This is a genomic window from Flagellimonas lutimaris, assembly GCF_051494225.1.
GTDB classification, from domain to species: Bacteria; Bacteroidota; Bacteroidia; order Flavobacteriales; family Flavobacteriaceae; genus Flagellimonas; species Flagellimonas lutimaris_A.
The window spans coordinates 749,728-807,398 of sequence record NZ_JBNPYE010000001.1 but is presented as its reverse complement, the minus strand read 5'-3'; the positions used below and the strand labels follow the sequence as shown (position 1 = coordinate 807,398).

Annotated in this window: 46 protein-coding genes (2 of these 46 only partly in view); 15 read left to right on the top strand and 31 right to left on the bottom strand. The window is 39.3% G+C overall.

Going from position 1 to position 57,671, the window contains the following annotated elements; all coding sequences use genetic code 11:
• Window positions 1-1,330, top strand: the 3' portion of a protein-coding gene (locus ACQQ5U_RS03630) for a lipopolysaccharide biosynthesis protein (RefSeq protein ID WP_437395580.1). Its footprint begins 131 nt before the window's first position; only the last 1,330 of its 1,461 coding nucleotides appear in the window; its start codon lies off the left edge, out of view; the stop codon is at window positions 1,328-1,330.
• Between the two features lie 50 nt (window positions 1,331-1,380).
• Here ACQQ5U_RS03630 and ACQQ5U_RS03625 read toward each other — a convergent pair whose 3' ends face one another.
• The 5 genes from ACQQ5U_RS03625 to uvrA all read right to left on the bottom strand — a co-directional run bounded on the left by ACQQ5U_RS03625 (window position 1,381) and on the right by uvrA (window position 13,072).
• Window positions 1,381-2,595: a hypothetical protein gene (locus ACQQ5U_RS03625; RefSeq protein WP_437395579.1), complete on the bottom strand. Its 1,215-nt coding sequence runs from the start codon at window positions 2,593-2,595 to the stop codon at window positions 1,381-1,383.
• A gap of 113 nt (window positions 2,596-2,708) precedes the next feature.
• Window positions 2,709-4,643 (bottom strand): OmpA family protein, encoded by a 1,935-nt coding sequence (locus ACQQ5U_RS03620; protein ID WP_437395578.1) that lies wholly within the window; start codon window positions 4,641-4,643, stop codon window positions 2,709-2,711.
• A gap of 10 nt (window positions 4,644-4,653) precedes the next feature.
• Window positions 4,654-5,628, bottom strand: coding sequence for a PorP/SprF family type IX secretion system membrane protein (locus ACQQ5U_RS03615; protein ID WP_437395577.1), 975 nt, complete (start codon window positions 5,626-5,628; stop codon window positions 4,654-4,656).
• Window positions 5,629-5,650: 22 nt separating this feature from the next.
• Complete coding sequence (locus tag ACQQ5U_RS03610; RefSeq protein ID WP_437395576.1) at window positions 5,651-10,099, bottom strand: gliding motility-associated C-terminal domain-containing protein; 4,449 nt, start codon at window positions 10,097-10,099, stop codon at window positions 5,651-5,653.
• Between the two features lie 195 nt (window positions 10,100-10,294).
• On the bottom strand, window positions 10,295-13,072 hold the full coding sequence (gene uvrA, locus ACQQ5U_RS03605) for an excinuclease ABC subunit UvrA (protein WP_437395575.1): 2,778 nt from the start codon (window positions 13,070-13,072) through the stop codon (window positions 10,295-10,297).
• Between the two features lie 250 nt (window positions 13,073-13,322).
• Between uvrA and ACQQ5U_RS03600 the strand changes: the two genes are divergently transcribed.
• Window positions 13,323-13,907, top strand: a complete 585-nt coding sequence (locus ACQQ5U_RS03600) for an RNA polymerase sigma factor (protein WP_437395574.1) — start codon at window positions 13,323-13,325, stop codon at window positions 13,905-13,907.
• Window positions 13,908-14,160: 253 nt separating this feature from the next.
• Here the strand turns inward: ACQQ5U_RS03600 and ACQQ5U_RS03595 are convergent, their stop codons facing one another.
• The gene (locus ACQQ5U_RS03595) at window positions 14,161-14,823 is read right to left on the bottom strand and encodes an endonuclease III domain-containing protein (protein WP_437395573.1); all 663 of its coding nucleotides are present in this window, start codon (window positions 14,821-14,823) and stop codon (window positions 14,161-14,163) included.
• A gap of 55 nt (window positions 14,824-14,878) precedes the next feature.
• Here ACQQ5U_RS03595 and bcp point away from each other — a divergent pair, with 55 nt between their 5' ends.
• On the top strand, window positions 14,879-15,331 hold the full coding sequence (gene bcp / locus ACQQ5U_RS03590; RefSeq protein ID WP_437395572.1) for a thioredoxin-dependent thiol peroxidase: 453 nt from the start codon (window positions 14,879-14,881) through the stop codon (window positions 15,329-15,331).
• 136 nt (window positions 15,332-15,467) lie between these two features.
• Here bcp and ACQQ5U_RS03585 read toward each other — a convergent pair whose 3' ends face one another.
• Entirely contained in the window at window positions 15,468-16,919 is a 1,452-nt protein-coding gene (locus ACQQ5U_RS03585) for a TonB-dependent receptor (protein WP_437395571.1), read from the bottom strand.
• Window positions 16,920-17,008: 89 nt separating this feature from the next.
• On the opposite strand from ACQQ5U_RS03585, the gene ACQQ5U_RS03580 reads away from it, so the two are divergent.
• Complete coding sequence (locus ACQQ5U_RS03580; RefSeq protein WP_437395893.1) at window positions 17,009-17,773, top strand: MBL fold metallo-hydrolase; 765 nt, start codon at window positions 17,009-17,011, stop codon at window positions 17,771-17,773.
• A 5-nt stretch (window positions 17,774-17,778) separates the two neighbouring features.
• Complete coding sequence (locus tag ACQQ5U_RS03575; RefSeq protein WP_437395570.1) at window positions 17,779-18,276, top strand: hydrolase; 498 nt, start codon at window positions 17,779-17,781, stop codon at window positions 18,274-18,276.
• Between the two features lie 34 nt (window positions 18,277-18,310).
• Here ACQQ5U_RS03575 and ACQQ5U_RS03570 read toward each other — a convergent pair whose 3' ends face one another.
• The 11 genes from ACQQ5U_RS03570 to ACQQ5U_RS03520 form a co-directional block, all read right to left on the bottom strand.
• Window positions 18,311-18,970 carry an alpha/beta hydrolase gene (locus ACQQ5U_RS03570; protein WP_437395569.1) on the bottom strand — a complete coding sequence of 220 codons (660 nt, stop codon included), beginning with the start codon at window positions 18,968-18,970 and terminating at the stop codon, window positions 18,311-18,313.
• A 9-nt stretch (window positions 18,971-18,979) separates the two neighbouring features.
• Window positions 18,980-19,303 carry a hypothetical protein gene (locus ACQQ5U_RS03565; protein WP_437395568.1) on the bottom strand — a complete coding sequence of 108 codons (324 nt, stop codon included), beginning with the start codon at window positions 19,301-19,303 and terminating at the stop codon, window positions 18,980-18,982.
• Entirely contained in the window at window positions 19,303-20,556 is a 1,254-nt protein-coding gene (locus ACQQ5U_RS03560) for a dihydroorotase (RefSeq protein ID WP_437395567.1), read from the bottom strand. The genes ACQQ5U_RS03565 and ACQQ5U_RS03560 overlap by 1 nt, the downstream gene beginning before the upstream one ends.
• The gene (locus ACQQ5U_RS03555) at window positions 20,553-22,505 is read right to left on the bottom strand and encodes a BatA domain-containing protein (RefSeq protein WP_437395566.1); all 1,953 of its coding nucleotides are present in this window, start codon (window positions 22,503-22,505) and stop codon (window positions 20,553-20,555) included. Before ACQQ5U_RS03555 ends, ACQQ5U_RS03560 begins: the two co-directional genes overlap by 4 nt.
• 201 nt (window positions 22,506-22,706) lie before the next feature.
• Window positions 22,707-23,714 (bottom strand): glycosyltransferase, encoded by a 1,008-nt coding sequence (locus tag ACQQ5U_RS03550; protein WP_437395565.1) that lies wholly within the window; start codon window positions 23,712-23,714, stop codon window positions 22,707-22,709.
• Window positions 23,715-23,746: 32 nt separating this feature from the next.
• Window positions 23,747-24,196: a hypothetical protein gene (locus ACQQ5U_RS03545; RefSeq protein WP_437395564.1), complete on the bottom strand. Its 450-nt coding sequence runs from the start codon at window positions 24,194-24,196 to the stop codon at window positions 23,747-23,749.
• Window positions 24,197-24,205: 9 nt separating this feature from the next.
• The gene (locus ACQQ5U_RS03540; protein WP_437395563.1) at window positions 24,206-24,979 is read right to left on the bottom strand and encodes a sterol desaturase family protein; all 774 of its coding nucleotides are present in this window, start codon (window positions 24,977-24,979) and stop codon (window positions 24,206-24,208) included.
• A gap of 85 nt (window positions 24,980-25,064) precedes the next feature.
• The gene (locus ACQQ5U_RS03535) at window positions 25,065-26,846 is read right to left on the bottom strand and encodes a tetratricopeptide repeat protein (RefSeq protein WP_437395562.1); all 1,782 of its coding nucleotides are present in this window, start codon (window positions 26,844-26,846) and stop codon (window positions 25,065-25,067) included.
• Window positions 26,847-27,009: 163 nt separating this feature from the next.
• Window positions 27,010-27,702 carry an SGNH/GDSL hydrolase family protein gene (locus tag ACQQ5U_RS03530; RefSeq protein WP_437395561.1) on the bottom strand — a complete coding sequence of 231 codons (693 nt, stop codon included), beginning with the start codon at window positions 27,700-27,702 and terminating at the stop codon, window positions 27,010-27,012.
• 28 nt (window positions 27,703-27,730) lie between these two features.
• Entirely contained in the window at window positions 27,731-28,009 is a 279-nt protein-coding gene (locus ACQQ5U_RS03525; protein WP_437395560.1) for a hypothetical protein, read from the bottom strand.
• A gap of 138 nt (window positions 28,010-28,147) precedes the next feature.
• Window positions 28,148-29,632, bottom strand: coding sequence for a S10 family peptidase (locus tag ACQQ5U_RS03520; RefSeq protein ID WP_437395559.1), 1,485 nt, complete (start codon window positions 29,630-29,632; stop codon window positions 28,148-28,150).
• 143 nt (window positions 29,633-29,775) lie between these two features.
• On the opposite strand from ACQQ5U_RS03520, the gene ACQQ5U_RS03515 reads away from it, so the two are divergent.
• Window positions 29,776-30,915, top strand: a complete 1,140-nt coding sequence (locus ACQQ5U_RS03515) for a Gfo/Idh/MocA family protein (protein WP_437395558.1) — start codon at window positions 29,776-29,778, stop codon at window positions 30,913-30,915.
• Here ACQQ5U_RS03515 and ACQQ5U_RS03510 read toward each other — a convergent pair whose 3' ends face one another.
• From ACQQ5U_RS03510 to ACQQ5U_RS03490, 5 genes are all read right to left on the bottom strand, one after another.
• Entirely contained in the window at window positions 30,916-32,715 is a 1,800-nt protein-coding gene (locus ACQQ5U_RS03510; protein WP_437395557.1) for a serine hydrolase, read from the bottom strand.
• 259 nt (window positions 32,716-32,974) lie between these two features.
• Complete coding sequence (locus ACQQ5U_RS03505) at window positions 32,975-34,258, bottom strand: ADP-ribosylglycohydrolase family protein (RefSeq protein WP_437395556.1); 1,284 nt, start codon at window positions 34,256-34,258, stop codon at window positions 32,975-32,977.
• Between the two features lie 169 nt (window positions 34,259-34,427).
• Window positions 34,428-37,712: a S41 family peptidase gene (locus ACQQ5U_RS03500; RefSeq protein WP_437395555.1), complete on the bottom strand. Its 3,285-nt coding sequence runs from the start codon at window positions 37,710-37,712 to the stop codon at window positions 34,428-34,430.
• Window positions 37,713-37,819: 107 nt separating this feature from the next.
• Window positions 37,820-38,584, bottom strand: a complete 765-nt coding sequence (locus ACQQ5U_RS03495) for a TIGR02757 family protein (protein WP_437395554.1) — start codon at window positions 38,582-38,584, stop codon at window positions 37,820-37,822.
• Window position 38,585: 1 nt separating this feature from the next.
• Window positions 38,586-39,254 (bottom strand): ABC transporter ATP-binding protein, encoded by a 669-nt coding sequence (locus tag ACQQ5U_RS03490; RefSeq protein WP_437395553.1) that lies wholly within the window; start codon window positions 39,252-39,254, stop codon window positions 38,586-38,588.
• A gap of 231 nt (window positions 39,255-39,485) precedes the next feature.
• Between ACQQ5U_RS03490 and msrA the strand changes: the two genes are divergently transcribed.
• From msrA to ACQQ5U_RS03475, 3 genes are read left to right on the top strand one after another with little or no spacing between them, the layout of a single operon-like run.
• On the top strand, window positions 39,486-40,049 hold the full coding sequence (gene msrA, locus ACQQ5U_RS03485) for a peptide-methionine (S)-S-oxide reductase MsrA (protein ID WP_437395552.1): 564 nt from the start codon (window positions 39,486-39,488) through the stop codon (window positions 40,047-40,049).
• On the top strand, window positions 40,036-40,635 hold the full coding sequence (gene folE, locus ACQQ5U_RS03480; protein WP_437395551.1) for a GTP cyclohydrolase I FolE: 600 nt from the start codon (window positions 40,036-40,038) through the stop codon (window positions 40,633-40,635). Before msrA ends, folE begins: the two co-directional genes overlap by 14 nt.
• A 40-nt stretch (window positions 40,636-40,675) precedes the next feature.
• Complete coding sequence (locus ACQQ5U_RS03475) at window positions 40,676-40,972, top strand: hypothetical protein (RefSeq protein WP_437395550.1); 297 nt, start codon at window positions 40,676-40,678, stop codon at window positions 40,970-40,972.
• A 187-nt stretch (window positions 40,973-41,159) separates the two neighbouring features.
• Here the strand turns inward: ACQQ5U_RS03475 and ACQQ5U_RS03470 are convergent, their stop codons facing one another.
• The 7 genes from ACQQ5U_RS03470 to ACQQ5U_RS03440 all read right to left on the bottom strand — a co-directional run bounded on the left by ACQQ5U_RS03470 (window position 41,160) and on the right by ACQQ5U_RS03440 (window position 48,787).
• Window positions 41,160-43,415, bottom strand: coding sequence for a TonB-dependent receptor (locus ACQQ5U_RS03470; RefSeq protein ID WP_437395549.1), 2,256 nt, complete (start codon window positions 43,413-43,415; stop codon window positions 41,160-41,162).
• A gap of 435 nt (window positions 43,416-43,850) precedes the next feature.
• On the bottom strand, window positions 43,851-44,366 hold the full coding sequence (locus ACQQ5U_RS03465) for a DUF6787 family protein (protein WP_437395548.1): 516 nt from the start codon (window positions 44,364-44,366) through the stop codon (window positions 43,851-43,853).
• Between the two features lie 31 nt (window positions 44,367-44,397).
• A complete protein-coding gene (locus ACQQ5U_RS03460; protein ID WP_437395547.1) occupies window positions 44,398-44,856 on the bottom strand; it encodes a DUF6146 family protein in 459 nt (152 codons plus the stop codon).
• Window positions 44,857-44,926: 70 nt separating this feature from the next.
• Window positions 44,927-45,568, bottom strand: a complete 642-nt coding sequence (locus ACQQ5U_RS03455) for a DUF937 domain-containing protein (protein ID WP_437395546.1) — start codon at window positions 45,566-45,568, stop codon at window positions 44,927-44,929.
• Between the two features lie 75 nt (window positions 45,569-45,643).
• Window positions 45,644-46,600 carry a D-2-hydroxyacid dehydrogenase gene (locus ACQQ5U_RS03450; RefSeq protein ID WP_437395545.1) on the bottom strand — a complete coding sequence of 319 codons (957 nt, stop codon included), beginning with the start codon at window positions 46,598-46,600 and terminating at the stop codon, window positions 45,644-45,646.
• 4 nt (window positions 46,601-46,604) lie between these two features.
• On the bottom strand, window positions 46,605-47,669 hold the full coding sequence (serC, locus tag ACQQ5U_RS03445) for a 3-phosphoserine/phosphohydroxythreonine transaminase (protein ID WP_437395544.1): 1,065 nt from the start codon (window positions 47,667-47,669) through the stop codon (window positions 46,605-46,607).
• Window positions 47,670-47,740: 71 nt separating this feature from the next.
• Window positions 47,741-48,787, bottom strand: a complete 1,047-nt coding sequence (locus ACQQ5U_RS03440; protein WP_437395543.1) for an acyl-CoA reductase — start codon at window positions 48,785-48,787, stop codon at window positions 47,741-47,743.
• 85 nt (window positions 48,788-48,872) lie between these two features.
• Here ACQQ5U_RS03440 and ACQQ5U_RS03435 point away from each other — a divergent pair, with 85 nt between their 5' ends.
• The 6 genes from ACQQ5U_RS03435 (at window position 48,873) to ACQQ5U_RS03410 (ending at window position 57,171) form a co-directional block, all read left to right on the top strand.
• A complete protein-coding gene (locus tag ACQQ5U_RS03435) occupies window positions 48,873-49,226 on the top strand; it encodes a 4Fe-4S dicluster domain-containing protein (RefSeq protein ID WP_437395542.1) in 354 nt (117 codons plus the stop codon).
• A gap of 239 nt (window positions 49,227-49,465) precedes the next feature.
• A complete protein-coding gene (gene ychF / locus ACQQ5U_RS03430) occupies window positions 49,466-50,560 on the top strand; it encodes a redox-regulated ATPase YchF (RefSeq protein WP_437395541.1) in 1,095 nt (364 codons plus the stop codon).
• Window positions 50,561-50,627: 67 nt separating this feature from the next.
• Window positions 50,628-51,530 carry a DMT family transporter gene (locus ACQQ5U_RS03425; RefSeq protein WP_437395540.1) on the top strand — a complete coding sequence of 301 codons (903 nt, stop codon included), beginning with the start codon at window positions 50,628-50,630 and terminating at the stop codon, window positions 51,528-51,530.
• 103 nt (window positions 51,531-51,633) lie between these two features.
• Window positions 51,634-53,502: a DNA topoisomerase IV subunit B gene (locus ACQQ5U_RS03420; RefSeq protein ID WP_437395539.1), complete on the top strand. Its 1,869-nt coding sequence runs from the start codon at window positions 51,634-51,636 to the stop codon at window positions 53,500-53,502.
• Window positions 53,503-53,517: 15 nt separating this feature from the next.
• Complete coding sequence (locus ACQQ5U_RS03415) at window positions 53,518-56,145, top strand: DNA gyrase/topoisomerase IV subunit A (RefSeq protein WP_437395538.1); 2,628 nt, start codon at window positions 53,518-53,520, stop codon at window positions 56,143-56,145.
• A gap of 69 nt (window positions 56,146-56,214) precedes the next feature.
• Entirely contained in the window at window positions 56,215-57,171 is a 957-nt protein-coding gene (locus ACQQ5U_RS03410; RefSeq protein ID WP_437395537.1) for a sterol desaturase family protein, read from the top strand.
• On the opposite strand, the gene ACQQ5U_RS03405 is transcribed toward ACQQ5U_RS03410, so the two are convergent.
• Window positions 57,168-57,671: the 3' portion of a TerC family protein gene (locus ACQQ5U_RS03405; protein WP_437395536.1), read on the bottom strand. It continues 315 nt past the right edge of the window; the window shows 504 of its 819 coding nt (coding positions 316-819); the start codon falls outside the window, past its right edge; it ends in the stop codon at window positions 57,168-57,170. The two genes, ACQQ5U_RS03410 and ACQQ5U_RS03405, sit on opposite strands and share 4 nt — an antisense overlap.

The window sequence follows — 57,671 nt, the reverse complement described above, 5'->3', positions numbered from 1 at the left end:
TATATTGGCCTCCGGGGCCATTCTTATGCCATTGATGGCTTTTGGGGTGCACAATACCATGGTGAAATATTACAGTAATCATCCAGATTCTGAAAAAGATGGCTTTTTCACCTTGATGTTGTTAATCCCTTTATTGGGGATTATTCCTGTGACATTGGTGGGGCTGATATGGTATGAGCCTATTGGAGATTGGGTATCTCAAGTGAATCCTATGGTTAAGGACTACCTATGGTATGTGTTTTTTGTTGGTTTAGCCATGGGCTATTTTGAAGTTTTCTACTCTTGGAGCAAGGTTCATTTTAAGTCGGTTTTTGGCAACTTTATGAAGGAGGTTTTTGCTAGAGTAGGGGTTTCTCTACTACTATTACTCTTTTATTTTGATGTGATTACGCTGGACATTTTCTTTAAATGTTTGGTGGGTCTCTATTTGTTAAGGACCATCATTATTAAAATTTATGCGTTTAGCCTACGGATGCCCAAATTGGATTTTAAGTTTCCGCCTTATACCAAAGAAATCTTATCGTACTCCTTCTTGATTATTCTAGGAGGCTCGGCAGCTCTTATCTTGTTGGAAATAGATAAGGTGATGCTCAATCAGTTTATTAGTATTGAAAATGTGGCTTATTATGGGGTATCGGTGTACATCGCAACGGTAATTATTGTGCCTTCCCGTGCCATGCATCAAATTACGTATCCATTAACAGCAGAATTGTTGAACACTAAAAATGAAATTGGACTAGACAAATTGTATAAGAAAACTTCCTTAACGCTATTTATTGCATCGGGTATTTTATTTGTGTTGATTATACTCAACCTAAACGACCTTTATTTATTGCTGCCAGAAAATTATAGACATGGGTTTACCATTGTATTCTTGATTGGTTTGGCCAAGGTGATGGATTCGCTGTTGGGCAACATCAATTCAATTTTATACAACTCCCAATACTACAAAACAGTACTCATATTTGGAGTATGTTTGGCCGCTTTGACCATTTCGCTCAATTATTTATTGATTCCCAAGCTTGGTTTGGAGGGAGCTGCATTGGCCAGTTTTGTCTCCATTTTTATTTTCAATTTGGTGAAGCTGATTTTCGTGAAGATAAAGTTTGGCATTTTGCCTTTTACTTCGGCTACTTTTAAAGTGTTCGCAACCTTGATTTTATTAGCTGTATTGTTTGACCTATTACAGTTTCAGTTTCATCCTATTGTCAATATTGGATTGAAATCTTTTCTTATTGTGGTTATGTATGTGGGTATATTGTACCGTTTCAATCTTTCGGAAGATGTATCAGGAATCTTATCCAAATGGCTCAAAAAAAATACCCCGTAGCGAATAAATTCAACTACGGGGTAAACAACTAACCAACCTAAAAAAACTATCTAATTATTTCGTCTAGAAGACCCTCTTGATCTTGATGTTCTAGCGGTATTTTTTCTGTCGCTTGAACCTCTGCTCACACTTGGCCTAGAAGTAGTTTTTCTACTTACAGAAGTTTTTCTAACACTAGGTCTAGAACTTCTTTCAACTGCTTTCTTTGGTGAAGAGTTTTTCCTGCTAACTACAGACCTGTTCGATGTTCTCGTTGTAGTCTGTGGTTTTCTGTAGGTACTTTGGGCTGAACGTTTTACGTTTCTACCATTTGTACTGGAGGCCACTTTTCTGGAACCAGTGCTTCTATTGTTTGAAGCACGTGTCCCCTTATTATTGGAAGCAGTTGTTCTTCCAGATCTTGCTACATTATTTGACTTTCTATAGTTATTACTTCTTGAATCTCTAGAAGCTACTTTTTGTCTTTTTACAGTATTACTGGAACGATTTACCTCTGTATTTCCTCTCCTAGAAGAGTTTTTGGATACCGTGGCATTACTTCTACCATAATCCGCTCTTCTTGCTCTATTGTCTCTCACAGCAACTCTTCTGTCATTTCTATAGATTTTGTCTCTTCTATATCTATTGTCATTTCTATAAACCTTGCCCACTCTGGCATAAGCCCTTCTGGTATTATATCTATAAGGAGTGTAATAAGTGTATCTGATAGGTCTGTAATATCTTCTATATGGTCTTGCATACACATTACAGAAACCTATGGCAGGTCTTGCAAAATATCTATGGAAAGGTCTGTATACATAACGTCTATTATAAATGTTGATAAATCCTGTATAGTGACTGAAAACACCCCCATTATAGTAAACGTGCAATCCACCAATTCTACGGACTCTACCATTGTTATACCATATATCTACATTTCCTATTTGTGAAACACGTCCATAATAATCATAATATATAGGAGTATTCTCTACTTGGATTACAGCTCCATAATCATCATACTGGACATATGGGTTATAATTATATCCTGAATTAAAGGTAATTCCAACATTACCGATTCTTGCTCCGACTCCAACATTTACCCTGTTGTCCAAATAGAAATCAAACTCACCATCTGGATACACTGAGAATGTTACTCCATCTTCAACAAAGATGAAAGAATTTCCATATCGGTAATTGGTGTAGGTAGCTACTGTGTTGGTTGTTTCGGCCTGGATACTCGGTATTCCAAAAATAACCGCTGCTATAATGAGTATAAACTTTTTCATGATACAAGGTTTAAATTCTAGATGCAACCATTTACATCCACCCAGTATTATACAATCAGCGTGCCAAAAATATAACACGCTGATTATCAATGCAAAAAATAAACAAGAGCTATTTATTTAATAATGAACATAGATCTTCGGTTAAGTTCATGTTCTTCTTCACTGCATGGAACACCGTTAGAACATTTGTTCAGCAATCGTGTTTCTCCATATCCTTTTGCGGTTAATCTACGTTGGTCTATTCCTTTGTTCACCAACCATTTTAGAGTGGCCTTTGCTCTTCTTTCCGACAACCTTAGATTGAATGCTGAACTGGACCTTGAATCGGTATGTGATTCAATATGGATTTTCAACTCTGGATATTCCTTCATGGCCTGTAGTATTTTTGCCAATTCCACTTCGGCATCGGGTCTGATACTGGATTTACCATAATCAAAATAAATAGGTTGTAGGTTCAAACGACACCCCAAATCGTCATCGGCACATTCAGGAGGGGTCAACTCAAGATCGGCCTGAACCACATCAGATCCACGGGGAGTAACCAGGGATTTTTGACTGGGTTGGTAGTCCCTGAAGGATGCAACCACGGTATATTTTTCGGTACAGTTTAAAAAATCTTCGAACTTGTAATTGCCATTTCGGTCTGTTTTGGTCTTGGCTATGATCCGATTGTCCTTGTTTATGAGTTGAACGGTCGCCCTATAAATGGCTTGCCCTGATTTGGAATTGGAAATAATCCCTTGTAGGACAATCTCGCCACAATTCTCCCAAATCCTATATATATCATCAGACTCACTCCCTTCATCACCACCTCGATTGGATGATAGATATCCTATTTTTTTATCTTCATCAATGATAAAACCAAAGTCGTCTTTATTTGAGTTTATCGGTTTTTTAAGGTTGGTGGCTTCTTTGAATTCGCCCTCGGAATCAAGGGAAATCACAAAAATGTCAAGTCCTCCCAACCCTAAATGCCCATCGCTGGAGAAATATAGATTTCCATTTTTACTGACAAAAGGAAAGGTTTCCCTAGCCTCTGTATTGATTTGAGCTCCTAAATTGATTGGATTACTATAATTTCCATCGGATGAAATATCCACATACCAAATATCGGATTGCCCAAAGGAACCTTTCATGTCCGATGAAAAATACAGTCGTTTTTCATCTGGACTTAAGGCAGGGTGAGCCACTGAATAAGAATCGTTGTTAAATGGAAGTTCTTCAACATTGTTCCATTCACCGTTTTCATCCTTGGTAGCCTTGTAAATTTTTAAACTCACCAGCTTTTGCCGGTTTTGCCGTTTTCTTCCGTTTTTATAATTGTTTCTAGTAAAATATACCGTATTTCCATCTGAGGTAAATGCAGCACTGGATTCGTGGTAGGGGGTATTGATTTCTCCTTCCAAAGGTTTTGGATTGGATAATTTCCACTCATCATCGATGTTGGCCACATATAGATCCAAATAGGGCAAACCTGTCCAATGATGGATTTTGTCTCCCTTTGTGTCCCCAGAAGCCGAAGCAAAAACAAGCTTGTTTTTATCGTAAAACGTTGGGCCGAAATCGGAACTGGATAAAAGCTGGGTTACATTGAGAACTTCAAATTCTTTGGATTGAAAATCGATCAAACTGTCAAGCTCAGAATAGTCTCTCATAAAATTCTTTGCCAGTTCCGTGTTGGCGGATAGACTTGCAAATTTGCCCATCATTTTTTTCGATTCCTGATATTTTCCTGTACTCTTTAAACTTTGTGCAAGTCGGTAATAGTATATGGGTTCAATTTCGTTGGAATATTTTGAGATAAGTTTGTTGTACCATGAAACTGCATCGACATATTCACTGTTGAAATAATAGGTATCCCCCAAATTTTTGAAAACCTGTGCAGATTCATATCCATCGTTGACCACCTTTAGGTAAATCTTTCTGGCGTCTATATAGGAATAAGAATCAAACTCTTCGTTGGCCTTTTTTACGTTTCCTTTTTGAGAAAAAGCCACAACTGAAAAGTAGCATGTAAAAAGTAGGGTCAGTAATGATTTTAGGTTCATGGGGCTTTTTTTAGAAAAATCTTGGAGTGAGTATTTTATCCGCTTTGTTGAAAATGTCAAATCTGATCAAGGCTTCGTAGGATCCATTGTTGTAATCTTTTATAGCACTGAACTGATAATCGTAGGCCAAACCAATAAAAATACCTTCAGTTGCCTGAAAACCTAACATACCACTGGCAGATGCGTCCCATCTATAGGATCCTCCGATGGCGAATTTTTCATTGATTAGGAAATTGGCCGACATATCCCACTGTATCGGCGCACCACTTACAAATTTTACAAGGGTGGCGGGTTTGAACTTTAAATTTGGGTTCAAATCAAAAACATAACCGGTAATAAAAAAATAATGCAATCTTTCCACCGCAATGCTCGCTATTTCATCGTTATCAAGTGAACCTTCATCAAAGTGCTTGGAATTGAGAAAGTTGGGAACGGAAAATCCAACATAATACTTTTGTGTATGAAAATAGATTCCTGCTCCGACCTGGGGCTGTATTTTATTATCTACCTGACTTTGAAACAAGGGATCATTTGGATCGGAAAGCTTTAATTTCGTATAATCCACATCCAACATATCCACACCGGCTTTTAATCCAAACGAAAGTTTGCTGATATTTCGTCGAGCCAATTGAAGTGAGTAGGAATAATCCAGCACAGCGTTGGATTCGGTGGCCGGACCAATTTGATCGTATACGATGGACAGGCCCAACCCCATATCGCCCATAAGACCGATAGGGGAGTTAACCGAAAATGTTCCTGTTGTGGGTGCACCTTCCAGATCAACCCATTGCATTCTACCCAAAACCCCGAAACTTAACACTTCCCTTGACCCGACATAGGCTGGATTCACAATTTGAGTGTTATACATATATTGGGTGTATTGTGGATCTTGCTGGGATTTTACACTTATTGTACCCGCAAAAAAGGTTATGGATATGAATAAAAATATTTTATGAAAGACCGAGGTCTTGACATGCTGTATCATTAAAATCAATGTATTTTACGTTTTAATCTCGATTTATATAGAGGTAGCCTGAATAACTTTCCTCTCCAGGGTTTTCATTTGGAAAAGTCAATATGTAGAAGTAGGTTCCACTGGGCAGTGTTTTTTTCTTCTGGATGGTTGCCCTTCCTTCTGAAACTCCAAAGAATAGTTTATTGCCCAGACCATAGCCTTCTGCTTCATATACAAGCGTACCCCATCTATTGAAGATTTTAAGGGTGTTGTCAGGATAGTTTTCAATTCCTTGGATTCTGAAATAATCGTTGAAACCGTCGCTGTTTGGGGTTATCCCCGTAAAGATTTCAAATTCAGAATCGCCACCAGGGTTATTGGCGCAGTAGAATTCTGGAATTGCTGTAACTGTAGTTTCGTTTTCCAACAAGCTGTCATCATCCGAAACATCAAAAACTTGAACATCTATTCCTACAGGTTTTGCATAGACTGTAGCCTGATTGGATTTAAAACCATTGGTAACATCTATTTCTTCAATGGTATAAATGGCGGTGTACTCCCAAGTTTCATTTACGGAAAGAATATTATCCTCACCAAGATCGGTTCCTTCCAATGGCCCAACTATTTCGGCATCCAACAAATCATCATCAACAATTTGTAATTCATGTAAATCCGCTGTTCCCGTATTGGTAACGGTAAATGTATAACGGATACCATCGGGGCATTCATCTCCATTGGTGTCTGTTAAAACACCGGATTTTATCACACCTAATGTTGCCCCACCGCTTGTGCAGGCATCATTGGGAACTGGTGTATTGGTTGGGTCATCTTCCAAGGGACTGTCATCATCTGAAAAGTCCATTGCCTCTTGGTTGGTTCCAACAGAAAGGCCTGTAACGGTAGCTTGGTTGGTAAATGAACCCATATTGATGTCTTGATCTGTGATACCATAAAGAAGATCATAAGTCCAAGTTTCACCCACAGATAATATACCATCATTTTCAATATCACTCCCTGCTGTTGGACCATTTATAACTCCTCCCAACAAAGGGTCGTTCAAAATAATGGATTCCATATCTATTTCACCTGTGTTCAAAACCCTGAACGAAAATTGTATACTTTCAAAACATCCATCTTGATCTATATCTGTAAGCACACCTGATTTTAGTAAGGCTAAATTTCCTGTACCCAATACACAAATATTGGCAGGTAAGGAAGTATGTGTTACATCATCTTCAAAAAGACTATTGTCATCGGATAAATCGTTTATGGGTACTGCTATGTTTACCGGTTCTGCTTGCACCGTTGCTTGGTTGTCCACAAAATCATCGTTTATATTTTGTTGTGATAGAGGATACGTTGCTTCGTAAATCCAACTTTCTCCCACGGATAATATGCCATCATTACCAAAATCGGAATCAGGTTCTGGCCCAGGGATTTCACCACCAAAAAGATCATCTTCCAACAACACTTCTTGAAGATCCAACTGACCAGTGTTTGTTACCATAAAAATATATGTAATACTATCAATACAATTGTCTTGATCGGTATCAATTGGTTCACCTATTTTTATAAGTCCAATATTCGGTTCGAATGTGCACAAGTCTGCAGGTAGATTGGTCTGTACCTGCGCTTGGTCGGCCACTGGGGTATTGTCCCCTTCCGAAAGGGCAGCTACTTCGGCATTGTTGATTACAAGGCCCGCATCGATGTCGGCCTGAATCAAATCGTAGGTGGCCTTGAACACCCAGTCCTCGCCTACACTCAGGATTCCATCGTTGTTGTCATCCTCATTGGGTTCTGGTCCCAGTACCACCCCACCGATCTTGTCGTCGTTGAGCACGATGGTGTGTAGGTTCACGTTTCCAACATTGGTTACGGTAAATGTGTACAAGATGCCATCAATACAGCCATTCGCATCTAAGTCTATACTTGGATTTCCTACCTTAAAAAGTTGAATGGCCGGTGCGGTACCACAAAGATCCACGGGTAGGTCTGTCTGCACCTGCGCTTGGTCGGCCACGGGGGTGTTGTCGCCCTCGGACAGCGCCGATACGTCGGCATTGTTGAACACGAATCCGTCGATGATTTCCTGTGGGGTCATTGCGTATGTGGCCTCGTAGACCCAGTCCTCGCCAATACTCAGGACACCGTCATTGTTGTCATCCTCATTGGGTTCTGGTCCCGGAACCACCCCACCAATCTTGTCGTCATTAAGCACCACGGTATGGAGGTTCACATTTCCAACATTGGTGATGGTGAAGGTATAGGTAATACCATCTAAACAGCCATCGTTGTCATTATCGATGTTGAGAACACTGGATTTGATTACTTCGATGGCAGGTGCGGGGGCACAAAGGTCAGCGGGCAGGTCTGTCTGTACCAGCACTTGATCGGCCGTTGGTGTATCGATACCAACTGAGAGTGCCGATACATCAGCATTATTGATTACGAAGCCGGCATCTATGTCAGCTTGCAATAGATTGTATGTGGCCTTGAAGACCCAGTCTTCCCCAATACTTAGGATGCCATCATTCCCATCATCCTCATTAAGTTCTGGTCCCGGAACCTGTCCACCTATCTTGTCGTCGTTGAGTATCACGGTGTGCAGGTCCACATTACCCGTGTTGGTGACCGTGAAGGTATATAGGATGGTATCTAGACAGCCATTCTCGTCATCATCAATAAGTTGCCCTTCTTTAATAAGTTCGATGGTAGGGGTTTGGCAACTTGTTAAATCTGTTGATGTGATTTGATTTTCCATAACACTATCATCATCGGACAAGTCATCGGCAAAGAGATTGGGAAATGTAAAGACATCTGCCGAAGCCGTAGCTTGATTGTCTACATGTCCTGCATTGATGTCTTCCGGGGTAATGTTATAGGTTGCGGTATACGTCCATATTTCACCAAGTTCCAGCAAGTCATTGCCATTATCTCCCGTGGGTCCATCAATAACGGGTAGTTTTGGGTCGGTGAGTTCCACATTTTCCAAAATCAGACTTTCCTTGCTTTCATTGGTTACCGTAAACACGTAGTCTATGGCGGTGCATTCCGCATTTACGGTACCTTCTTTTATCACGGCAATACGGGGACAGTGGGAAAGACTGACAACCGTTTCCCTATTGAGCGCAGTATCTTCAAAGTCAGAAAGGTCAGTTATAGTAATCTGAGGACCCTCAACAATTGACGCGTATACTTGGCTTTGGGTAACAACCTCACCATTCAAAATATCTTGCGATGTTACCTGATATATGGCTGAATAGGTCCAAACTTCACCTGGGCTCATTAAGCCATCATCATTGATATCTCCATTGGGTCCAACTAAGATTTCGGGTAATGGTAGATAACTGTCATCCAATAGAATATCTTTAAGGACTTGTCCCTGACCATTATTGGGGTCACTCTCGTTGGTCACTGTAAACGTATACTCTATAAAATCACAACCGCCATCCTGGCCAAATCCATCTTTGGCAACTCCCGTTTGAATCAAACTGATTAATGGTTGACATTGCGGAATATCAATTCTGGTTATCCTATCTTCATCTGTACTGGTATGATCGGATATATCGGATGCGATCAATCCAGGTACAACAAACGTTTTTGCCTCAACATAGGCCTGGTTTTCCACAAATCCATTGATTAAATCATCACCTTGAATCGGGTAATTGGCTTCATAAATCCAAGTTTCACCTGGTTCTAAAAGGTCTGGTGTACCGAAATCACCGTCAATAGGTCCATTTATTGGAATGTTTTCACTTTCAAGCATAGGATCGGTAATCACAACTGTTCCGAACATCTCCGTTGGACTTCCGGTATGGGAAACTTCAAACGTATAATTTATGGATGCACAACCACCATCTTCGCCCAATGGATTTTTTGAAATTCCCGTTTTGACCAAAGAAATACCTTTTACACAATTGCTTATTTTGGTCAATGTAGATCCATCCAAATTTATATCGGTAGGGTGGGAATCGTCGGTTACTGTTCCGCCTATACCCACTACATTGGCCTCGACATGGGCTTGGTGAAAGACTTCAGAAGCTTGCATATCGGTTTCAGTTATGGTTTTAATTGCTTCATATGCCCATATTTCACCTGTATCCAATATACCATTGTTATTTGCGTCACTCCCACTTTGTAGACTACCTATCTGGACATCAGGTCCCATATCGATGGTTATATTGTCCAGTTGTTCATCATTGGTACTGGTATTCATCACCCGTACAATGAATCTGATATAGGTACAACCGGGGGTATCCCCATTGAAGGTTCTGGTACTCGAAGTCAAGACTGCAGCAATTCCCGGTGCAAAAATATCAGCGTTGCTCCATGAAGCGTTGGCTATGGAGTGTTCCATTTCTGTACTATAAAATACAGTAGTGTTGGTGTTATTTTTTTCGGGGTCGTTTTTTATAAAAATGGAGCAGGTGCCCAATAAGATGAGCACGATCCATAGCAGATCTAGCTTTTTTATATGGTAAGATTTGGAGAAGAACATAGCAGTATCGTGGTTAAGTTCTAATCCGCGATATTAAGAAGATGCCCTAATTATTTTGGTGGACAATTGATGAATGCCCTAAATGAATTGATAAAACTGTATTATGAATTAACCAAATTATATACTTTTTGGTATAAAACATAGTTTCCCATGATGCTAAATAAGGTTACACACTTGTAAAAAAGTAAAGGTACCTTACAGTTTTTCCCTTATATACTTAGCGGTAAAGGAGTTCTGGTTTTGCACCAGTTCCTCGGGAGTGCCCTCAGCGACCAAATGACCGCCTTTTTCCCCGCCTTCAGGTCCTAAATCGATTATATAGTCGGCACATTTGATAAGTTCTATATTGTGTTCTATTACAATTACAGAGTGCCCTTTGCCTATAAGTTCATCAAAGGATTTTAGCAATTTTTTGATGTCGTGGAAATGGAGTCCCGTGGTTGGTTCATCAAAGATGAAGAGCGCTTTTTCTTTGGTATGACCCTTGACCAAAAAGGAAGCCAATTTTATACGTTGCGCCTCACCACCGGAAAGGGTAGAAGAGGACTGTCCCAAGGCCACATATCCCAATCCTACATCTTGCAAGGGTTTTAGTTTGACCACAATTTTGTCTTGTTTGTGGGTTGAGAAGTGTACAATCGCATCGTCGATCGTCATGTTAAGGATATCGTCAATGTTTTTGCCTTCAAACTGGGTTTCCAAAATTTCTTTTTTGAACCGTTTTCCGTTACAGGCGTCGCATTCCAAATGTACATCGGCCATAAACTGCATTTCCACTGTAATCTCTCCTTCACCTTTACATTTTTCGCATCGGCCGCCATCCACATTAAAAGAAAAGTGCTTGGCTTTGTACCCTCGAAGCTTGCTCAGTTTTTGTGATGCGAAAAGATTTCGGATATCATCATAGGCTTTTATGTAGGTAACAGGATTTGAACGGGAGGAACGACCAATGGGATTCTGATCCACGAATTCCACATGTTTTATGTGAGCATACTTGCCCTCCATAGCCGAAAACTGACCTGCTTTTTCTCCATACCCTCCTGTTTCCTTTAATATGGTGGGATACAATATTTTCCTTACCAAAGTACTTTTTCCACTTCCGGAAACTCCTGTGACTACGGTCAGTACATTTAGAGGGAAGGTGATATCTATATTTTTTAGGTTGTTTTCCCTTGCGCCCTTTATTTGAATATAATATTTGGAATTCCTACGTTCTTTGGGAACTGAAATTTCCATGGCTCCATTAAGATAGGATGCCGTTAGGGAATCGGATTGGAGAATGGTCTCCCAATCTCCGGTAGCCACAACATTACCACCCAGGGTTCCTGCTTCTGGGCCTATATCGATGATTTCATCGGCAGCTTTCATGATATCTTCATCGTGCTCTACTACAATAACGGTATTGCCCAAATCACGAAGCGATTTCAACACCTCGATCAAATTTTCTGTATCTCGTGGGTGCAATCCAATACTTGGTTCATCCAGAATATACATGGAACCTACCAGACTGCTTCCCAAAGAAGTGGCCAAGTTGATGCGTTGGCTTTCCCCGCCTGATAATGTATTGGATTTTCTATTTAAGGTAAGGTAGCTTAATCCCACTTTATCCAAAAAGTCCAAACGCGTAGTGATTTCCTTTAGTAATCTTTTGGAAACAGCAGAATCGTGTTCGGAAAGTTGAAGCTCATCAAAAAAAGGCATTATTTGATTGATGGGCAATTCGATTAAATCTGAAATAGATTTCCCCCCAACCTTTACATAATCTGCTTCTTTGCGAAGCCGTTTTCCTTTACACACAGAGCATTTGGTTTTGCCACGGTAACGGGACAGCATCACCCTGTTCTGAATTTTATAGCTTTTCTCCTCCAACTGTTCAAAAAACCCATGGATTCCAATAAAATGGTCGTTACCATCCCATACCAACTGTTTTTGTTCTTCTGAAAGTTGAAACCAGGGTTTGTGGATTGGAAAATCGAATTTGTATGCGGAGTTGACCAATTGATCTCGGTACCAACCCATACTATCTCCTCGCCAAGGGAAAACGGCATTTTCGTAAACAGATAAAGCCGTATTGGGAATCACCAAATCTTCATCAATACCGATAACATCGCCATACCCTTCACATTTGGGGCATGCACCGTAAGGGTTGTTAAAACTAAAAAGGTGAACGTTGGGCTCCAAAAATTTCATTCCATCCAGTTCAAACTGGTTACTGAAAGTTTTGATGTCCCTGGTTTGAAGATTTTCAATGGTACATTGACCCTTTCCTTCAAAGAAGGCATTGTCAACTGCATTGGCCAAACGATTATAAAAATCTTCATCATCTTTTACAATGATACGATCTACGACCAAATCAAATTCCCTACCAATGTCTTCGGGTGCCTGATCAATTCGGATGACCTCCCCCTTGTATTTTATACGGGCATAACCTTGTTTGGAAAAAAGCTCCAACGATTTCAACGGTTCCCGTTCGTCCTTTATGGTAATGGGGGCCAACAATAGGAGTTTATCTCTTTCGTTCAACTCCTTTATATGGTTGATTACATCGGTTACCGTATGTTTTTTTACCTCCTTGCCCGAGATAGGGGAAAGGGTCTTTCCAATTCTCGCATACAATAACTTTAGGTAGTCGTAAATCTCGGTAGTGGTTCCCACTGTGGACCTTGGGTTGGTGGAATTTACTTTTTGTTCTATGGCAATCGCGGGAGCTATACCTTTTATATAGTCCACTTTGGGTTTGTCCAATTTACCCAAAAACTGTCGTGCGTAAGAGGACAGACTCTCCACATATCTACGCTGGCCTTCCGCGTACAAGGTATCAAAAGCTAAACTGGACTTTCCAGAACCCGATAAACCAGTGATTACCACCAATTTATTTCTTGGGATAACAACATCAATGTTTTTGAGGTTATGCAGTTTGGCACCTTTTATGATAATATTTTGCTTGGGATCTACGTTGATATCGATTGCCATGTGTTAAAATTAGGGTCTCAAAGATACGATACACCACACTTAATACGTATATTGTAACAGTTAACATATAAAAATCGTCATCTCACAACATAGATTTTAGGTCGCCTGCCTATTTATCTATATTTGAAGTGTAATTAAAATCCTGATAGGCCTATACAGAATAATTACTTTTTAAAGATTAAAAACTGAATAACTAAAGTCTTTCTTAGAAAGGGAGGACTGTGATTTTAACCCAAAAAAAGTAATTTGTATGGAACAACTACAGATTAAAGACTCGATTTTAGTAAAGAACTACATTGACGGAGACGAAAAGGCTCTTGAAATACTGATCAACAGGCACAACCAGAGAATCACCAGCTTTATTTACAGCAAAGTTTTGGACAGAGATGTTGCAGAGGACATCTTCCAAGATACCTTTATCAAGGTTATCAAGACCTTGAAAAAAGGAAGGTATAGCGAAGAAGGTAAATTTTTACCTTGGGTGATGCGAATTGCACATAATCTGGTTATTGCCCATTTCCGTAAGAACAAAAGAATGCCCAAATTTGAGGGTAGCGATGACTTCAACATTTTTTCTGTCATCAAAGACGAAAAATTAAATGCTGAAAGACAACTCATCAAAGATCAAATTGAAAGTGACCTTACAGTTTTGATCGATGAATTGCCAGATGACCAGAAAGAAGTGTTGATCATGCGTATTTACAAGGATATGAGCTTTAAAGAGATATCCGAAAACACAGATGTTAGCATCAATACAGCCTTAGGAAGAATGCGATACGCACTTATCAACCTTAGAAAAATAGTTGAGCGTAAAAACATCGTTTTAACGAATTAATCGAGCAATACGTCGAAACCTGCAATATTTCCAATCTAGCGCCGTTATACTATGGAAACAATTACTTACGCTAGAATATGGAAAACATTTACTCTGAAGAACAAAAATCCGTAAAAACGGTAAAAGCGAGTCAGAAAACAGTTGATTTCTTACTTAGCTTTTCAAAATCGATTCATGTAGTTGACTACAAAAAACACCAGTTTGAAGTAACATTGAATTAATTTAAGGATCAAACTGACGAAAAGAGCCGCAATTAGCGGCTCTTTTTGTTTTTATAGTATTCATTGATCACTGATTTTCTTCCAATGGTCTTGGTTATAATATCTTTTTCCAAATCCCAACCTCTTGCTGGCGAGTACTCTCGGCCATACCAAATAACTTGAAGATGTAAACGATTCCAGATTTCTTTTGGGAACAGTCGTTTGGCATCACGTTCCGTCTGCACCACGTTTTTTCCATTACTAAATCCCCATCTATACATTAGTCTATGAATATGTGTATCCACTGGAAAAGCAGGAATTCCAAAAGCCTGGGAAACCACTACACTTGCAGTTTTATGCCCAACTGCCGGTAATTCTTCAAGTAGTGCAATGTTTCTGGGCACTTCACCATTATACTTCTCAATCAAAATTTTGGAAAGTCCATAAATTCCTTTGGATTTCATAGGGGAGAGGCCCACGGGCTTAATAATCTCTCGAATTTCCTCTTCCGAAAGTTTTACCATATCGTAGGGATTATCTGCCTTTTCAAATAACAATGGAGTTATCTGGTTTACCCGAACATCGGTACTTTGGGCAGACAACAATACCGCTATTAATAAAGTATAGGGATCTTTGTGGTCCAAAGGAATAGGAATTGTGGGATATAGTTCATCCAAGGTTTTGACAGCAAAATCAACCTTTTCTTGTTTGGTCATATTTGTTTAACTTTGTTTGTGTAAATATTAAACAATTAATTCAAGAGCAACGCAAATGAATATGTTAAAAGTAGGAGATAAAGTACCTGATTTTTCAGCAAAAGACCAAGACGGTAACACAATTAATCTCGGTGATTATAAAGGAAAAAAATTGGTGGTCTTTTTTTACCCAAAGGCAAATACGCCTGGTTGCACAGCAGAAGCCTGTAATTTAAGAGATAACTATAAAGAATTACAAGATCAAGGTTTTGAACTTTTGGGTGTAAGCGCCGATTCAGAAAAGAAACAATCCAATTTTAAGAATAAGTATGAGTTTCCTTTTCCCTTATTGGCCGATGAAGACCATACCGTAATCGGCATTTTTGGCGTTTGGGGGCCTAAGAAATTCATGGGCAGGGAATATGATGGAATACACCGAACCACTTTTGTTATTGATGGAAGTGGCGTAGTTGAAAATGTTATCGAAAAAGTTAAGACGAAAGATCACGCTGCCCAAATTTTGACTTAAAAAAGCTATTGGTAACATCGAGCGCAGTATAGAAAGCTAGAATCAATAAAAATTTCTAAGTTCTACATACGCTCGAACCGACCATTGAAAAATATAAATGAATAAAAAAGGCGCTGTTTAAGCGCCTTTTTTATTTCTATTCTTTCTCTTCGAGAACCTTTCTGGTAAATAGGTTTTTCTCTTTTATAATTTCGGCAATACCCTCGGGGAGTTCTTTCTCCCATCCCTCGTCTTTGTTAATAATTTTCTTGAGTACATCTCTTGAGAAAATATGTAGTACATCCGGGTCATAGTCGATAATATCCATCACTTTACCATTGTACTTAAAGAATTTGTACAATTCTTTCATCCTAGGATGCACCTTCACATTGTTGCTGGTAAGTACTTGGCCAGTTTCTGGATCTTTCATTGGATAGAGGTACACCTTCAAATCCTTAAAGAACAATTTACCAAAGGCTTCCAGAATACCGCCACTTAAGTGACGATAGTATTTTTCATCGAATACATCCACCAAGTTGTTGACGCCCATGGTCAATCCAATCTTGGCCTTGGTGTAATTATTAAAGTATTCTACCAGCTTATAGTATTCTTGGAATTTGGATATCAGCACCGTATGCCCCAGAGAACAAAGCAATTCGGCCCTATCCATAAAGTCCTGCTCATCAATTTCCCCTGAAGCCTTAAGATTGGAAAGTGTTATCTCAAAAACCACAATGGTATTCTCATATTCCACAGTTTGTTCCCGTACAAATATATCGTACGACTTTTGGAACATGTCCATATTCACCTTGGTCACAGGTCTAAAGCTACCACGTAGTGCCAGAATACTTTTCTTGTAAAGTACTGCGGCGGGAAGCAAGTTATGCCCGTCGGGGCCGAACATTACCGCATCTGTCATATCATTTTTAATAAGCTGAAGGCTCATCAAACGGTTATCAACATCGGCAAAATTGGGACCCGTAAAGTTGATCATATCAATCTCCAAAGTATCATGGTCGATATGATCGTACAGGTATTTTAAAAGTTTTCTGGGCTTATGGAACTTGAAAAATGCACCATAAATCAAGTTTACACCAAGTATTCCAAGCGTCTCTTGCTGTAATCTAGCTTCATTTTGTTTAAAACGGATATGAAGTACAATTTCATCATATTCCTTTTGGTCGGGATCCAATTGAAAACGAAGACCCACCCAACCGTGTCCTTTATATCTTTTCGAAAAATCGATAGTAGCCACGGTGTTGGCATAACTAAAGAACAAATAATCAGGATTATTTTCCCTGCTAATTCGTTCTTCGACCAATCGCATTTCGTGGTCCAACATTTTTTTCAATCGGGACTGGGTAACATAGCGCCCATCTTCTTCAATTCCATAAATGGCATCACTAAAAGATTTATCGTAGGCACTCATTGCCTTTGCAATGGTTCCAGAGGCTCCTCCGGCCCTAAAAAAATGTCTGGCAGTCTCCTGTCCGGCGCCAATCTCGGCAAAGGTTCCATAAATATCCTGGTTCAAATTGATCCTAAGGGTTTTTGCCTTTATGGAAGGAATATTTTCAAAAGCATTTTGTCTGCTTGGTACGCTAGGCATATCCTGATTTTTAAAGTAAAGCAAAGTTACACTCTTCAATCAATCTATTAAATAAATAAGTTATAATTTTGATTTTAATGGATGATATGATGACCATTACTTTTTTGGGCACAGGAACTTCACAGGGCATACCAGTAATCGGAAGTAACCACCCCGTATGCCTAAGCAAAGATCCCAAAGACAAAAGACTACGTGTTTCCGTATTAGTTTCTTGGAAAGAGTACAACTACGTTATTGATTGCGGCCCGGATTTTAGACAACAAATGCTTGCGAATCCCATTGATAAGTTGGATGGTATTTTATTTACGCACGAGCATGCCGACCACACTGCTGGAATTGATGATATTCGCCCCTTTTTCTTTAGACAAGGAGATATACCCATTTATGCACACCCTAGGGTTTTGGATTCCTTAAAAAGACGGTTTGACTATATTTTTGCTGATGAAGACCGTTATCCTGGAGCACCTGCCGTACAGGTTTTTGAAGTTACCAAGGACCGGAACATTTCTTTGGGCGATTTGGACGTAGTTCCTATTGAAGCGTTCCATAACCGATTACAAGTTTTTGGATATCGATTTGGTGAGTTTGTGTATATGACGGATGTAAAAAGGGTAGAAAAAGACGAAATCAAAAAAATGAAGGGGGCCAAGGTCTTGGTAGTAAATGCACTAAGAATAGAACCGCACCATTCTCATTTTAATTTGGAAGAAGCGTTGGAGTTTGCAAAAGAAGTTGGGGCAGAGCAGACCTATTTTACCCATATCAGTGCTTTGTTGGGATTTCATGAAGAAGTGGAAAAAAGTCTCCCCAAAAACATACATTTGGCCTACGATAACCTACAATTAAAAATATAAGCTCCATGAAAAGTAGAATTTTTCTATACCTATTTGTTTTTGCAGCCTTACTGGCCCTATTTCAATTTGTGACCGGGAACAATATGCAAAAAGCATTGACCACGGATGTAAATCAATTACAAACTGAGGTGGAAGAACTCAAGGATTCCTTACAAACGATGCATTTAAAAGTATTGGATATGCAATATTTCACCTTGGAGAACAATGATGATGCACTGGCATATTATGAGCATCTTAACTTGGAAAATCCATCGCTCTACATTCAAGATAAATTATTGGAAACCAACGAGCAAAAAGGAGACAATCCTTTGATTCCCTACGAAGGGATGGAAAGTAATTTTAAAATAAATAAAATCAAGGTGCTCAATCACAAATGGATTTTGGCTGATTTTTCTGATGGAAAATATTGGGGCGACCTCATTATAAAATATGAGTTAAAAGATGACCTGAGTGTGGACTTTACCTTAGCGGAGCACTTACTTTACGCTCCTCAGGATTATTAAACCAATGCTCTTGAACTTGTATTTTGTATTTGAATCAAAGATGCTCCTCCAACCACTTTTTAAAGGAAAAGAAATTTTGCTGGGAAACCCCATGACCTATCGGAAATTCTTGATACTGGGTTGGGATATTCAATTTTTTTAAGAACTCGGGTGACTTTTGGGCCCATTCCAAAGGAATTACTTGGTCTACTTGCCCATGGGAAACATAAAAACTTAGGTTTTTATGATTTTTGCCCGCATAATTGTCTATCAAAATGTTTTCGTTGATATATCCGCTGAGCGCAATTACATTCTTTACTTTTTCAGGGTACGATAACGCTGCCGCATAGCTGAGAACGGTACCTTGACTAAAACCTAAAAGGGTGATATTGTCCTTGTCCAGATCGTACGCATCAATCGCCTCATCAATAAAAGTGACAATTTTATCCCTAGACTCTTTAGCCTGTTCATCGTCGCTCCATTTTCCCTGTTCTGCATCAAAATTTATAGCGTACCATGCATGTCCAAAAGGTTCTAGATCATAAGGTGCCTTTAAGGAAAAAACCATCAATTCTTCCGGTAGTTCGGATGCAAAGGAAAAAAGGTCTTCCTCATTGCTGCCATAACCATGGAACATAAAAAGTGCAGGAACTTTTCCAGATTGTATTGAAGAGCGACGCAGTAAATATTCCAGGGATAGGGTTTTTAGGGACATTGTTTAAATTTAAGATATGAATGTGAACCACTTTTGAAAATACTTACCCAAAAAAGGTAGTGGTTTAGTGGTTTCATTTAAAACTTGCAGAAAACCATACACCCAAATAATAAGGTAAAAAATGTAGATTGGAACTGATAGGTAAACAAAACCAGTGTATGTTAATAAAATCGCCAAAGCATGGAAAAGAACATGTATCCCAAAAGCTTGCCGGGTATGAAAACGGGCAAAAGCGTTCTTGGGTTCAATATTCATGGTGATGGCTATCAAACAGCCTATAATGGTAATGTATGCTACAATTGCCGTGGTTTTTCCTGGGGTGGAATTGTTCATTATAATATACTTTGATCGTTGTTTATGATTCCGTAAACCTTTCCTTTTAATTTAGAGCCTAGGAACATACTATTTTTAGTTGTAGAAAGAATGTCCTGGGTATCAAAAGTGTATTCCCCATCAGGATTGAATAGCGTTAAACATGCTTTGGCACCTTCTTTCAGTTCAGGTGTTTCAATTTGATATCGAGAACGTCCTTTGGTTAAGAATCCAATAGTTTCTTCGAGTTCAAAAATGGTGTTCAATCCTCCAAATGCCGATTCCAGTCCAAGACTGCCACTCTTAGCGTTGTCAAACTCTACACGTTTATGCTCAATATCCATGGGTATATGGTCCGAAGTCACAAAATCTATTGTTCCATTTTTCAATCCTTTGATCAATGCCCTACTATCGGATTTTGTCCGTAGGGGAGGAGATACCTTAAAATGGGTGTCAAAATCCTTAAGGGTTTCATCCGAAAAAATGAGATTATGAATTGCAACGCTACAGGTCACATCCAATCCCTTTTTCTTGGCCTCGGCGATAAGCTTTACCGAACCAGCGGAAGAAATGGTGGGTACATGTAGTTTACCTCCCGTATATTCCAATATAAAAATATCGCGGGCTATCTGCAATTCTTCTGAAAGTGCAGGAATTCCCTTGAGTCCAAGTTTTGTTGACACTTCTCCTTCATGTGCAACCCCATTTCCCTTAATATCACCATCCTGTGGAAAAGAACAGACCAGTCCATCAAAATTTTGGGCGTACAGCAATGCTATTTTTAGCAGATTAGGATTGGAAATCTGTTTTTTGAAATCATAGAAGGCTACAGCGCCAGCATTTTTCATATCAAAAAGCTCTGCAAGGTCAATACCTTCCGAGTTTTTGGTCAAAGAGCCAATGGGGTAAATCTTGGTTGCCTTTCCTTGTCCACGCTCTTTTAAAAATACCACATCGGAACTTGTATCAGGTACAGGATTAGTGTTAGGATTGAGTACAATATCGGTAAAACCACTTTTACCGGCTGTAAAAAGTCCATTGGCAATGGTTTCTCGTTCTTCAAAACCGGGCTCACCAAAACTTACGCTGCTATCGAACCATCCGAGAGAAACGTGTAAGTTTTTTTTGTCCAGCACTTTTGTGTTGGAAGGAGCTTCCACAGCGGCGCCGATTTTCTCAATAATTCCTTTTTTAATAAGGATATCACGCTTTTTCAAGTGAAGTTCCTTGTTCTCTGGGCATACAATTTTTGCAGACTTCAGCAGAATGTTCATGTAACAAATTTTTGAATGATAACCTCTATAAGCGCCAGAAGCAACGCTAAAATAACAAACCATTTCCAAAAAGCGGTTATGTTGTTCTCCGCTTTCAGATATTCGAACAACTCTGGAATGGAATCCATGGTGTTTATATTTTCCAATGCTCCGATATCCAGATATTTGAGTTGACTTTCCGTTCTAGGGTAGTTAAAACTGATATTTTGTAAAATTTCTTCGTTCTTCAGAATGGAATAAATACCGTCTTCGGTCGGGTTTTGGTCAAAAGTTACCCTTACTCGATTTGGAAAAGTCTGCTGAAGTGGAATAAACTCATATCCTTCTTTGGACACCCTTAAAATATCATCATTGCCAATTTGAGCGGAAATATCCACCATGGTTGCCTCACCCAAGTTTTGATAGGGCTTCGGTATCTGCAAACTGGATTGGACCATATTATAGAATGTCGGCACAATCAATGGAGAGTTTATGAAGTTGGAATTTTCCAATGTCAATGGAACCGTAAAAACGTATAACCCATCATCACCTGATAAAAAGGAGTCGCCACCATCCATGGACAATGCCGTGGACAGATTGGTCTGTATTCTAAAATGTTCATTTACTGATGGATATTGAAAATTGGTCACTTCCTGTTTAAAAACGTTGCGGTATAACGGATGATCGAACGTTATGTTGGTCAATTGAACATTTGAAGTTATTTTTTCTAAATATTGTGTAGCCGATAAACTGGACAAAAAGGCGTTGTATGATGATAACTCACTATTGATACCGGGAACTATAATTAAAGTTCCTCCATCATTTTTAAAAGAGCGCAGTATATTTTGTAAGCTGTTTGGAATTGTGGTCAAATTATCAAGAATCACCACATTTTGATTGTCCAAATTACTGTAATCCAGTTGATTTAGGGCGTATTTCTGAAAATCGAACTCATCACCACGGAACAATCGGTTCAAATAATTATTGCCCGATTCACTGATGGCCAAAATCTTTATCTTCTCTTTGGAATTGATGTTGAAATAGAACTTATTGTCATACCCCAAGGCATTATCGATAATACTCAATCGTCCATTCAGTTGCTCATTCGCGGGAATGGTAAATTTGACTTCCGCATCCCCGTTTGATTTAAATTTTGCCGCTGATTTGGCAATCAATTGATCATTGTTATATAATGAAATGGGTAATGCTTCGTCCTCATTTCCGCCAGAAAGAAATACTTGAAGTGTTGCCTGTTCATTCAATCCATCTTCCACAAAAACGGAATCAATGGATGCATTTTGAATCTCTCTTGGCTGCATCGGAACAAAGTGGGCAAACAACGTGGAGTCTATCGAATTGTTACCAGAAGCTAATCTTTCTTGAAAGTCGGAAACTACAATTAGGTTTTTAATTGTACCGTTATTCTGGGAAAACAAACTGCTGGCCTTTAGGCCAATTTCGTTCAGATTCAACTGTTTGTAGGAGTAGGGGAGTGATAACAATGAATTCTGGATATCCGTCACCCGAACATTATTGAACGTTTTCTCGTTGGTAAACAAACTGAATTCGGTATCCCTATCAATATTTTTAATAAAATCCTGGACTGCTTTTTCCAAAAGTGAAATGCCGTTATTCTTGGCTTGCATACTGAAGGAATCGTCCAAATAGACAACGGTTTCCTTTTCTTGTAGCGCCGTTGTAGCTGAAGTGAATGGCTGGGCAAATGCAATGATGATAGCTGCAAGTAACAAAAGTCGCGTAAATAACAGCAGCCATTTTTTAAGGGAATTACTTTTTCTGGATTCCGAAACCACCTTCTGCAGCATGGCCACATTGGTGAACGGAGTTTTCTTGAAACGGCGTAGTTGAAATAAATGAATTAGAATAGGAATGACTAGAAGAAAAAGTGCCCAAAGAGTTTCTGGATGGTTAAACTGCATTCCCAATATTGCTTGATCAAAGATAGGCATTAAAACATTCTAATTTTAATGTTCATTTATCAATTGTCAAAGACCGATCAACAATAACCAATGGACAATTATCAATTAACCTATTGTGATTGTGAGCAACGCAAAATTATTTTTGGCACCAATTTCACGAATGACTTGAATATTATTATTTGTCCTTCTGAGCAAAGCGAAGATTCTCCTTTCTGAAAGCATAGTCAAAACCTAGCAAAAAAAGAAGTAATCCTGCATTGGCGATTGTCCTAACGCTAAAAAATATTCCCTGATTTCTTTTTGGGCATCTTCATTGGCCACAGTGATTATACTTTGTGGGTTGCCCAGATTCTGCAAGGCTTCAAAATGGACAAGTTCTTTGCCATAAATGCTTTTCCCAATCTTTTTGGGATTATCGCACAGCCAAATAAAATCCAATCCTTGTTTTTTTAACCCTTTTGCAATTTTCTTTCCCTTAAATCCAGCGCCCCAAATCACTAATGGTCGGTTTATATCGTGATTTAACTTTAAAAAATAGTGGAGCTTGATGTCCAAAAAATAATTTTGAGCATAATGTTCGTGGGTGCGCGATGTACGTGTATCGTAATCACGCCATAAGTGCAGCACTTGGTTGCAAGGAATAATTTTAAAACCGTATTCATAAAACCGGAAAGTGAGATCATAATCTTCGGGATAGCGCTGGGGTTCAAAACCTTTACAATCTTTAAAATCTTCACGATGAACCATCCAACAAGGGGAAGGGATCACACATTCCTTGTAAATTTCATCAAAATTATGTCCGTAGGACGTCAATCGGTTCAACCATTGCTCATACCGTTCGTATCCATTGCTGATTCCCCGGTTTGAAAAATATTTTACCTGTCCAACAGCAACATGTCCCTTCCCGTTTTCATTTAATGAATTTATCATGACCTCTAATCGATTTGGTTTCATGATATCGTCTGAATCCATTCGTGTTACAAAGTCACCATTGCTGTTGGTATAACCGGTTTGAAGTGCAGGAATAATACCTGAGCCCTTATTTTGAAAGACTTTTATACGCCCATCTTTTTGGGAATAGGAGGAAAGAAGCTCATAACTTTCATCGGAAGAATGGTCGTTCACGGCCAAGACTTCCCAATGATCATAAGTTTGATTTGCAATGGAATCCAAACATTCGGGAAGAAAATGTGCAGTGTTTTTAAAAGGGATTATGATGCTAACCTTACCGTTTTGCATGCTGCAAGGTAACTAATTCATGAGAAGTAATTTTAAGTAAATGGAAGCAAATCGGGCTCCAAATAGGTTGTTTTTGCTTTTGGGTCAGTAATCACATCTTTGCCATAATGTAGGGACAGCAATTCTTTGAACGAGGTAATCAGTTTGGGAAATTCAACTATAAATTCTTCAAAAGTGGTCGCAATCGATTTCCGCCTAAAATGATGCACCGCTTTTACGGAAGCTACGGTAAGAGTGACATGATATTTAGTACCATCGCCATGGAACTGGTCAAAGTTTTGAATGCCTTGACACGTTTTATCAATAGCCAATAGTTCATCGTATTGCGTTAAATAAATCCATGCTAAACGAAGATGGGCCTCGTGGGTAAAGAGGTTCGGGGGAAAACCTCTACTTTCAAAAGCATGTATAAATTCCTTATCAGTGTATTGCGAATGATGATGAGGACGTTGCATTTCCAAATTGGGTCTAGTACAGGGCATGTATTTATTTTATTGATTTTTATTGATATCCTTAAAAGTTAACATGTCCCATACTCTTTTGGATGCTCCGTTATAAAACCCAGTTTCATGCTCGTACCTTTTTGGGTTGTTAAATGTTCCAAAAACTATATCGAACAAAGAAATATCGGAATAATTGTACGCATGAATTCCTTTGGCGTGGTGCACAGTATGCGCTTCGGGACGTTGTACAATGTATCCTATCCATGTGGGCGTGCTGATGTTGGCATGCTGAAAAATTGCCAAAAAAGTAGTAATCAATATAAAAAGCGTTGCTGCTTGTGCCGTAAATCCTGCTACAACAACTAAACAAAGGCTTCCCAATAAGCTGAAACCAATCATATCCATTGGACTAAAATAAAACGCTCCGTAGCTATCCATGCGTTCCGCACTATGATGCATTTGGTGGAAAATTTTCCAGAGTGTATCATTCTTGTGCATGGCATAATGCCAAATATATAGACCAAATTCGTAGATCAATAGGGCTACGAACGCACCTCCCAAAGTTCCGAGAGAGGTAAGGTTGAAAATTTGATAGTCTACCAAATAGGTGTCCCATACTAAAGGAAAATAGGTAGATAAATAAAAGAATACGGCGAAGGAAGTAAGCCCTTGGAGTTTCCAGTTTTTAATTTTTGGCAGCTCTCTTGCTGGAAAAAGCGCTTCCCAAAGCATTAAGGCGGCGTACATTCCCAAAATAATCAGGGAAATGGGATCTATTAGCACATCCCATGGGTTCGGTAAATTTTTTAAAATCTCTAGCATTTGAATAGTATTTTTTAGATTGTTTACCCTTTATGCAGAAGTTTTTACCTTACAATGTAAGTTGGAATGTAAGTTTATCTAATATTTAAAATGTCCATTCATGAGAAATTTCAGGTTTGTAGCTGCAATAGCTCCCAGTTTTTATGGAGTTGGACAAGTGTTTGGCCAATTGTGGGTGTATTTTTTCAATTTTTTTAATGGTATTTCGAATACGCCAGGTAACAGCAGCCCTTGCTTTTTCTATGGACGAACCGGTCTTTCTTGTTTTATTGGCTATTCCAACGGTTTGTGATAATTGATCAATTAACGCGTCCAATTTTTCTTTGTCCTGTTCCGCTTTTTCATACAGCCCCATTTCTTCAGCATCACTAATTGCAATTTGCAAAGCCTGCACTTTTTGTTTGTATTCCGATTTGGCTTTGTCATCAATCATTTTGGTGCCACTGGCCATTAGTATGGCTCCCATAAGGTCGATGCAGTAAAATTCTTCTTCGGGCTGTTGTAATAATTTGGCAATGTCGTGCAGACCTTTGGAATCTTTAATTGTAATAATTTGATTATTATACTGTAATTCCCAAAACTCTCCTTGATCAATAAAAGCACCTTTATAGGTTGAGGCAGTACTTAAAGAAGAGGACTTAACTTCCCTTTTTTCCTTCCCTAATATAAAATCCCAAAATGGTTGCAAGTTAGTTTTGCCTTTATTTGGATTCACCACCTTTTGCCATTCAATTGCTTCTTGGTCCGTGGGTTCTTTTCCCTTGTTAATGTTTACCTTGAAAATTGATAAATATTTTTTCCAGTAATCACGCATACTATCGTATTCACCTAAATGATAGCAGGTAGCAGCCAAGAACGCAGTGAAATCCGTCCAAATGCCAAGATTGGAAACTTTTTCCCCAAATTCCAAAGCTTTTGCATAGAGTCCTTTTTCAAAATAAATAAGTAAACCCGACAACAAATAGGCTTCAGGTTGTAAGGGATTTAGATTTCTGGCCTTATGATATAATTGTTCTGCTTCTTCCAGATATCCCAACCATACAAAACAATTGGAGACTAGAATAAGGTTGTCGGCATCACTGGGGTTCATCCGTAGTGATTTTCGAAGTAGATGCTCGGATTTTTTGTAATCGCCTAGATAAAGATAGGTACGCCCCAAAACGGACAGCGAGACATAATCGTTTTCATCCAGTTCGATTGCTTTAAGAGCATAATCGTGTGCTCCTTTCTGGCTAAGTTCCCAACGGTCCCACAATTGACAGCTCCATTCATTAAAATAGGTTAGCGAAATACCTGTATAGGCCCTAGCAAAGGATGGATTGATTTTAAGTGCAGATTCGAAATATTCTCGGGCTTTTAAATCACTTTCAATAGTTCCTTTTTTTACTTCTTCCATTCCCATGAGCCAATTTTCATAGGCGACAAGTTCCACGGATTCTTTTTTGTAAGAGTAGGAAAGTAGGTCGTGCTGAATTTGTTTTTGGAGCACGCTAACCATTTGTTGCGTTATAGTGTCCTGAGTATTTAGAAGGGTTTCCAAAGTTTCATCGTGGTTTCCCGCAAAAACAACTTTGTTGTCCTTGGTTCGAATTAATTGTACACTGATTCTAAAACCGTTTTCTGTAGATCTAAAACTTCCCGTAATCAGATAATCGGCACCCAATCGAGAAATAGATTCGGAATCATAAATATCCTTTATACCAAGACTAGAGTATTGGGAAACAACGGATAGGCCAATGAATTTTGAAAAATTTACAATAAGGTCATCTGTAAACCCTCTAATTATTGGACTGATATTTTCCGTTCTGCCAATAATTTGAAATGGCAAAACTGCAATTGTAGTCTCCCTATTGTCAATAAGTTCCACTTTCGTTTGATTGATGAGACTAAGATACAAAAGTTACCTATTAGGCTCATATTCAATGTGTCAAATCATAAAATATATGTACGAAAAGCTTAAATCAATTATAAAGTGAATCCATTTGGTAAGTGTATCAACTAAGTTTTCGGATAATAGGTAGAAGAATCTATTACTTTTTTAGTACTATGTTGATGCTCTCCACCACCATTTTCTCCATAATCTCATAGCCCGCATTGGTTACATGGACCTCGTCCGTGGTCAATTCGGATGGCAGACCGTTTCTGTCATCGGCCATTTCAGAGAAATAATCCAAATACATTATTCCTTGGGCTTCTGTCATATTCTTGAGCATGTTATTAAGCTTTGGAATTTTGATATTGGGTTGCAAACCTGGCCTCCAAGGGTAATCGTAGGCGGGGAGTACTGAACAAACAATCGGTTTAATACCGTTTGCTTTTGCCAATTCTACCATGGATAAAATATTATCGTGAATTTGTTCCAATGTCATTGGACCTGTGTTGCCGGCAATATCGTTGGTTCCAGCTAAAATCACCACTACTTTTGGGTTTAGGTCAATCACATCTTGACGGAAGCGTAGAAGCATCTGTGGAGTGGTCTGTCCTCCAATTCCACGATTTACATAAGGATGTTCTTTAAAAAACTCTGGATGGGTTCCTATCCACATTTCCGTAATAGAATTGCCCATAAATACTACCCTATTTTCTCCTTCTAAGGGAGCGGGGAGTTCAGCATTGGCGTTTTTGTACTTTTCCAAATTGGGCCAATCTTGGGCTTTAATTTTGGAAGTAATCGTCAATCCTAAAAACGAAAGCATAAGACAGAGTATGGTTTGTTTTTTCATTATGTGCAGTTTGGTTAAAAATAGAAAATTATCGTGGCACAAATAGTATGTACAGCACAAAAAAAAGTAGGCCGGTAGCTATGACCGCATAAAACATCTGTCTCTTTTCTTCCTCCTTTTGGATAAACATCTTTTTTCGAACGCGAGCTATATCCCGTGAAGTCGATTTCTTGAAGTGCAATTTGGTAACACTTTTTTTACCATAGACATCTTCTTTCGTCCGTTTACGTCTGCTTCTTGACCTAAGAAGAGCCCTATTTCCTTCAATAACATTTTTGGCATGTTGTGCAAATCCTCCACCTCCCATAATTGATATATTTTATCATATAGGTGTGTTTTGTTGTGTTTTTGTTACAAAAAATAAATTATATTGATAATTCCACAATAAAAAAGCGGTGTACCCTTATTGGTCACACCGCTTAAATAGCTTCAAATATTATATAAATTAATATTTCGCGCTTTTCCCGTTGGCTTGGGTTCTTAAAATAAACGCTCTAATATCTTCGTTGGCTGATTTTAAATCTTCTTTTCTCAAATACATCATGTGACCAGAACGGTATCCTTTAAACTCGAAACGGTCTTTCATTCTACCGCTTGGATCTACTTGTGACATCGTATATTTGGCGGCAAAATAGGTACAAGCACCATCATAATAACCGGATTGTACCAAAACATTCAGGTATGGATTTTGAGCCATAGCTTGACGCAAATCGTCTCGAACGCTATCATCACTATCGTCCCAAGGGTGAACAGGGCCAAACATATTGTATTTAATGTCAGTTTTAAAATCAAGCTCTTCCTGCAAGTAATAGTTGATGGCAGGGGTAAAGCTGTGCAACCAAGAAGTCAATTCAGGTGAATAATCAGGTCGGGTACCTGCCAATGTTTTGTCAATTCCCAAATAACGGCTATCCAACCGTCCGATGGTGTAACCTCCTTTATCTCGCAACAAAGCTTTCCAAAAGAATTGGGTAGGTACGTCCAAGTTGTGATCAATAATGTCTTTGGATTTTAATCCTGAATAACGAGCCATTTTATCAGCAATAGCTTTACGTTCCGAATCTTGGATAAAGCCCCCTTTGGCAATGGCCGGTAACAATTCATTAATCGTGAATTCTTCAACTTCCGGTAAAACTTCCAATAGATCCTTGCTTTGCAAATCTGATGGCAAAGCTTTGTGATGCCATGCTGCAGCTGCGTAATAAGGCATGTTCAAGGCACTGGAAACAGGGTCATTGTCGCGGAAGACCTTGTAATCGGCAGGGGAAACCATAATTACACCGTTCAAATACATCCATTGCTGATTCTGAAGCGCTAACGAAAGCCCCATAACACGGGTACCTCCATAGCTTTCACCCACAATATATTTTGGGGAGTTCCATCGGTTGTTTCTGGAAACGAAAGTGTTCAGCCATTCGGCCAAATATTTGGTATCGGCATTGATTCCGAAGAATTTTTTACGGTCCACTTCTTTTCCTGTTTCAGGAATAGTGCGGGAATACCCCGTATTTACTGGGTTTACATACACAATATCGGTTACGTCCAACACGGAATATGGATTTTCCTTAACGCCGTAAGGTTGTACGGGATAACCCTCATCATCAATTTTAAGGATTCTCGGACCTGTGTAGGCCAAGTGCATCCAAACGGAACCAGAACCTGGACCTCCGTTAAAAGAAATCAATAAAGGTCTGGATGCTCTGTCTTTCACACCGTTTTTAGTGTAATACGTGTAGTGCAAGGATGCAATTGGTTCTCCCAATTCATCCCAAACCGGTTGTGTTCCGGTGGTTGCAGTGTAATCAATTCGTGAACCATTGATTGTTACCGCATGTTGGGTTGTAATTGTAGTGTCGACAGGTAATTTACGTTTTTGAGCAAAGGCCAATGAAGAGCATAGCGCAATGCCTAACAGTAAGAGTTTTTTCATTTTTATTTGGTTGAATTAGTCTAATCCATAAAAATAGGGAATTTGAAAGTTCTTACCTTGTTAAAAGAATTGTAAATCCGATAATCGAAACAGGATTGAGGTATAATTCTTATTTTTAAATGTACTCACTAAATCTATATCTCATGAAAAGTCTTACCCGAAGAAATTTTAATAATCTAACCGCAAAAGGAATAGGAGGAGCCACATTGTTATCGTCATTGCCATTTGCCTGTGCCATGGGTGCCAATCAGGACAAAAAGAAATTGGGCATTGCCTTAGTGGGACTGGGCAGTTATAGTACCTACCAGTTGGCTCCTGCTTTGCAAGATACCCAACATTGTTATTTGGCTGGAATTGTGACGGGAACACCTGAAAAAGAGAAAATCTGGTCGGATAAATATGGGATTCCTGAGAAGAATATCTACAACTATCAAAATTTTGATGATGTCACCAACAACCAGGACATTGATGTGGTATACGTAGTGCTCCCCAACAGTATGCATGCCGAGTTTTGTGTTCGAGCGGCCAAAGCGGGCAAGCATGTAATCTGTGAAAAACCCATGGGCATTAGTGTGGCCGAGTGCGATGCCATTATTAATGCGTGCAATAAAGCTGGGGTAAAACTCGGTATGGGCTATCGCTTACATTCCGAACCCTACACGCAGCAGGTTAAGGAATATGTGAAGGAAAAAACATTTGGCGATATCTTATTCGTATCTGCCGATGCTGCTTATCGCTCTGCGGGCAACCCGGACCAATGGCGATTGAACAAGAAGCTATCTGGTGGTGGTGCCTTGATGAATATGGGCGTGTACGCCGTACAAAGTACCATTTATGGTACGGGCGAAAACCCAATTTCGGTCACTGCACAGGAATTTAGCACTCGACCAGAGTATTTTAAGGATACCGACGAAACCATTACTGCTCAATTCGAATTCCCGAGTGGGGCAGTAGGGAATATTTCCACCTCACACAATTTTAATGCGAATGCAATGTATGTTTCGGGGTCTTCGGGATGGTTTCAATTGCAACCTGCCAACAATTATGGTCCATTAAGTGGTGAAACTTCAAGAGGGGATACCATTGAATTTCCACACGAGAGCCAGCAAAAGCTACAAATGGACGATTTTGCGAGACATGTGTTGTTCGGAGAACCCAACAAAGCCCCTGGTGAAATGGGCAAACGCGATATGATGATTGTGGAAGCTATCTACAAATCCATTGCGAACGGTGGTAAGACCATTGCCTTGGATTTTGAACCTGGTTTTGGGTTTGGAGGATGATTATTTTCTTTTGGCCACAAAGGTTCCATTTGGTTGGATCAAGACAAGTTCTGTCATTGAATCATTCTTGGGTGCTCTGAATCTGGTTTTGTAACCATCCAATCCTTTTATGATAAATGCATCTGCTTCAGAAGCCAATAGGTTATATTCTGGCTGTCCAGGCACTAACATATATAAGCCTTCGCCTTTGATATACACTTTTATCACAATCCCCGAAAGCTCATATTCACCTTCATATTTTTGTAAATCCGACACATCAACATCTATTACCTTGGGTTCATGCGTAAAAACAATGGGGTCCTTGAGCGATGCTTCAAGTTTTATTTTTACTGATGCTATTTCCCCATCATCATTGGTATTGAAATTGAGTTTTAAAGGTAGCTCATCAAATTCCTCAATACCGTATGGAGTAACCTCTTGGGGCTCAAAAACATCATAATGAACATGTTTTAAGTAAAATTTGATGCGTTTGAAATTCGCAAATAGCGAATCGGCCTTTAAAGAAATATCAAAACGTCCGTAGCCTTCATTGTTATAGTTTCCCGTGTAGGCACTTAAATCGTGGGAAGGTGCAGTGTTTTTTATCACTGTAGAATCCGATGCTTTCTCTCCTCCAGCTTTGGCTTCTTTTTGCTTTTCTTTTTGATCTACAAAGTAATCGGCCCAATCTGTTTTATTTACACTCAACATCCGGTCAGCTATCGTATTTCTAATCAAACTTGGCACAGAGGAACCATTTTGATTGCTCAAGACAACAATACCTAGACTATCGCTTGGGAAAAAGGCTGTGCTCGCTGAAAACCCATCGATATTGCCTCCATGTTCCACTCGATAATGACCTCGATACGAAGTTACCATCCAGCCATAGCCGTAATTGGCCAAAAACATATCCGGATTTTCTTTAGTAGGAAAACTAGGAGCAATAACCGCTTGTGAGCTAATGGCTTCTTTTACATAATTTTCCGGTAAAATGGTAGAATCCTTGAATTTACCATTGTTGATCCAAACCTTTAGCCAATTGGCCATTTCCGATACACTGCTATTGATGCTGCCTGCCGGTGCCATTCCCGCTATTCGATAGTAATCCATTTTTCTAACAATGCTATCCTTGTGCAATTCGTATCCAAATGCGACATTGGTACTTTTTTCAAGTTCATCAATGGAAGCATTGGAGCGTTGCATTTGTAACGGCGCAAAAAATCGTTCTTTTATATTTTCTTCCCAAGATTTTCCGGTAATCTTCTCTGCAATTACACCTTGAATCAAAAACATAAAGTTGTTGTAGTGCCACTTTTGCCTTAAACCTGTGAATGGTTCATGATATTCGATACGTTGCAGCAAACTGTCTCGATTATAGCTTGGAAACAAATACCAAGACCCATCGTGCCGAGGTATTCCCGTTTGATGGCTCATTAAGTCGCGTATGTTAATACCATTGTTCAATTCGTCGTTGTAGAATCTCAACTGAGGAACATAATCAATTGGGCTATCGGTAAAGGATAACTCGCCATCATTTCTTAATTGCCCTAAAATAGAACTGGTAAATGCTTTGGAACATGATCCTATGGCCAGTAATGTATTTTCATCCATAGCAATTTTGTTTTCCAGGTCACTATAACCAAATCCCTTGGCATAGATGGTTTTGTTTCCTTCTACAATTGCAACGGCAAATCCTGGAGCTTTTGTTACTTCAAGAATTTCTTCGAATTCCTTTTCAATATTTCTTAGGCGTTTATCAGTTTGACCATACCCCAAAGTAATAGTCATAAAAAGGAGGGAGAGAATCAGATAATTTTTCATTGGTTGGTTCAGGTTAGTGGTTTTTTAAATTCACCAAAAAGGCATTGTCTTCGGATAAAATTCCAGTGTTGGTCAAGTTAAACTATTTTACGATTTAATTGAAAAAACTTATATGTAAATCAATTATTTATGTGTGGATGAGTGAAAATACGGTGTCTGTTTAATAATTATGATAAAGCAAATTTATTGAAAACCTTAGATAAATTGTTGCCTTGGATTTTAAACCTGATTTTGGGTTTGGAGGATGGTATTCCTTAATTCAAGGTTTTAGTGGAATCCTCCAGATATTTTTATTTAAATCAACCGTTCCTCCCATTTCTTCGGTAACAACACGATCAATAATAGTTAGCCCTTTTTCTGCCATATTTTCAAAAGTGTCCATACCGTTTTTAGGGAAATTCTGTCTGGTTCTGTGAATGTTGTATCTGTTGGAAAATTTCCTTCCAAAAGCTTCTTCCACGCCATTTTTCCCTATCATAAAACCCAACAAACCACCCCAAGTCGCAGTTGGATTATCAGAATCCCAGCCTGTTAAAGCTCCAATTTTTATGGTTTGTTTGATGTCTCCTTTACCATAAAACAGGCTTACCAAACTTGCAGCATAATTAATGCCTGCCGCAAAACAACCATTGCAATACAAATCTTTGGAAGTTATATCGTAACCATCCTCTTGGTTCACCTGATATCTTACATAAATGGAATCTCGTGTTTGCTCCCAAGGAATACCGGAATTGTATAATTTTTTGGTATAATCAAACATCTTAGCTGGGTAGGAATCGTTCGGAAGCACTTCTCTTGCTTGGTTGGCCATCCAATTGATTTGCTCGTCCATAGTTTTCTCCTTATCAACCAAAGAAGCTAAGGAGTGCATAGCAACATAAAACTTTGATATATCTTCAGACTCTTCCCTAGCTGTTGTTTTAATGGGCAAACTGGCCATTTTTAGAGCTATGTCCGGTCTGGCAGGAGCTAACAAGCCAAATATTTCGGTTGTTAATTGCGCATCGATCATTTCAAAATGCTCATTGTTTTTGGGGTTTCCTGTCCCTGGAGGCAAAACTCCCTCCTTCATCAAATCAAATGCTTTTTGGTTGGATACCCATAAGAAGTTTTCTTCTTCAGATTTGATGTGTTTTAACCATCCATCACGTATTTGCTTTGGCGATAGGATATTGGTTTTGTTGGTAAAAAGAAGATGCTGGTACATATATTCGATATCCGTATCATCATCCGAACCCCAAATCTCCGTGGAATCTCTAAATACAAAATTAATGGCGGGGGAAAGATCACTCGGCACTCCTTCTCCCCAAATGCTGGGCTGATCGGGCCTACCCCAATCTTCGTGGGTATAGAAGTCTCCGGTTTTAATTTTCCCGATATTTCCAATTTTATCCATTTCCGTCACCAATCCAGTCCAATTGGCAATGCATTGTCCCAACCAAAAACCATATAATTTGTTGTAGTAATCATCCCGAGATATGGTTATGTGAGTAACTTCTTCTTGGTTGGAGATTTCTTCTGTTTCTTTCTTATGGACATCCATCCTGCAACCAATTAAGGTAAGCAAGCAAAATAGTTTTAGATAAATTTTCATTAGCAATACACCAATTAATTGTTTTAACAAGATTGCGGATTTCCATACATTTCAAATGTAAAAAGCAGAATATATGGACTAAAACTTTTTAAAAACTCCGAAGCCAAATTTTTAGCTCCTACTTTTTATTGTTTTCAAAAGACTTGTCTGGATAAGCTGGTACAGCAGGAACATCGCGTGGATCTTCTTTGATCAATTTCTGCAAATGTTCTATAGCTCTGTCAAGTTGTGCATCTTTGCCGTTAAATGTGGCATGTGGGAGATTATCCACTTCAACGTCCGGAACAAAACCATATCCCTCAATCAACCATTCGCCATCTTCACTGTACACACCCATCATAGGAGCTCTTGCATACCCGTTATCACTTAATCTATTACTGCTATTGAGCCATATCTCACCACCCCAGGTTCTTGTTCCAATAGTTGTGCCCAATCCTAATTTTTTAAAACCATCAGCAAAAGCCTCTCCATCGGAGTACGTGTTTTCGTTTACAAGAACTACAATATGACCTCTAAATGCATAGGGCATGTTCCAATAAGGTTCACCGGAACGTCCTTTCCAATACATCCAAGCTTTTCTCAATAATTTCTCTAAAATGAAACTATCAATATTACCTCCAAAGTTGTATCGTACATCTATAATCAATCCTTTTTTATTGAATACTGGATAGAATTCTCGATAAAATTGATTGATATCATTGGCTGTCATAGCCCTTAAATGAAGATAACCAATTTGGTCATTTCCCTTATTTTCCACTTCAAGGCGCTTGCCATACTCCCAATCGCGATAGCGTAGATTATATTCATTTCGTATGGGTTTTACGATAACATCTTTAGACACCTTGCCCCGTAACAGCGTTAACCTTACCTGTTTACCTGCTTGATTTCTTAGTAATTCACCAATATCCAAGGCTGATAATGCATCAACACCATTCACTTTGGTGATAATATCACCATTCTGCACATCTAGATAGGGGTCGTCCAGTGGGGATTTCTCATCGGGATAATCTGGATCGGCCTTATATATGTAATCTATTCTAAAACCTTTGTTCTTTTCATCTCTGCTATATACGGCACCTAGACTCGCGGCAGAAATGTTATTTTCATCTTGCCTTAAATCACCACCTCTTACACTGGTATGAAGTGCTGATAGTTCGCCGACAAATCTTCCAATTAGATCGGAAAGCTCATTTCGGGTGGTTATGCGATCCACAAGTGGTAAATATTTGGCATGCATTGCATTCCAATCTACACCATGCATATTTTTATCATAAAAGTAATCTCGTTCCATACGCCAAGCATCGGTAAAAATTTGCTTCCAATCCTCTCTAGGTGTTATAGGAAATTTCCAGCCGCTCAAATCGATTTTATTTTTGGATAAATCACTCACCTCATTGGTTCCAGCATCAATCATATAATAACCTTGCCCTTTTCTAACTAAAATTTTTTCTCCATCTCCAGTAAGTTCAAACCCATTAACATCACCAATCATAGTTTTGATTTTTACGTCTTCGTTGCCAATTTTTACAACCGACAAATTTCTCTTGGCATCGACCCCCGTTTCATTGGAAATTAAATAGAGTGCATTTTTATTCACTTCTAATCCAGAGTAGTTTCCAGGTTTTACGGGGACTTCTATAATTCGCTGTTGAATACCTTCCTGGTCAATAACAACTGCAACCTTCCCATCTGCATCTTCATTTTTGTTTCCCTTATCGGACTTGGATGAATCCTCTTTTTTAGTATTCAATTTAGCAAGTTCATCTTCTTCTCGAAAAGGGGAACGAGTTCCATTTTTTAGTGCAACATGGTACACTTTCTCACTTGCATCAAAATAAGGCTCTGGCTGCCTGGTACCCCATGGACTTCTTACCAATGAGGTGAAGTTTCTGTCAGATAGGAAATAAATAAATTTGCCATCTGGACTCCATCTTGGATTTAAACTATTGGCCCTATCTGTCGTAAGGTCAAAGGAATCTTCATTATCTACATTGTACACTTTGATTTGTGCCATGGTATTTGAGGCATACTGAACAAATGACAACCATTTACTATCTGGAGACCAAGAAAAATCACCAATACCTTCTTGGTTGGTGGAAATCTTTTTACTAGCTCCATTTGATATATTGAGTACGTACATATTATTTGCAAGGTCATCATAGGCGATCCACTTTCCATCGGGAGAGGGCACACCTTTGTAACGTAGTATTTCACCATCTTTTGTGATGATACTTTCTTTGCCTATTCCATCTGCTGGAATACTCACAAATTCAAATTCACCAGTTTCATCCGATAAAGAATAAATTTTTGAGCCATCGGAAGAAAATACCGCATCCCGGAATCTAACTTCTTTCTTTTCTGTAAAAGAGATAAATCGACCAGATTTAACAGGAGCTACAAAAATTCTGCCTCTAGCGGTAATAGCAATGCTGTTGCCTTTGGGGTCTGGATGAACAGAGGTAATATATTTAGCAGGGTTGTCATCCCACTTTTCCCTTAACTGATCTAGATCAGAAGCCAAAGTAATATCGATTTTATGATTTTGCTTTGAATCAATATTATAAAGCCATAGATCAGCGCCGATTTGATAAACTATTTGTCCGTTTGAAATACTCATGGAGCGCACATCAAAATCTTTATGATCGGTATGTTGCTGAAGGCCTCTTCCATTTTCGTCCATGGACCAAATATTCATGATGCCATCTCTATCGGAAATAAAGTAAATTCTTCCCGAAAACCAGTTAGGATGATGACTTTCACCGAGATAATCGGATGTCAATTTAAGGGCTTCTTGTGCTCCTTGGGTAAACTTCCAAATTTGCCTTGCCGTTCCTCCTTTATATCTTTTGGTTACATTTCTATGGAATGCAGGCCTAACAAAATAAATTGTATTACCTAATTGGTCAAAAGTAGCTTCACTAGCTTGTGAAAGTGGGATTCTATACTTTTCTTTAGATTCTAAATCTATGGTTACAATTTGATTATCAGGAACCTTTGAGTACGCTCTTGTTGCATAAACCAATTTACCATCGGGCGTCCAAGTGGTTGCGATAGAAGCGTCACCTTCATAGGTCCACCTTGTAGGCAAGCCTCCTGCTATAGGCATGGTATAAATTTCTGTTGGGCCTTCATAACTCGCAGAAAAAGCAATTGTTTTTCCGTCTGGAGATATGGTTGGGAATCTTTCTTCTTCGGCGTGGGTGGTAAGCCTACGTGCTAAGCCACCGGATAACGGAACTGTCCAAAGATCACCTTCTGCAGCAAAAATAATGGTGTTGTTATAAAGGGCAGACGATTGGTAATAACCTTCGAATCCTTGTCCTTGCGCAAGGAAATTAAAAAATACGCTAAGAATAAAAAGCATAACTATTTTAGTTACGCCTGTTGTTGGTCGATTACTCATGGTTTTGGTTTAAAGTGAAATTGGTATATGATTCTTAATCAGATATCTACAAGACTTACAAGATACTAGATTTTTACACTTCTTTGAAAAAGGTAAAAAAGAGTTACTTAAAACTTTTCAAAAACTCCCAAACCAAATAGCGCAAAATCATATTTCACGGGGTCGGCTGCGTCCAGTTTTCGGAGATTTTTATCCAGCTCCTTTAATGCTTTTGCATCGTTCTGTTTGCGTTTAATCAATTTTAGTTTCCGTGCCACATTACCCGAGTGCACATCCAAAGGGCAGGAGAGCTTCGCGGGTTCAATGTTTTTCCAAAGTCCAAAATCCACTCCTGTGTTGTTGTCGCGGACCATCCAACGTAAAAACATATTGATCCGCTTGGCAGCAGAACCTTTGTTAGGGTCGGAAACATGTTTTTGGGTACGGGTTTGATGCGGTAGTTCAAAAAATACTTCCTTGAATTTGGAAATGGCAGGCTGCATGGAATCTTTGCTTTGGTGTTTACTAAAAACAGCCTCTAAACCACCATGATTTTTATAGATATTTTGCAGACTGGTTAAAAAGTAACCAAGATCAATCCCATTAAAGGTACGGTGCACAAAAGACGAGAGCTTTTCCAAATCATCTTCGGTATGGTTCATTACAAAGTTGTAGGGTACATTGTCCATCAGGTTCATCAACTTGGTGGCATTGTTAACGATACTCTTGCGATTCCCCCAAGCAATGGTTGCCGATAAAAATGCGCTGATTTCGATATCTTCTTTCCGGGTAAATTGATGTGGAATCTGTATGGGGTCACTCTCCAAAAACTTGGGGTGATTGTACTCCAACACCTTGGCATCCAAAAACTCTTTGAGTTCTGTTTTGGTCATATCAGTCTTTGGAAACAATTAAACCATCCACCATAGTCAGCTTACGGTCAGCCATATCGGCCAACTCAAGGTTGTGTGTCACCAAAACAAAGGTCTGTCCAAATTCGTCGCGCAGTTGAAAGAACAGTTTGTGCAGATTGTCCGCACTTTCGGAATCCAAGTTTCCGCTGGGCTCATCCGCTAAAACCACGGATGGGTTGTTCATCAAGGAACGGGCTACGGCAACACGTTGCTGTTCACCTCCAGAAAGGGCATTGGGTTTATGATCGTAACGGTCTTTCAACCCTAAAAAGTCCAACAATTCCTTGGCACGCTTTTCTGCATCGGCTCGTGGTGTTTTTTTGATAAAAGCAGGTATGCAAACGTTCTCCAAAGCCGTAAATTCGGGCAACAACTGGTGAAACTGGAATATAAAACCGATATGCTCGTTTCGGAACTTCGCCAAATTCTTATCGTTGAGCTGGTTTACGTCGGTATTGTTTATTAAAAGTGTGCTTTCGCCCTTATTGGTTGGGGTGTCCAAGGTTCCTAAAATTTGCAACAAAGTGGTTTTTCCTGCACCTGAGGCACCAACAATGGAAACAACTTCACCTTTTTCTATTTCTAAATCAACTCCTTGTAAAACCTTGAGGTCTCCGTAACTTTTTTGAATATTTGTGGCCTTTATCATAAGTACAACTTCGCTGGTCGAAGATAATCATTACAGTTGTATCGCAAAGATGGGGGTTTTGACACGAATTCCACAAATTTTCACTAAGTATCCATGTGTCATTTTGAGCAAAACGAAAAATATCAAGAAAAGATATAAATAAGTTTGATGCTGCAATTTCGACCAAGCAATCATATAAATAGTTGTTTTAAATAATTTTCTCAATCAAATATTGTTTAATTTTGCATCAAAATGAATAAACAAAATAATTTAAAATTGGAAACGGCAATTTTCGCCGGAGGTTGCTTTTGGTGTACAGAAGCTGTATTTCAAAGACTTAATGGTGTAGAGGAAGTAGTTTCGGGCTATACAGGTGGAAATATTAAAAATCCGGCATACCGAGAAATATGTACCGGACGTACGGGCCATGCGGAGGCAATTAAAATAACTTTTGATGCCTCACAAGTATCTTATGCAGAATTATTGGAAGTGTTTTTTGCTACGCACGACCCTACAACCTTGAATCGACAAGGAAATGATGTTGGCACCCAATATCGTAGTGAGATATTTTATACCACACCAGAACAAAAGAAATTGGCGGAGGATATTATCCAACTTTTGGAGCAAGAAAAAGTATTCGATTCTTCCATTGTAACTGCCATATCTCAAGAAAAACCCTTTTATTTGGCAGAAGAAGAACACCACGATTACTATAACGAACATAGGCAACAACCGTATTGCCAATTCATTATTGATCCCAAGATCAAAAAATTGAACAAACATTTTTCAAAAAAGCTAAAAAATGGCACCATATAGAAACCTCGAAGAGTACAATATTGAAATTACCAATGAGGTAAAAACCCATTTCACTAAAATTGTGGATGATATAGGGGAAGATGTTACCCGTGATGGATTGGTCAAAACCCCAGAGCGGGCAGCCAAAGCTATGCTTTTTCTTACGCAGGGTTATAAGCAAGATGCGGAGGAAATTCTAAAAGGGGCCATGTTCGAGGAAAGTTACGACGATATGGTCATTATCAAGGATATTGAACTTTACTCGCTATGTGAGCATCATATGCTTCCCTTTTTCGGAAAAGCGCATGTGGCTTATATTCCAAACGGGCATATTGTTGGTTTGAGCAAAATTCCACGTGTGGTGGACGTATTTGCCCGCAGATTGCAGGTACAAGAACGGCTGACTCATAATATTTTGGAATGTATCAACAACACACTAAAACCGAAAGGAGTAGCCGTTGTGATAGAAGCTGCCCACATGTGCATGATGATGCGCGGTGTTCAAAAACAAAATTCAGTTACAACAACCTCAGGCTTTAGAGGTCAGTTTGAGAAAATCGAGACCAGAAACGAGTTTTTAAAGCTAATTAGCGCCGATTTGTCTTAAACAACTTTTCCAATTAAGCGGGAATTGCTATTTTTCCTTCATGGCAGAAGAAAAAGACAATAAATATCGTAACCTTTTTTTGGGATTACTATTTGATGCCATTGGGATGTTATCCTTTGCTATTCCAGGAATAGGAGAATTTTCCGATGTAATCTGGGCCCCTTTGGCAGGATGGCTTATGACACGATTATATAAGGGCAGGGTAGGGCAGGCTGCCGGTCTCATTACTTTTACAGAGGAATTGGTCCCTGGTCTGGATGTAATTCCTACGTTTACCCTTACCTGGATTTACATCTATCTATTACGCAAGAAAAAAGGTCAACCTGCAATAGATTGACCTTGATTTTATTCTGATTAACGTAGAAAGAACGTCCATTCGATTTTTTCAAAAGTAGCTGCCTACCGGCAGGTAGGTCGAGAACAAGTTCTTTGAAGTTGAAATTCTAATTCTCGATAAAATTTCTTCGCTTTACTCAAAAATCACTCGAATTGACGAATTTCAGATTAATATCCACTACTGTTTTTTACAACGGAACATTCAAATTGAAAGAAATATTTCTTCCTATGTTGGCTATGCCATCCGCTTTTAATCGAGATAAGTGTGAGATATAATTCTTGTCAAAAAGGTTATTTCCGGTAATAGAGTAACCCACTTTCTGATTAAAGATTTTCATATCACCACCAACACCTACATTAAATAAGTTATATCTTGAGGTCTTCGTTTCAAAATCGCCAACTTTATTTTGGTCAAAATAAGTTTGAAGTGTTACGAAGGCATAGCATTTATAATCTTGATTTTTTTTGTTCCACTCTACACGAAAAGTGTTTGTCCAACGGTTAGCTGGAATCAACGGTAGGTTGGAATTATCCTCCAACTCACCAAAAACAATGTCGTAGCTGCTCTCCAGATGAAGCCAATCTATGGGATGGGGGTGTAAGTGGAATCCAAATTCACCACCGTACAAAATCGCATTTTGTTGTTGGAAGTCATAAATTGGGTCCAATTCCCTAAATTCTCCGGTCGGTTCCAAATAGATATAGTCATTTACAATATTATAGAAAGTATTGACATAAGCTTCAATATGTTTGTTTCCATACTCCAAAGCCAAATCTATCTGGAAGTTTTGTTCACTATCCAAATCAGGATTTCCAATTTCAACTCGGTTGGCACCACTGTGCAATCCATTGGACGATAATTCAGATAAGTTGGGAGCCCTGAAGCCTGTAGCAAAATTTAAACGTCCTATAATGCTCTGTGTAAGGTCCATGCGATACCCTACAGCAGCATTAAAACTGTTAAAATCTTTACTCAAAGCAGGAATATATTCTTCATCTCCTTCAATACCACTTTCTTCGCCATTGATGGACCTTAGGTCATAACGCAAACCAATTTGAAGATCACTCTTGTCAAAATGGATATGCGAAGTGGCCAAAACTCCAAAATCATTGGTAATGGCATCGGGAACCAATACTTCTTCACCAAAGTTTTCATTTTTTTGATGCATACCCTGTATTCCAAATATGGTGGTCATTTTCCCCCATTGCGGGTTAAATTGAAGGTTATAATTGAAGGTACTTAATCGCATGTCCAATGCTGCTCCTTCTTCCCCTTCCTCTTCCATATGCTCTTCGCCTTCATGTTCCTCGTGGTGATGCTCTTCAAACTCTTTCCTATTGTTTACGGTGTAACCAAAGGTGGCCTCCAAACTGGATTTTTTAAAAAAGATGTTGTTTTTAGAACTCAAAATATGGGTAGAAAGTTCTTGGTAGGGTTCCAAAGGGTCACGATCGTTGTTCTGCACCCCAATCTCTTCAGGTATACCAAGCTCTGAAGTATTGTAGTTGTACCGAAGCTCCGTTTTAAATGTAGAAGCTTGGTAAGCTAACCCTGTTTTTAAATCGGCCTCGTTGAACCTAGTGTTTGTAACGCTTGTTCCGTCTCCAGTTTCATAATCTGCATTGGAGGCGTAGGCACCACGCACCAAAAATTTTAATTTATCTCCAGAGGTCTTAAAGCCGGCATTGGCATTATAACCTAGGGTATTGGTGAAATATCTCATGTTCACATCACCGGAAGTTTCACCAGCTGATTCAAATTTTTCAGGATTCAAGTACAATACACCGCCCAATGCATCTGAACCATACAATAAAGATGCTGGGCCTTTTATAACCTCTACGCTAGAAATTCCCGCGTCGTTGATACCAAGTCCATGTTCGCCACCATATTGTTGGTTTTCCAAACGCACACCTTGCGTATAAACCAAAACACGGTTAAAGCTCAAACCACGGATAACAGGTTTTCCAATCCCGACACCTGTTGAGACAGAAGAAACACCTGGAATATTTGTAATTCCTTCAGAAAGTGTAATACCTCCTTGTTGTTTTAGTTCTTCCATGGATTTTTGTTCCACTTTCATAACATTTTCACGTTGTAATTTGTGAAACGGGGTGGAAAGAACGATTTCATCCATTTCAATTACAGAAGGCACCATTTTATAATCAAATTGGTTACTTCCAGCATTGATTTCATAAGAAGTGGAATATGTTTCAAACCCTATATAAGAGATTACCAGTTTATAACTTCCTTCCGGCAGGTTATTTAGGGAGTAATTTCCGTCTTGATCTGTTACTGTTCCATTTTCAAGTTGGGGAATATAAACCGATACTTGCTCTAAAGGTTCTCCACTTTCGGAGTCCGTTATTTTACCAGTTAATGTATTTTGGGAAAATGTAAGTAAGGGAACCAATGCCAAAAGCATTGAAATATAATATTGTTTCATTGTAAAAAATAAATGGTTTAAAAAATCTTAAATCAATCTAACTATGAAACAGATGGGGGACCCCGTAAAGCTCGGAAAGAAACTTCTTTGGGTTTATAAATAAATGTGTAGATGTTGGTTGTATACCTTATCTCAGGTATTTCAACCGGAACGTAAGTAAAAGAAGAATTAAAAAGTACTTTGTTGGCGAGGGTAAAATCATGAAAATCACAATCTAGATTACCGTCGTGAATATGATTTGTACCGTATGCTATACATTTCTCTTCTTGACTATGCCCATATAACGCATGCCCCAATTTTATGACCGAAGGAGCTAGGATAGCAGTGGTCATCAATAGGGAACTTAAAATAAGTATGCTTTTATGAAAAGAAGTCATCATACTACCGCAAAAGTAACCAAGGTCTACCTACTTTATATGTTAAAAAAACTATAAACTATCTAAGGAATGTCCCTAAACCCAGACGTTTCAGCATTTTTTTTTCAAAATTCCAGAAAAATTCATACTGACCGAACAACCAGCCTATAAAAACAAGGAGGATTTGATAGATGGGAAAAATCAATAAAATTCTGACTGTCCAAAAGATCACTCCAGGTATGTTATCATTATCCAACCCTATCCAATGAACCAATGGACCGGCCAATTTACCTGCAGCACTTCCCGTCAAGGCAAACACAATAAAAATGGCAATCATTTCCCATTTGTAATCCACTTTCCATCTGTTTTCCACTTTTTTGAAACACCAAATGAAAAATTTTATGAATAAAATATAGAGAACGGGTATGATTAGAATAAGAATGAGCCATTTGTAGTGGTGCCCATTAAAACCAAAAGCATTTATAAAGCCTTGAGATATGAAGTAGGATGTTAATAGGGTTAATGCAGCACCCAAAAAAGGAAATATAAGCTGCCAGCTCTTCTGGATTTCCCAACGCTGTTTTAGTTTTTGCATTTTTCGATTTAATTAATGCAAAAATAGCACATTAAATCCTGGGAATGAAAGGCCCCAAACGCTGTTTGTACTTTCGCTGAAAATAAATGAAATAATTATAGAGCTTGTAATTCACTTCGTAGCCATAATCAATACTGGGATCATAATTGATTTGCATTTCGTACAAATTGGGATTGAATCTGTTAGGCTGCAATACTCTCTGGTTCCAAGTAATTACCATAATTGCGTTTCGGTTTTCCAAGAAAGATTGGGAATAATAACCTTCAGGTCTTGCAATGGAATTTAACCAGGTATAAAAACCAGGTTCAATAATAATGATTTCATATTCGGTTTCATCATCCGAAATTTCTACGGGTTCATCATCGTTTGATTGGAACACTTCCTTTTCTTCGTTGGTCACCTCCAAGGTCGCTTTTTGAGAAGTACAAGAAATTTGGACAACACAAAGTGTTAGGCAAAACAACACTGGATTAAATAGTTTCTTTTTCATAATCTTAAAATACAAAAAAAAGCCACTTGTAAAATCAAGTGGCTCTGTTAAATATTGTTAAGCTGGTTATTTATTTTCCGAAAAGTCCACCTAGCATTCCGCCCAGGCCACTCTTTTTCTGACCTCCGCCATTTAATACCATTCCTGCCAAATCATCAATAACACTGCCATCGCCGTCACTATCCAAAAAGCTTTCAACTAAGGATTGTTGTTTAGCTGCTGCTTTATTGCCGCCCATTAGCCCACCTAACAAACCGTTAAGTCCATCTGGGCTGCTCACGTTTTGCTGTCTTGTTTGTTTTCCCAGATATCCTAAAAGGATTGGGGCTGCAATTTTTAATATTTGAGCAATTGAACCTGCGTCGATTCCCGATTTGGAACTTAAAGCATTTTCAACTTGAGGCTGTTTAGACCCTAGTACATGGCTGAGAATTCCCGCTCCGTCGTCCATTACATTTTGGTCCACACCACCGCCAAAAAGGCCTCCCAGATTATCTAGGATACCACCATCGTGTTTGGAAGATAGGGCATCCATAAGCCCCTGTGCACCTCCCGGTGTGGATGCATTTTTTTTCATGGCTCCCATTAATAGTGGCATGGCCATGCTTAAAACTTCTGCTGTTTTATTTTCGGGTTGTCCTGTTTGTCCAGCGACACCACTGACCAACTGTTTGCCCATGGGGCTGTTGATCAAATCTAATAATCCTGACATTGTGTGTTAGTGTTAAGGTTAAAATTACAATGTACAAAAAAGTAGGTTTTGAATCATTGTTTACATTTAGAAAACCTACCGCTTTAGCGATTTGACAACCTTTTGGGCCAATTCTACACCAATACGCTCTTGTGCTTCGACGGTGGAACCACCCACATGGGGGCTTAACGAAATTTTGGGGTTCATCAATATTTTGATTTCTGGATTGGGTTCAGATTCATAGACATCCAGTCCGGCAAAGGAGAGATGGTCTGTATCCAAAGCCTCAACCAATGCCACTTCATCCAACACACCACCTCGCGATGTGTTGATGATACCAGCGCCGGGCTTCATAAGTGCAATCTCTGTTTTGCCGATTATATACTTCTCTTGGGATGGTACATGCAAACTCACAAAATCTGAATTAGCTAGTACTTCCTTTAAATCGCTGCTTTGTAATTTAAAATCAATGGATTGTCCATCAAAAAAGGAAAGCGTCAAAGTAGTCTCTTTTGTATGATGGTCAGTGAACATGACTTCCATGCCCATAGCCAGTGCCATTTTAGCTGTGGCCTGTCCAATTCTCCCAAAACCAACAATTCCCAAGGTTTTTCCACGAAGTTCAACACCCCCAGCATAGCTCTTCTTAAGTTGTTTGAATTGACTGTCACCTTCCAAAGGCATATTTCTGTTGGCATCGTGCAGAAACCGAACACCGTTGAGCAAATGTGCGAAAACCAGTTCTGCCACCGATTCTGAAGAAGCTTCGGGAGTATTGAATACATTGATACCTTTGGATTCGGCATATTTTACATCAATATTATCCAAACCAACACCACCGCGTCCAATCAATTTTAAGCTTGGGCAGTCATCGATTAACTTTTTGTCAACTTTGGTAGCACTACGCACCAAAAGTCCTTCAATTTTATTTTTATTGATATAGTTTGCCAATTGCTCTTGGGCAACCCTTGTGTTTTTGACTTCGAAACCTTCTTTTTCGAGAAGTTCTAATCCCGATTGGGCAATTCCATCGTTAGCTAAAATCTTCGCCATTAATTTATCCTTTCTTTTCGAGTTCACTCATTATATCCACCAATACGCCTACACTTTCTAAAGGCAATGCATTGTACATGGAAGCCCGATAACCGCCAACGGATCTATGCCCGTTTATGCCGTTAATTCCTGCCTCTTTGCACATTTCATCAAAAACATCTTTTAATTCGTCATCAGTGATGTTAAAGGTGGCATTCATAATGGAACGGTCTTCTTTGGCAGCAAAACCAGAGAAAACAGGATTGAGTTCAATTTCAGAATAAATCAAGTTGGCCTTACGTTCGTTAATTTCCTCGATAGCAGCAATTCCACCAAGATCTTTCAACCATTGCATAGTAAGCATGGAAACATAAACCGCAAAAACAGGAGGCGTATTGAACATACTGTCTTTGGCCACGTGAACGGAATAATCCATCATGGATGGTATTTTTCTGGATACTTTACCCAATATATCCTCTTTTACCACTACAAGTGTTGTTCCAGCGGGCCCCATGTTCTTTTGTGCTCCTGCATAAATCAAATCAAACTGCGAAAAGTCCATCTGTCTGGAAAAGATATCTGAACTCATATCGCACACCAATGGTACATCGGTTTTGGGAAATTCCTTGAATTGTGTTCCGTAAATGGTATTGTTGGAGGTAAGGTGCAGATAATCCAAATCGGATGGAATCTCAAATCCCTTTGGGATATATTTAAAATTATCCTTTTGGGAAGATGCTACTTCAACTATATCGCCAAACAAGCGAGCTTCTTTTATGGCCTTTTGGCTCCACGTTCCCGTGTTCACATATCCCGCTTTTTTGTCCAACAGGTTAAAGGCCGTCATTAAAAATTGCATGCTCGCACCACCCTGGAGGAACAAAGCTTGATACCCTTTACCCTCAATTCCCAAAAGCTCTAGGGCCAACGAGCGAGCCTCTTCCATTATGGCGACAAACTCTTTGCTGCGATGGGATATTTCTATAAGTGAAAGACCAATACCATCCAGCTCCTGAACGGCTTCGGAGGCCTTTAGCATTACCTCTGCGGGTAAAATGCATGGGCCTGCGCTAAAATTATGCTTTTTCATTTCCTAAGTTTAAGGAGTAAAGGTCTTAAAAATTGTTGGATCTAAAAATGTTTCCCAAGGTTAGGATTTTCTTAAAGTTTCAACAGGAATTCCATAGTGTCAATTCCATCTGCGTAGTCTTTTAAACTAGGCTTTTGGGTTTCACCGAATTTGACTTCGTTTTCCAATGTTCTGCTGGAAACAATACATTGAATTTGTTCATCAAGCTCTTCCAATTTCTCTCGTAGACTTGATTCGTCATCATAATAGGAGTAAAACAATGCAGAAATGGGAGAGGTGAGGGCTTCATCTTCCTTCAAAACCAAAAACCCATTATCCAAAATTTTGAATTCACTCATCAAATAAACTGCTTTGTTGTAATCGTAGTTGTTGGCATATTTATGTTGATGAATGATGTCTTTGTAATCATATAATGCTTTGAACAACGCATCAAAATCATAGTCTTTTGGTACATATATCTTGGACACATTTCTGCAACCTAAGCCATAGTACCTAAAAATATCTTCGCCGAGTGCTTTTAGTTCTTTTTCGGCTTCATTTCCGGTAAGTACGGCAACCGAATTTCTGTTTTTTCGGATGATGTTGGGTTTGTTGCCAAAATAATATTCAAAATAACGGCTTGTATTGTTGCTGCCCGTTGCGATGACTGCATCGAAGTTCTCCATTTTTCCATCTATGAACTCAATTCTATTGGCAAGGGATGGTTCCTGCTGAATCAAATATTTTGATAGATAGGGAAGTAGAACCTTATCGTTGGAAGATAACTTGGCCAATACCTTATTTCCTGAAAGCAATACGCATAAAAAGTCGTGAAACCCAACCAGTGGGATGTTACCTGCCATCACAATGCCTACTGTTTTTGGCTCGTCTTCCTTATTAAAGTTGTAGTTGGACAACCATTCATTGAGATTTTCTTCTGTGAGCAAATCTCCCCATTGCTGAAGAGAAAATAAAATGTTATCCTCCGTAAACCATCCATTGTGGTGTCTCGCTTGCTCAACGGTTTGCTTCAATTCGGAATCGACTTCGGTATTCTCGGAATAACATTTATCACAAAAATCCGTTAGGTATTTTCCAAGTTTAACAAAAGCATCTATGGTATTTGTATCTGGTGCCATTAAATTTGTACACTAATTTACTAGGGTTTATTTTTGTCAAAAGTAAGCATGCTGATAAGAATCAGCCCAAAAGGAAAAGAAAATTATGGCAATTATTATAACGGATGAGTGCATAAATTGTGGTGCTTGCGAGCCAGAATGCCCGAACACTGCAATTTATGAAGGTGCGGATGAATGGAGATACAGCGATGGAACTTCGCTGAACGGTGATGTAGTTTTGCCTAACGGCAAGGAAGTAAATGCTGATGAAGTTCAAGAACCTGTTAGCGATGAGCTTTATTATATTGTTCCAGACAAATGCACGGAGTGTCAAGGATTTCATGAGGAACCTCAATGCGCGGCCGTATGCCCGGTCGATTGTTGTGTGCCCGATGAGAATCACGAAGAAACGGAAGACGAACTATTGGGCAAGCAAAAGTTTATGCACCCTGATGGTTAAGCAATAAAAAACATTTAATTTAGCCCGAATCTTTTAAATGGTTCGGGTTTTTTTATGCAAGAAAAAGAGAAAGCTTACAACGGTATTTGGAAACAGGCGGGATGTATATTGTCTTTAGTGGCCATTTTGGGGATTATAGCCTTGGTTTTTATGGGTCTTTACCTATTGATTCAAGGGTATTAGGTCTCCAGTACCAAAACTTCAACTTATATTTGCAGCCTCAAAACACAAAGAATTAGATGAAAGCCGGTATTGTAGGATTACCCAACGTAGGAAAATCAACCCTTTTTAACTGTTTGTCCAACGCAAAGGCACAAAGTGCCAACTTTCCATTTTGTACTATTGAACCTAATATTGGTGTAGTAAACGTACCCGACCAGCGTTTGGAGAAATTGGAGGAATTGGTAAATCCGGAGCGTGTTCTTCCAGCTACTGTGGAAATTGTGGATATCGCTGGTTTGGTAAAAGGCGCCAGTAAAGGTGAGGGACTTGGTAACCAGTTTTTGGGAAATATCCGAGAAACCGATGCCATTCTACACGTACTTCGTTGTTTTGATAATGATAATGTAGTGCACGTTGATGGTTCCGTGGACCCAATCAGGGACAAGGAAACCATTGATATGGAATTGCAACTTAAAGATTTGGAGAGTGTTGAGAAAAAGCTAGATAAGGTAAAACGTGCCGCCAAAACCGGCAACAAGGAAGCACAGAAAGAAGAGGCAGTATTATCTGCACTTAAAGAAGGTTTGGAGGCTGGAAAATCCGTTAGAGCTATTGGAGTAAGCGAAGACGACCGTGAAGAATTTGTGAAACCATTGCAATTGATCACGGACAAACCTGTAATGTACGTTTGCAATGTTGACGAAGGTGCAGCAGTTGATGGCAACGCATATGTGGATAAGGTGAAAGAAGCTGTTGCAAATGAAAATGCCGAGGTTATCTTTTTGGCAGTGGGTACCGAAGCTGATATCACTGAACTTGAAACTTACGAAGAACGCCAAATGTTCTTGGAAGATTTGGGACTTTCAGAACCTGGTTCCGCCAAATTGATTCGAGGCGCATACAAATTACTTGATTTAGAGACCTATTTTACAGCTGGTGTCAAGGAAGTTCGAGCTTGGACCATTCCTATTGGTGCAACTGCTCCGCAAGCCGCAGGCGTTATCCACACCGATTTTGAAAAAGGCTTTATTCGTGCCGAAGTCATTGCTTATGACGATTACGTAAAATATGGCAGTGAAGCCAAGGTAAAAGAGGCTGGTCGTATGCGTGTAGAGGGCAAAGAATACATCGTTAAAGACGGTGATGTTATGCACTTTAGATTCAACGTTTAACCGCTGGGCATTGTAATCCTTTCAATTTAAGGTTTTCCAATTTAATAACATGGAATAGCTTTGTTCCATGTCCAATAAGAGTTTGGGAATTTTATACGGTGTATTGGGAGTGGTGCTATTCTCCTCAAAAGCTGTGATGGTGAAATTAGCTTACCGTTACGATGTGGACACTCTCGATTTACTGCTGTTTCGGATGTTGTTTTCCCTACCGTTCTATATTTTCATCCTCTTTTTAATTCGGAAAAAGGCAGCTAAGGCAAAAATTGTCCCAACAGATTATGCGTGGCTCTTTCTTTTTGGTTTTGTTGGCTACTATTTGGCCAGCTATTTTGATTTTTTGGGATTGAATTACATAAAGGCCGGATTAGAACGTATTATTCTATTTGTATATCCTACTATCGTCGTATTTCTTACTTGGTTGATTTTCAGGAAAAAGATTACCCAAGTACAGTTTATTGCCATTCTTGTAACCTACGTGGGGGTACTGATTACTTTTTGGGACGAGTTGGACGTTGCCGGAAATAAAGTATTGTTGGGAGGATTTTTGGTATTGTTGAGTGCCGTCACCTATGCCTCCTATTTGGTAGGTAGTGGTTGGCTGATTCCCAAATTCGGAGTACTTCGATTCACCTGCTACGCTATGATTGCGTCCACCTTCTGTATTGTGATACATTATTTGGTGGCGGGCAACTGGGACTTTGCGAATTACCCTTGGCCCGTTTACGCATACGGCTTGGCCATGGCCATTTTTGCTACTTTGATTCCATCTTTTTTGGTCTCGGCAGCCATTGAGCGATTGGGGGCGTCCAATTTTTCAATTTTGGGAAGCTTGGGTCCAATTTCTACCATTTTGCTCGCCTTCGTGTTTTTGGACGAAAAACTTACGTATTGGCAGCTCGTTGGAATGTTGATTGTCATTTTTGGAGTGACCTATCTGTCTATCCAAGGTAAAAAGCGGGCTAAAGCCTGATATATATTAACAATTATTGTTTTCCATTGTTGATTACTTTCTACCGTACACCCTTTTATTTTTGCTCCTAAATTTTATATTAGCAAGGATAAACCCTTAACTAATGGCAGACACCCAATATACTGAGGATAATATCCGTTCGCTGGATTGGAAGGAGCATATTCGTATGCGCCCTGGGATGTACATTGGAAAATTGGGCGACGGTTCCTCTGCAGATGATGGCATCTATATTCTCCTAAAAGAAGTAATCGATAACTGTATCGATGAATTTGTGATGGGAGCAGGGAAGACGATCGAAATCAACATCAAGGAAAATACGGTACATGTTCGCGATTATGGTCGTGGAATTCCATTGGGAAAAGTGGTGGACGTTGTTTCCAAAATGAACACAGGAGGGAAGTACGATACCCGTGCCTTTAAAAAATCCGTGGGATTGAACGGTGTAGGTACCAAGGCCGTTAATGCACTATCCACTTATTTTAGGGTGGAGTCCAACCGGGATGGACAATCCAAATCCGCTGAATTTGAGACAGGGAACTTGGTAAACGAAGAACTTTTGGAAGAATCATCCAGAAGAAAAGGAACCAAGGTAAGTTTTACACCGGATGAGTCCATCTTCAAAAAATATAAGTATCGCAGCGAGTATGTGGAACGTATGCTCAAAAACTATGTCTACCTAAACCCTGGATTGACCATCGTTTTCAATGGAGAAAAGTTCCATTCCGAAAATGGTTTAAAGGACTTGTTGGAAGACAACAACAACCAAGAAGATTTTTTATATCCAATCATTCACCTTAAAGGTGATGATATTGAGGTTGCCATGACCCATAGCAAAACTCAATATAGTGAGGAATATCATTCTTTTGTTAACGGACAACATACTACGCAGGGCGGTACGCATCAATCTGCCTTTAGAGAAGCCATCGTAAAAACTGTCCGTGATTTTTACGGAAAAAATTATGATGCATCGGATATTCGAAAATCAATCATATCTGCGGTTTCCATCAAAGTAATGGAACCTGTTTTTGAAAGCCAGACCAAAACCAAGTTGGGCTCAACCGATATGGGTGGCAAATTGCCGACCGTTCGCACGTATATAAACGATTTTATAGGTACTTACCTTGATAATTACCTGCACAAAAATCAACAAACGGCAGAGGCACTTCAAAGGAAAATTGTACAAGCAGAGAAAGAACGAAAAGAACTTTCGGGAATTAGAAAACTGGCCAGGGAACGTGCAAAAAAAGCAAGCCTCCACAATAAAAAACTTCGTGACTGCCGTGTACATTTACAGGATATGAAGAAGGACCGAAGACTGGAAACTACGCTTTTTATTACCGAGGGTGATTCCGCCTCAGGTTCCATAACCAAGTCTAGGGATGTAAATACCCAGGCGGTGTTTAGTCTTCGAGGCAAACCGTTGAACTCCTACGGCATGTCCAAAAAGATTGTATATGAAAACGAAGAGTTCAATTTACTGCAAGCGGCATTGAATATTGAGGATTCCATGGAAGACCTCAGATACAATAATATTGTCATCGCAACAGATGCCGATGTGGATGGAATGCACATACGATTATTGTTGATTACCTTCTTTTTACAATTTTTTCCTGAATTGATCAAAGAAAATCACTTGTATATCCTTCAAACTCCCTTGTTTAGGGTACGCAATAAAAAGGAAACCATTTATTGTTATAGTGACGAAGAACGAAGAAATGCCATTCAAAAACTTACGGGAAAACCAGAAATCACCCGATTTAAGGGATTGGGTGAAATTTCTCCGGATGAATTCAAACATTTTATTGGAGATGATATTCGTCTTGAACCTGTGATGCTGGACAAGGCCATGAGTATTGATGCCCTTTTAAAGTTTTATATGGGCAAAAATACGCCAGATAGGCAAGAGTTCATCATTAACAACCTTAAAGTAGAACTTGACCTAGTAGAAGAAAACCAACTGCAACCCAAATAAATGCTACCTTTCTAAATGGAAGAGAACGAAGAACTGAACGATGAAAGTTTAGATAACCACGACGAGTCCCAAGATAGCCTGGTAAAGGTAACCGGGATGTACAAGGATTGGTTTTTGGATTACGCTTCCTATGTAATTTTGGAGCGTGCTGTACCTGCCATCGAAGATGGTTTTAAGCCTGTGCAGCGCAGAATCATGCACTCCTTGAAAGAACTTGATGATGGACGTTACAACAAAGTGGCCAATGTGGTGGGACACACCATGCAATATCATCCTCACGGTGATGCCAGTATTGCTGACGCCATGGTCCAAATTGGGCAAAAGGACCTTCTTATTGATACCCAGGGTAACTGGGGAAATATTTTAACGGGAGACGGAGCAGCAGCCTCACGATATATCGAAGCGCGGCTATCCAAGTTTGCCCTTGAGGTTGTATACAGCCCAAAAATTACGGAATGGCAACTTTCGTATGATGGTAGAAAAAAAGAGCCTGTAAATCTACCGGTAAAATTTCCGTTATTACTTGCGCAAGGAGCAGAAGGGATTGCAGTAGGACTTTCCACTAAAATTCTCCCTCATAACTTTAATGAGTTGATAGATGCCTCCATAAAGCATTTAAAAGGAAAACGGTTCACCATTTATCCAGATTTTCCAACGGCAGGTATCATTGATGTAACCAACTACAACGATGGTATGCGCGGCGGTAAAATTAGAGTAAGGGCCAAAATATCAACTTTGGACAAGAACACTCTGGTCATTAACGAAATACCATACGGCACCAATACCTCCTCTTTAATTGACTCCATCTTAAAGGCTAACGATAAGGGGAAAATCAAAGTAAAAAAGATAGAGGACAACACTGCTGCCGAGGTAGAGATTTTAGTGCATTTGCCCAACGGAATCTCACCTGACAAAACTATTGATGCACTCTATGCTTTTACGTCTTGCGAGTCGTCCATATCCCCACTGGGATGTGTTATCGAGGACAATAAACCTTTGTTTATAGGCGTCAAGGAAATGCTGGAAAGATCTACCGATAATACGGTGGAACTACTTAAAGCGGAACTTCAAATACAACTGGATGAACTGGAGGAACAATGGCATTTCTCTTCTTTGGAACGTATTTTTATAGAGAACAGGATTTACCGCGAAATTGAGGAAGAAGAAACTTGGGAAGGTGTGATTGAAGCCATCGACAAGGGCTTGAAGCCGTACGTTTCCCATCTAAAAAGAGAAGTAACCAGGGATGACATAATTCGGTTGACCGAAATCCGGATCAAGCGTATTTCAAAGTTTGATTTAGACAAGGCACAACAACTTATTGAAAGTTTAGAAGATAGGATTGCCGAAACCAAGCATCACTTGGAGCATTTGGTGGATTATGCCATTGCTTATTTCAAAGAACTTAAAAAGAAATATGGCACCGGTCGGGAGCGAAAATCAGAAATAAGAATTTTTGATGACATCGAAGCGACTAAGGTCGTTATCCGAAATACCAGACTCTATGTAAACCGCGAAGAAGGATTTATTGGAACCTCTTTAAAACGCGATGAATATGTCACCGATTGTAGTGATATTGACGATATTATTGTCTTTACCCAAAACGGGGAGATGATGGTGACCAAAGTGGACTCCAAAGTATTTATTGGAAAAAACATCATACATGTTGCGGTTTTTAAAAAGAAGGACAAGCGAACAACCTACAATATGATCTACAAGCTCATGAAAGGTGGGCCCAGCTACGTTAAGAGGTTCAATGTGACCAGTATGACCCGGGACAAACTATATCAGCTTGCCGGGGATAAATCATCTGCGGAGGTGCTATACTTTTCTGCCAATCCAAATGGTGAGGCCGAGGTGGTGACCGTGATGTTGCGTCAATCGGGAAGCATCAAAAAATTAAAATGGGACTTGGATTTTTCCGATGTACTTATTAAAGGTCGAGGCTCCAAAGGAAACCTTGTCACCAAATATGCGGTAAAACGTATTGAGCTAAAAGAAAAGGGGGTATCTACCCTAAAACCAAGAAAAATTTGGTTCGATGATGTGGTAAGTCGCCTCAATGTTGATGGAAGAGGAGAGTTGCTCGGAGAGTTTAAAGGAGACGACCTGCTTTTGGTGATAGACCAAAAAGGGATTGTAAAAACTATTCCGCCTGATTTACTTACACGATTTAGCGATGATATGATCGTATTGGAAAAATGGAATCCTAAAAAACCAATTTCCGTGGTGCATTATGTGGGGGATAAAGAACGTTTTTATCTAAAAAGATTCCTGGTGGAAAACCCAAATAAAGAAGAGGTGGTAATCGATGAGGATTCCAAATCCTATATGGAACTGGTGTCCACGGATTGGCGCCCTATGTTGGAAATTGAGTTTGCAAAGCCCAGAGGGAAAGACCCTAAGCCAAATTTGGAAGTTAATATTGAAGAATTTATAGCCGTAAAAGGGATAAAGGCGCTTGGGAATCAACTCACTGCAGAAAAGGTGAAAAATATAAATATCAAGGACTCCTTACCGTACGAAGCGTCCGAGGAGCAAAAGACTGAAGATATCGAAGTAGTGGACGAAGAGCAAATAGATAGCGATAATGATAATATAGGAACAAAGAATGACAGTTCTGACCAAACCTCTTTGTTTTAACGCTTATAATGTCTAATTTTCCAGCTGAGATACAACACACACCTAAAGCAGACCGCTTAATACATCTATATGGATTTTACAAACCCCCTGGTATATGGTGTACCAGTTTTTATTGCTTTTATTTTACTAGAACTAACGTACAGTAAAACACATGATGATGGCCATTTATACAATTGGAAAGATCTGGCCGCCAGCAGCTTCATGGGTATCGGTTCTGCAATATTGGGACCCCTGTTCAAGGTAGCGTTTGCCATACTTCTTTTTGAAGGAGCCTATGAAATTTTCAATCCGGAAGTCGACGGAGTAAGAACCAATCTTTTGGGGTACGAATCCTTTGGATATGCATGGTATGTTTGGATTATTTGCCAATTGGCAGATGATTTCACCTATTATTGGTTTCACAGAGCCAATCATGAGGTTAGGATTTTGTGGGCAGCCCATATAGTCCACCATTCCTCCGACAACTTTAATTTCGGAACAGCCATACGAAATGGATGGTTTACTATTTTATACAAACCTTTCTTTTATATATGGATGCCTGCCATAGGGTTCCCACCAGAAATGGTATTGGTGTGTTTGGGCATAGAGGCATTATGGCAGTTTCAGTTACATACAGTATATGTTCCAAAACTTGGATTTTTGGAGAAAATATTCAATACCCATACCATGCATCAAGTGCACCACGCTCAAAATGTGGAATATTTAGATAAAAACCATGGAGGCTTCTTGAACATTTTTGATAAAATATTTGGCACTTGGAAAGAATTGGATGATGATGTCGACGTGAAATACGGCGTTATACATGCTCCGAACTCTTATAACCCTGTAGTGATTTTGACCCATGAGTTTAAAGATATCTGGAACGATGTAAAAAAGTCAAAAAAGCTTTCACATAAACTAATGTACATTTTCGGACCTCCAGGGTGGAGCCACGATGGAAGCACACTTACCGTAAAACAACAACAACGCTTGTTTAAAAAGCAAAAGGAGGCTACTCCCGAATTAGCTTATCAGAGGCCGAATTAATGCTCCTCAAGTGAACGACTTTTTTTTACTTGATTATTTTTTTGGATTCGAAGATTGATAAACTCTACCATTAACGAAAATGCAATGGCAAAATATAGGTACCCTTTGGGTATTGCCCCAACTTCGTTGCCAAATATTATTAAATGGGAGAGGTGTGCCGATTCTGCTATTAGCATAAATCCAATCAGGATCAAAAAAGACAGCCCCAATACCTGAATGGATGGGTGCTGATTAACAAATTCACCAACAGGATTGGCGAATAACATCATAATTAAGACAGAAATTACTACCGCCGTGATCATGAGCACCAAAGCATCTGTTGGGTTCGGGGAAATACCATTGGTCATACCTATGGCAGTCAAAATAGAATCAAAAGAAAAGACAATATTGATTACAGTTATTTGTAAAATGGCATTCATTAATGAAGAAGAGCGTGATTTTTCCACCTCACGTTCATCATGGCCTCGGTCTTCTATTTTTTCATGGATTTCTCGAGTACT

Bases quoted from the DNA above. Each gene is read 5' to 3' on its own strand.
- ACQQ5U_RS03625 (WP_437395579.1), bottom strand. From the start codon at position 2,595: ATGAAAAAGTTTATACTCATTATAGCAGCGGTTATTTTTGGAATACCG.
- ACQQ5U_RS03620 (WP_437395578.1), bottom strand. From the start codon at position 4,643: ATGAACCTAAAATCATTACTGACCCTACTTTTTACATGCTACTTTTCA.
- ACQQ5U_RS03615 (WP_437395577.1), bottom strand. From the start codon at position 5,628: ATGATACAGCATGTCAAGACCTCGGTCTTTCATAAAATATTTTTATTC.
- ACQQ5U_RS03610 (WP_437395576.1), bottom strand. From the start codon at position 10,099: ATGTTCTTCTCCAAATCTTACCATATAAAAAAGCTAGATCTGCTATGG.
- uvrA (WP_437395575.1), bottom strand. From the start codon at position 13,072: ATGGCAATCGATATCAACGTAGATCCCAAGCAAAATATTATCATAAAA.
- ACQQ5U_RS03600 (WP_437395574.1), top strand. From the start codon at position 13,323: ATGGAACAACTACAGATTAAAGACTCGATTTTAGTAAAGAACTACATT.
- ACQQ5U_RS03595 (WP_437395573.1), bottom strand. From the start codon at position 14,823: ATGACCAAACAAGAAAAGGTTGATTTTGCTGTCAAAACCTTGGATGAA.
- bcp (WP_437395572.1), top strand. From the start codon at position 14,879: ATGAATATGTTAAAAGTAGGAGATAAAGTACCTGATTTTTCAGCAAAA.
- ACQQ5U_RS03585 (WP_437395571.1), bottom strand. From the start codon at position 16,919: ATGCCTAGCGTACCAAGCAGACAAAATGCTTTTGAAAATATTCCTTCC.
- ACQQ5U_RS03580 (WP_437395893.1), top strand. From the start codon at position 17,009: ATGACCATTACTTTTTTGGGCACAGGAACTTCACAGGGCATACCAGTA.
- ACQQ5U_RS03575 (WP_437395570.1), top strand. From the start codon at position 17,779: ATGAAAAGTAGAATTTTTCTATACCTATTTGTTTTTGCAGCCTTACTG.
- ACQQ5U_RS03570 (WP_437395569.1), bottom strand. From the start codon at position 18,970: ATGTCCCTAAAAACCCTATCCCTGGAATATTTACTGCGTCGCTCTTCA.
- ACQQ5U_RS03565 (WP_437395568.1), bottom strand. From the start codon at position 19,303: ATGAACAATTCCACCCCAGGAAAAACCACGGCAATTGTAGCATACATT.
- ACQQ5U_RS03560 (WP_437395567.1), bottom strand. From the start codon at position 20,556: ATGAACATTCTGCTGAAGTCTGCAAAAATTGTATGCCCAGAGAACAAG.
- ACQQ5U_RS03555 (WP_437395566.1), bottom strand. From the start codon at position 22,505: ATGCCTATCTTTGATCAAGCAATATTGGGAATGCAGTTTAACCATCCA.
- ACQQ5U_RS03550 (WP_437395565.1), bottom strand. From the start codon at position 23,714: ATGCAAAACGGTAAGGTTAGCATCATAATCCCTTTTAAAAACACTGCA.
- ACQQ5U_RS03545 (WP_437395564.1), bottom strand. From the start codon at position 24,196: ATGCCCTGTACTAGACCCAATTTGGAAATGCAACGTCCTCATCATCAT.
- ACQQ5U_RS03540 (WP_437395563.1), bottom strand. From the start codon at position 24,979: ATGCTAGAGATTTTAAAAAATTTACCGAACCCATGGGATGTGCTAATA.
- ACQQ5U_RS03530 (WP_437395561.1), bottom strand. From the start codon at position 27,702: ATGAAAAAACAAACCATACTCTGTCTTATGCTTTCGTTTTTAGGATTG.
- ACQQ5U_RS03525 (WP_437395560.1), bottom strand. From the start codon at position 28,009: ATGGGAGGTGGAGGATTTGCACAACATGCCAAAAATGTTATTGAAGGA.
- ACQQ5U_RS03520 (WP_437395559.1), bottom strand. From the start codon at position 29,632: ATGAAAAAACTCTTACTGTTAGGCATTGCGCTATGCTCTTCATTGGCC.
- ACQQ5U_RS03515 (WP_437395558.1), top strand. From the start codon at position 29,776: ATGAAAAGTCTTACCCGAAGAAATTTTAATAATCTAACCGCAAAAGGA.
- ACQQ5U_RS03510 (WP_437395557.1), bottom strand. From the start codon at position 32,715: ATGAAAAATTATCTGATTCTCTCCCTCCTTTTTATGACTATTACTTTG.
- ACQQ5U_RS03505 (WP_437395556.1), bottom strand. From the start codon at position 34,258: ATGGATGTCCATAAGAAAGAAACAGAAGAAATCTCCAACCAAGAAGAA.
- ACQQ5U_RS03500 (WP_437395555.1), bottom strand. From the start codon at position 37,712: ATGAGTAATCGACCAACAACAGGCGTAACTAAAATAGTTATGCTTTTT.
- ACQQ5U_RS03495 (WP_437395554.1), bottom strand. From the start codon at position 38,584: ATGACCAAAACAGAACTCAAAGAGTTTTTGGATGCCAAGGTGTTGGAG.
- ACQQ5U_RS03490 (WP_437395553.1), bottom strand. From the start codon at position 39,254: ATGATAAAGGCCACAAATATTCAAAAAAGTTACGGAGACCTCAAGGTT.
- msrA (WP_437395552.1), top strand. From the start codon at position 39,486: ATGAATAAACAAAATAATTTAAAATTGGAAACGGCAATTTTCGCCGGA.
- folE (WP_437395551.1), top strand. From the start codon at position 40,036: ATGGCACCATATAGAAACCTCGAAGAGTACAATATTGAAATTACCAAT.
- ACQQ5U_RS03475 (WP_437395550.1), top strand. From the start codon at position 40,676: ATGGCAGAAGAAAAAGACAATAAATATCGTAACCTTTTTTTGGGATTA.
- ACQQ5U_RS03470 (WP_437395549.1), bottom strand. From the start codon at position 43,415: ATGAAACAATATTATATTTCAATGCTTTTGGCATTGGTTCCCTTACTT.
- ACQQ5U_RS03465 (WP_437395548.1), bottom strand. From the start codon at position 44,366: ATGCAAAAACTAAAACAGCGTTGGGAAATCCAGAAGAGCTGGCAGCTT.
- ACQQ5U_RS03460 (WP_437395547.1), bottom strand. From the start codon at position 44,856: ATGAAAAAGAAACTATTTAATCCAGTGTTGTTTTGCCTAACACTTTGT.
- ACQQ5U_RS03455 (WP_437395546.1), bottom strand. From the start codon at position 45,568: ATGTCAGGATTATTAGATTTGATCAACAGCCCCATGGGCAAACAGTTG.
- ACQQ5U_RS03450 (WP_437395545.1), bottom strand. From the start codon at position 46,600: ATGGCGAAGATTTTAGCTAACGATGGAATTGCCCAATCGGGATTAGAA.
- serC (WP_437395544.1), bottom strand. From the start codon at position 47,669: ATGAAAAAGCATAATTTTAGCGCAGGCCCATGCATTTTACCCGCAGAG.
- ACQQ5U_RS03440 (WP_437395543.1), bottom strand. From the start codon at position 48,787: ATGGCACCAGATACAAATACCATAGATGCTTTTGTTAAACTTGGAAAA.
- ACQQ5U_RS03435 (WP_437395542.1), top strand. From the start codon at position 48,873: ATGGCAATTATTATAACGGATGAGTGCATAAATTGTGGTGCTTGCGAG.
- ychF (WP_437395541.1), top strand. From the start codon at position 49,466: ATGAAAGCCGGTATTGTAGGATTACCCAACGTAGGAAAATCAACCCTT.
- ACQQ5U_RS03425 (WP_437395540.1), top strand. From the start codon at position 50,628: ATGTCCAATAAGAGTTTGGGAATTTTATACGGTGTATTGGGAGTGGTG.
- ACQQ5U_RS03420 (WP_437395539.1), top strand. From the start codon at position 51,634: ATGGCAGACACCCAATATACTGAGGATAATATCCGTTCGCTGGATTGG.
- ACQQ5U_RS03415 (WP_437395538.1), top strand. From the start codon at position 53,518: ATGGAAGAGAACGAAGAACTGAACGATGAAAGTTTAGATAACCACGAC.
- ACQQ5U_RS03410 (WP_437395537.1), top strand. From the start codon at position 56,215: ATGGATTTTACAAACCCCCTGGTATATGGTGTACCAGTTTTTATTGCT.